The 55,708-nt window shown below is 70.3% G+C and carries 53 protein-coding genes (1 of these 53 only partly in view); 32 read left to right on the top strand and 21 right to left on the bottom strand.

Going from position 1 to position 55,708, the window contains the following annotated elements:
• Positions 1–125: the 3' end of a cytochrome P450 gene (locus tag ACFU97_RS18570; RefSeq protein WP_384257432.1), read on the top strand. 1,102 nt of this gene lie to the left of the window's left edge; only the last 125 of its 1,227 coding nucleotides appear in the window; the start codon falls outside the window, past its left edge; its stop codon occupies positions 123–125.
• Positions 126–238: 113 nt separating this feature from the next.
• On the top strand, positions 239–1,081 hold the full coding sequence (locus tag ACFU97_RS18565) for a hypothetical protein (RefSeq protein WP_384257429.1): 843 nt from the start codon (positions 239–241) through the stop codon (positions 1,079–1,081).
• A gap of 32 nt (positions 1,082–1,113) precedes the next feature.
• Here ACFU97_RS18565 and ACFU97_RS18560 read toward each other — a convergent pair whose 3' ends face one another.
• Positions 1,114–2,118, bottom strand: coding sequence for an alpha/beta hydrolase (locus ACFU97_RS18560; protein WP_384257426.1), 1,005 nt, complete (start codon positions 2,116–2,118; stop codon positions 1,114–1,116).
• A gap of 62 nt (positions 2,119–2,180) precedes the next feature.
• On the opposite strand from ACFU97_RS18560, the gene ACFU97_RS18555 reads away from it, so the two are divergent.
• On the top strand, positions 2,181–3,446 hold the full coding sequence (locus tag ACFU97_RS18555; protein ID WP_384257423.1) for an Lrp/AsnC family transcriptional regulator: 1,266 nt from the start codon (positions 2,181–2,183) through the stop codon (positions 3,444–3,446).
• On the opposite strand, the gene ACFU97_RS18550 is transcribed toward ACFU97_RS18555, so the two are convergent.
• Positions 3,346–7,518 (bottom strand): beta-galactosidase, encoded by a 4,173-nt coding sequence (locus ACFU97_RS18550; protein WP_384257419.1) that lies wholly within the window; start codon positions 7,516–7,518, stop codon positions 3,346–3,348. The two genes, ACFU97_RS18555 and ACFU97_RS18550, sit on opposite strands and share 101 nt — an antisense overlap.
• Before the next feature lie 220 nt (positions 7,519–7,738).
• Between ACFU97_RS18550 and ACFU97_RS18545 the strand changes: the two genes are divergently transcribed.
• From ACFU97_RS18545 to ACFU97_RS18535, 3 genes are all read left to right on the top strand, one after another.
• Complete coding sequence (locus ACFU97_RS18545; protein ID WP_384257416.1) at positions 7,739–8,752, top strand: winged helix-turn-helix domain-containing protein; 1,014 nt, start codon at positions 7,739–7,741, stop codon at positions 8,750–8,752.
• 118 nt (positions 8,753–8,870) lie between these two features.
• Positions 8,871–9,302, top strand: coding sequence for a hypothetical protein (locus ACFU97_RS18540; protein WP_384257413.1), 432 nt, complete (start codon positions 8,871–8,873; stop codon positions 9,300–9,302).
• A gap of 192 nt (positions 9,303–9,494) precedes the next feature.
• The gene (locus ACFU97_RS18535) at positions 9,495–10,064 is read left to right on the top strand and encodes a hypothetical protein (protein ID WP_384257411.1); all 570 of its coding nucleotides are present in this window, start codon (positions 9,495–9,497) and stop codon (positions 10,062–10,064) included.
• Positions 10,065–10,091: 27 nt separating this feature from the next.
• Here the strand turns inward: ACFU97_RS18535 and ACFU97_RS18530 are convergent, their stop codons facing one another.
• From ACFU97_RS18530 to ACFU97_RS18520, 3 genes are read right to left on the bottom strand one after another with little or no spacing between them, the layout of a single operon-like run.
• Complete coding sequence (locus ACFU97_RS18530) at positions 10,092–10,907, bottom strand: helix-turn-helix transcriptional regulator (RefSeq protein WP_384257408.1); 816 nt, start codon at positions 10,905–10,907, stop codon at positions 10,092–10,094.
• 10 nt (positions 10,908–10,917) lie between these two features.
• Positions 10,918–11,088: a hypothetical protein gene (locus ACFU97_RS18525; protein ID WP_384257406.1), complete on the bottom strand. Its 171-nt coding sequence runs from the start codon at positions 11,086–11,088 to the stop codon at positions 10,918–10,920.
• A complete protein-coding gene (locus ACFU97_RS18520) occupies positions 11,060–11,944 on the bottom strand; it encodes an SDR family oxidoreductase (RefSeq protein ID WP_384257403.1) in 885 nt (294 codons plus the stop codon). The genes ACFU97_RS18525 and ACFU97_RS18520 overlap by 29 nt, the downstream gene beginning before the upstream one ends.
• Positions 11,945–12,146: 202 nt before the next feature.
• Here ACFU97_RS18520 and ACFU97_RS18515 point away from each other — a divergent pair, with 202 nt between their 5' ends.
• From ACFU97_RS18515 to ACFU97_RS18485, 7 genes are all read left to right on the top strand, one after another.
• A complete protein-coding gene (locus ACFU97_RS18515) occupies positions 12,147–13,847 on the top strand; it encodes an MFS transporter (protein WP_384257401.1) in 1,701 nt (566 codons plus the stop codon).
• 178 nt (positions 13,848–14,025) lie between these two features.
• Positions 14,026–14,511, top strand: coding sequence for a MarR family winged helix-turn-helix transcriptional regulator (locus ACFU97_RS18510; RefSeq protein ID WP_384257398.1), 486 nt, complete (start codon positions 14,026–14,028; stop codon positions 14,509–14,511).
• 280 nt (positions 14,512–14,791) lie between these two features.
• Entirely contained in the window at positions 14,792–15,850 is a 1,059-nt protein-coding gene (locus ACFU97_RS18505; protein ID WP_384257396.1) for an AvrD family protein, read from the top strand.
• A 219-nt stretch (positions 15,851–16,069) separates the two neighbouring features.
• Positions 16,070–16,636, top strand: a complete 567-nt coding sequence (locus ACFU97_RS18500; protein WP_384257393.1) for a hypothetical protein — start codon at positions 16,070–16,072, stop codon at positions 16,634–16,636.
• Positions 16,633–16,830 carry a hypothetical protein gene (locus ACFU97_RS18495; protein WP_384257391.1) on the top strand — a complete coding sequence of 66 codons (198 nt, stop codon included), beginning with the start codon at positions 16,633–16,635 and terminating at the stop codon, positions 16,828–16,830. The genes ACFU97_RS18500 and ACFU97_RS18495 overlap by 4 nt, the downstream gene beginning before the upstream one ends.
• Positions 16,830–17,534: a 3-oxoacyl-ACP reductase FabG gene (gene fabG / locus ACFU97_RS18490; RefSeq protein WP_384257389.1), complete on the top strand. Its 705-nt coding sequence runs from the start codon at positions 16,830–16,832 to the stop codon at positions 17,532–17,534. Before ACFU97_RS18495 ends, fabG begins: the two co-directional genes overlap by 1 nt.
• Before the next feature lie 68 nt (positions 17,535–17,602).
• Entirely contained in the window at positions 17,603–18,439 is an 837-nt protein-coding gene (locus ACFU97_RS18485) for an ATP-binding protein (RefSeq protein WP_384257386.1), read from the top strand.
• Positions 18,440–18,535: 96 nt separating this feature from the next.
• On the opposite strand, the gene ACFU97_RS18480 is transcribed toward ACFU97_RS18485, so the two are convergent.
• A complete protein-coding gene (locus ACFU97_RS18480; protein WP_384257384.1) occupies positions 18,536–19,165 on the bottom strand; it encodes a TetR/AcrR family transcriptional regulator in 630 nt (209 codons plus the stop codon).
• Between the two features lie 103 nt (positions 19,166–19,268).
• On the opposite strand from ACFU97_RS18480, the gene ACFU97_RS18475 reads away from it, so the two are divergent.
• Positions 19,269–20,003, top strand: coding sequence for an SDR family NAD(P)-dependent oxidoreductase (locus ACFU97_RS18475; RefSeq protein WP_384257382.1), 735 nt, complete (start codon positions 19,269–19,271; stop codon positions 20,001–20,003).
• 166 nt (positions 20,004–20,169) lie between these two features.
• Positions 20,170–21,588 carry a GNAT family N-acetyltransferase gene (locus ACFU97_RS18470; protein ID WP_384257379.1) on the top strand — a complete coding sequence of 473 codons (1,419 nt, stop codon included), beginning with the start codon at positions 20,170–20,172 and terminating at the stop codon, positions 21,586–21,588.
• On the opposite strand, the gene ACFU97_RS18465 is transcribed toward ACFU97_RS18470, so the two are convergent.
• Both ACFU97_RS18465 and ACFU97_RS18460 read right to left on the bottom strand, forming a co-directional pair.
• Entirely contained in the window at positions 21,579–21,734 is a 156-nt protein-coding gene (locus tag ACFU97_RS18465; protein WP_356240516.1) for a DUF6131 family protein, read from the bottom strand. The genes ACFU97_RS18470 and ACFU97_RS18465 overlap by 10 nt on opposite strands.
• A gap of 126 nt (positions 21,735–21,860) precedes the next feature.
• Complete coding sequence (locus tag ACFU97_RS18460; protein WP_384257377.1) at positions 21,861–22,442, bottom strand: hypothetical protein; 582 nt, start codon at positions 22,440–22,442, stop codon at positions 21,861–21,863.
• A 160-nt stretch (positions 22,443–22,602) separates the two neighbouring features.
• Here ACFU97_RS18460 and ACFU97_RS18455 point away from each other — a divergent pair, with 160 nt between their 5' ends.
• Genes ACFU97_RS18455 through ACFU97_RS18445 form a run of 3 tightly spaced genes read left to right on the top strand, consistent with a single transcriptional unit; the run spans position 22,603 to position 25,109 of the window.
• Positions 22,603–23,271: a TetR/AcrR family transcriptional regulator gene (locus ACFU97_RS18455; protein WP_384257374.1), complete on the top strand. Its 669-nt coding sequence runs from the start codon at positions 22,603–22,605 to the stop codon at positions 23,269–23,271.
• A 9-nt stretch (positions 23,272–23,280) separates the two neighbouring features.
• On the top strand, positions 23,281–24,048 hold the full coding sequence (locus ACFU97_RS18450) for an SDR family NAD(P)-dependent oxidoreductase (protein WP_384257372.1): 768 nt from the start codon (positions 23,281–23,283) through the stop codon (positions 24,046–24,048).
• A gap of 20 nt (positions 24,049–24,068) precedes the next feature.
• Positions 24,069–25,109: an NAD(P)-dependent alcohol dehydrogenase gene (locus tag ACFU97_RS18445; RefSeq protein WP_384257370.1), complete on the top strand. Its 1,041-nt coding sequence runs from the start codon at positions 24,069–24,071 to the stop codon at positions 25,107–25,109.
• 90 nt (positions 25,110–25,199) lie between these two features.
• Here the strand turns inward: ACFU97_RS18445 and ACFU97_RS18440 are convergent, their stop codons facing one another.
• Both ACFU97_RS18440 and ACFU97_RS18435 read right to left on the bottom strand, forming a co-directional pair.
• The gene (locus tag ACFU97_RS18440) at positions 25,200–26,855 is read right to left on the bottom strand and encodes a beta-1,3-glucanase family protein (RefSeq protein WP_384257367.1); all 1,656 of its coding nucleotides are present in this window, start codon (positions 26,853–26,855) and stop codon (positions 25,200–25,202) included.
• A 200-nt stretch (positions 26,856–27,055) separates the two neighbouring features.
• Entirely contained in the window at positions 27,056–28,375 is a 1,320-nt protein-coding gene (locus tag ACFU97_RS18435) for a phosphatase PAP2 family protein (protein ID WP_384257365.1), read from the bottom strand.
• Between the two features lie 699 nt (positions 28,376–29,074).
• On the opposite strand from ACFU97_RS18435, the gene ACFU97_RS18430 reads away from it, so the two are divergent.
• The 5 genes from ACFU97_RS18430 (at position 29,075) to ACFU97_RS18410 (ending at position 36,581) form a co-directional block, all read left to right on the top strand.
• Positions 29,075–30,304: a glycoside hydrolase family 3 N-terminal domain-containing protein gene (locus ACFU97_RS18430; protein WP_384257364.1), complete on the top strand. Its 1,230-nt coding sequence runs from the start codon at positions 29,075–29,077 to the stop codon at positions 30,302–30,304.
• A gap of 234 nt (positions 30,305–30,538) precedes the next feature.
• On the top strand, positions 30,539–31,444 hold the full coding sequence (locus ACFU97_RS18425; RefSeq protein ID WP_384257361.1) for a glycoside hydrolase family 16 protein: 906 nt from the start codon (positions 30,539–30,541) through the stop codon (positions 31,442–31,444).
• Positions 31,445–32,139: 695 nt separating this feature from the next.
• Entirely contained in the window at positions 32,140–33,054 is a 915-nt protein-coding gene (locus tag ACFU97_RS18420) for a diiron oxygenase (protein WP_384257359.1), read from the top strand.
• Positions 33,055–33,090: 36 nt separating this feature from the next.
• Positions 33,091–34,734 (top strand): FAD-dependent oxidoreductase, encoded by a 1,644-nt coding sequence (locus ACFU97_RS18415; protein ID WP_384257357.1) that lies wholly within the window; start codon positions 33,091–33,093, stop codon positions 34,732–34,734.
• Between the two features lie 329 nt (positions 34,735–35,063).
• Complete coding sequence (locus ACFU97_RS18410) at positions 35,064–36,581, top strand: catalase (protein ID WP_384257354.1); 1,518 nt, start codon at positions 35,064–35,066, stop codon at positions 36,579–36,581.
• Between the two features lie 116 nt (positions 36,582–36,697).
• On the opposite strand, the gene ACFU97_RS18405 is transcribed toward ACFU97_RS18410, so the two are convergent.
• From ACFU97_RS18405 to ACFU97_RS18395, 3 genes are all read right to left on the bottom strand, one after another.
• Complete coding sequence (locus ACFU97_RS18405; RefSeq protein WP_384257594.1) at positions 36,698–37,105, bottom strand: ATP-binding protein; 408 nt, start codon at positions 37,103–37,105, stop codon at positions 36,698–36,700.
• 53 nt (positions 37,106–37,158) lie between these two features.
• The gene (locus ACFU97_RS18400; protein ID WP_384257352.1) at positions 37,159–37,305 is read right to left on the bottom strand and encodes a hypothetical protein; all 147 of its coding nucleotides are present in this window, start codon (positions 37,303–37,305) and stop codon (positions 37,159–37,161) included.
• Between the two features lie 124 nt (positions 37,306–37,429).
• Positions 37,430–37,999, bottom strand: coding sequence for a hypothetical protein (locus ACFU97_RS18395; RefSeq protein ID WP_384257349.1), 570 nt, complete (start codon positions 37,997–37,999; stop codon positions 37,430–37,432).
• Positions 38,000–38,114: 115 nt separating this feature from the next.
• Here ACFU97_RS18395 and ACFU97_RS18390 point away from each other — a divergent pair, with 115 nt between their 5' ends.
• Complete coding sequence (locus ACFU97_RS18390; RefSeq protein WP_384257347.1) at positions 38,115–38,699, top strand: TetR/AcrR family transcriptional regulator; 585 nt, start codon at positions 38,115–38,117, stop codon at positions 38,697–38,699.
• A gap of 28 nt (positions 38,700–38,727) precedes the next feature.
• On the opposite strand, the gene ACFU97_RS18385 is transcribed toward ACFU97_RS18390, so the two are convergent.
• Positions 38,728–38,982, bottom strand: coding sequence for a hypothetical protein (locus ACFU97_RS18385; RefSeq protein WP_384257344.1), 255 nt, complete (start codon positions 38,980–38,982; stop codon positions 38,728–38,730).
• A 114-nt stretch (positions 38,983–39,096) separates the two neighbouring features.
• On the bottom strand, positions 39,097–39,855 hold the full coding sequence (locus tag ACFU97_RS18380) for a ferritin-like domain-containing protein (protein ID WP_384257341.1): 759 nt from the start codon (positions 39,853–39,855) through the stop codon (positions 39,097–39,099).
• Between the two features lie 222 nt (positions 39,856–40,077).
• Between ACFU97_RS18380 and ACFU97_RS18375 the strand changes: the two genes are divergently transcribed.
• Complete coding sequence (locus tag ACFU97_RS18375; protein WP_384257338.1) at positions 40,078–41,274, top strand: ROK family protein; 1,197 nt, start codon at positions 40,078–40,080, stop codon at positions 41,272–41,274.
• A 57-nt stretch (positions 41,275–41,331) separates the two neighbouring features.
• Here the strand turns inward: ACFU97_RS18375 and ACFU97_RS18370 are convergent, their stop codons facing one another.
• The 5 genes from ACFU97_RS18370 to ACFU97_RS18350 all read right to left on the bottom strand — a co-directional run bounded on the left by ACFU97_RS18370 (position 41,332) and on the right by ACFU97_RS18350 (position 46,325).
• Positions 41,332–41,766: a septal ring lytic transglycosylase RlpA family protein gene (locus ACFU97_RS18370; RefSeq protein ID WP_384257336.1), complete on the bottom strand. Its 435-nt coding sequence runs from the start codon at positions 41,764–41,766 to the stop codon at positions 41,332–41,334.
• Between the two features lie 55 nt (positions 41,767–41,821).
• Positions 41,822–42,676 carry a glycoside hydrolase family protein gene (locus tag ACFU97_RS18365; RefSeq protein WP_384257334.1) on the bottom strand — a complete coding sequence of 285 codons (855 nt, stop codon included), beginning with the start codon at positions 42,674–42,676 and terminating at the stop codon, positions 41,822–41,824.
• A 58-nt stretch (positions 42,677–42,734) separates the two neighbouring features.
• Positions 42,735–43,454 (bottom strand): chitinase, encoded by a 720-nt coding sequence (locus ACFU97_RS18360; RefSeq protein ID WP_384257332.1) that lies wholly within the window; start codon positions 43,452–43,454, stop codon positions 42,735–42,737.
• A gap of 102 nt (positions 43,455–43,556) precedes the next feature.
• Positions 43,557–44,750 (bottom strand): beta-1,3-glucanase family protein, encoded by a 1,194-nt coding sequence (locus tag ACFU97_RS18355; protein ID WP_384257329.1) that lies wholly within the window; start codon positions 44,748–44,750, stop codon positions 43,557–43,559.
• Between the two features lie 114 nt (positions 44,751–44,864).
• The gene (locus ACFU97_RS18350; RefSeq protein ID WP_384257327.1) at positions 44,865–46,325 is read right to left on the bottom strand and encodes a sulfatase; all 1,461 of its coding nucleotides are present in this window, start codon (positions 46,323–46,325) and stop codon (positions 44,865–44,867) included.
• Positions 46,326–46,576: 251 nt separating this feature from the next.
• Here ACFU97_RS18350 and ACFU97_RS18345 point away from each other — a divergent pair, with 251 nt between their 5' ends.
• Both ACFU97_RS18345 and ACFU97_RS18340 read left to right on the top strand, forming a co-directional pair.
• The gene (locus ACFU97_RS18345; RefSeq protein ID WP_384257324.1) at positions 46,577–47,293 is read left to right on the top strand and encodes a response regulator transcription factor; all 717 of its coding nucleotides are present in this window, start codon (positions 46,577–46,579) and stop codon (positions 47,291–47,293) included.
• The gene (locus ACFU97_RS18340) at positions 47,290–48,789 is read left to right on the top strand and encodes a sensor histidine kinase (protein WP_384257322.1); all 1,500 of its coding nucleotides are present in this window, start codon (positions 47,290–47,292) and stop codon (positions 48,787–48,789) included. Before ACFU97_RS18345 ends, ACFU97_RS18340 begins: the two co-directional genes overlap by 4 nt.
• Here the strand turns inward: ACFU97_RS18340 and ACFU97_RS18335 are convergent.
• The gene (locus ACFU97_RS18335; protein WP_384257319.1) at positions 48,780–50,366 is read right to left on the bottom strand and encodes a protein kinase; all 1,587 of its coding nucleotides are present in this window, start codon (positions 50,364–50,366) and stop codon (positions 48,780–48,782) included. The two genes, ACFU97_RS18340 and ACFU97_RS18335, sit on opposite strands and share 10 nt — an antisense overlap.
• Before the next feature lie 221 nt (positions 50,367–50,587).
• On the opposite strand from ACFU97_RS18335, the gene ACFU97_RS18330 reads away from it, so the two are divergent.
• The 5 genes from ACFU97_RS18330 to ACFU97_RS18310 form a co-directional block, all read left to right on the top strand.
• Positions 50,588–51,691 (top strand): mandelate racemase/muconate lactonizing enzyme family protein, encoded by a 1,104-nt coding sequence (locus ACFU97_RS18330; protein WP_384257317.1) that lies wholly within the window; start codon positions 50,588–50,590, stop codon positions 51,689–51,691.
• A 10-nt stretch (positions 51,692–51,701) separates the two neighbouring features.
• A complete protein-coding gene (locus tag ACFU97_RS18325) occupies positions 51,702–53,279 on the top strand; it encodes an ABC transporter substrate-binding protein (RefSeq protein WP_384257315.1) in 1,578 nt (525 codons plus the stop codon).
• A 10-nt stretch (positions 53,280–53,289) separates the two neighbouring features.
• A complete protein-coding gene (locus ACFU97_RS18320; RefSeq protein ID WP_384257312.1) occupies positions 53,290–54,237 on the top strand; it encodes an ABC transporter permease in 948 nt (315 codons plus the stop codon).
• On the top strand, positions 54,237–55,103 hold the full coding sequence (locus ACFU97_RS18315) for an ABC transporter permease (protein WP_384257310.1): 867 nt from the start codon (positions 54,237–54,239) through the stop codon (positions 55,101–55,103). Before ACFU97_RS18320 ends, ACFU97_RS18315 begins: the two co-directional genes overlap by 1 nt.
• Positions 55,100–55,708: SMP-30/gluconolactonase/LRE family protein (locus ACFU97_RS18310; RefSeq protein WP_384257308.1), on the top strand; the 609-nt coding region annotated here is incomplete at its 3' end. The genes ACFU97_RS18315 and ACFU97_RS18310, both read left to right, overlap by 4 nt.

Here is a 55,708-nt window from a genome sequence, read left to right as displayed (position 1 = left end):
TCAACCAGCTGCTCGACGCCATGCCCGACCTGCGCCTCGCCGACGGTTTCGACCCGGTGGAACAGGGCGTGTTCACCCGCGGGCCGCAGGCGCTGCCCGTGCGCTTCACGCCGGCAGGCGCCTAGACCCGATTCCCAGGGGGCCCGCCCCGTCATGGCCCGCTCACGGTGCGCGGCATGGCCTCCATAGGGCTGCGCCGCGCGCTGCGAGGGCCCCGACATGGTTCTACGCTCGGTCTGTGACGCAGCCCGAACAGCGCGCCGACGGCGCAGGACCGTTCACCACCCGGCTGGCCTGGCACCTTCCCGATGGTGGCAGCGCGGTCTGGGAGTCACGCCTGGCCCGACGGCGCGGTGTGCTCCTCGTCCACCCTCCGGGAGCCGCCGGGAGCCGGCACACCAGCGCCGACGACCTCGCGACGGCCCGACTGCGCAGGCTCAACGCCATCGCCTCCACCGCCTTCATCATCGGCGGTGCCCTCTTCGTGGCCGGTGCGGCCGTCGCCCAGTTCGGCTCCGGCGACGCCACCACCTGCGCCTCGATCTACTTCGCCGGCGGAATCCTCTTCACCACCGGCGGCTACGCCTCCCTGCTCCAGGTCGTCAACGCGCCCCGGCACATCCCCGGCGGTGAAGCCCGGCTGGTCACCCACCGCTGGCGCTGGTGGAGCTACGAGCCGACGCGGCTGGACTGGCTCAGCACGTTCGTGCTGTTCACCGGCACCCTGGTCTTCGGTGTCAACCTGGTCGACTCCTTTCTTCAGGGTCTGACCGTCCAGCAGGTCAACCGGCTGATCTGGACTCCGGACCTCGTGGGCTGCGTGCTCTTCCTGATCTCCGGCCATCTCGCGCTCGTCGAGGTCTGCCACGGCCGGCCCTGCTTCCACCGGCGCAGCCTCGGCTGGTGGATCGTCGCCGTGAACCAGTTGGGCTCCGTCCTCTTCATGGTCTCGGCACTCGCCGCCTACACCCGCCACTCCACCGGCAGCCTCATCAACACCGACATCGCCAACTGGGGCACCCTCACCGGCGCGCTCTGCTTCTGCGTCGGCGGTTTCCTGCAGCTCTACGAACGCCCGTGAGCCGCGACGACGCGAGTGCGGGTTCGCTGCGGTCACGGCCGCCGGTCGCCGTCGGCCTGCCGGGCCGGCCCGATCTCGTGGGCGTGCACATGCGTCTCCAGGAAGGAGATCTCCGCCGCCACGGCCTGCTCGTGCGACTCCAGGAAGGGGGCGTAGTGGCGGCCCGTCAGGTGCACCACCTCGGATCGGGGTGCGTTGCGGGCGGCCCTGACGGCGGGACCGGGGAGCACGCTCTGGTCCTGGTCGCAGACGACGACCAGCAGGGGGCACCGGATCCGGGAGGCGTGGCGGCCGGGCCGGTAGCCGCCGAGTTTCAGCACGATCCGTGCGGCGACCGTCTGCTCCCAGTTCGTGTGGCGACCGTCGGGATCGAGGGCACGGTCGCCGTCCATGGCGTCGGGTGTGGTGAGCGAGGCGACGGCACCGCGTGGTCCGGCGGTCGGGACCAGCAGCGGCTGACGCCCGGCGAGGCCCCCGAGTGCGTCGGCGACTCCGCGACCGAAGAGTCGTAGAACGGCGAGAGGGGTCATGGAGCGGAGCGCGTGGGGGGCGACGGCGCGGCCGTCGACCAGCGGGGTCTGCGCGATGGCGCAGGCCAGTCGCGGGTGGTCGGCCGCGACGCGGAAGACGTGGCCGCCCGCCAGCGAGAAGCCCCAGACCGAGATCTTTTCCGGGTCGACGTCCGGCAGGCCGGCCGCGTACTCGATCGCGGCGTGCCAGTCGGCGATCTGCTCGTCGAAGCGGACGATCTGGCGCGGCGCGCCCCCGCTCTCCCCGAACCGCCGGTGGTCGAAGGCCAGAACAGCGAAACCGGCGTCGTTGAACCGCGCGGCGAACTGGTCCGAGGCCGGTTCCTTGGTCACCGAGGTGCCGCCGGCCATGATCACACAGCCGCCGTTGGACCCCGGATGGTGCCAGGCGGCACAGGTGGTGTCACCGCTGGTGAAACTGACTTTCTCCCGTTGCTCGATCGCGGGCACATGGACCTCCGTGGTGTACCCGTCCGGGACGGACGGGTCGAAGTGGATGCCCTCCATGCTTGGGGCGCGGTGCCGGAGCAGGGCTCCGAACGGCGGCGGAATGAGCGAAACTCGTCATCATGGCGCACGCAACGGCGGAATCCGTTCTGAACCTCGTGGATCAGCGGCTGGTGGCCGCGCTGCAGTGCGACGGCCGTGTCACCGCGGAGCGGGCGGCGCAGGTGCTGGGCCTCAACCCGGCCACGGTACGTCGCCGCCTGCACGCGCTCAGCGCCGACGGCACCGTGCGTGTGGTGATCTCACCGGTGGCGCGGCCGCGCGGTGGGGGTTCGGCCGGGGCGCTGTTCCTGCGCATCCGGGTCCTGCGGGGAAAGCTCGACACGATCGTGGCCGCGCTCGCGGCGCGCGAGGACATCCCGTTCATCGACGTCACCACCTCGGGTGACGAGATCTTCGCGGTGGCACGCACCGAGCCGGGATCGCGCGACCCTCTCGTCTTCCGCCAGCTGCCCTCCACCCAGGCGGTGACGTCCGTGGAGAGTGCCACGATCCTGCACGTCTTCCGGCTCACCTCCGAGTGGCGTCACCAGGTGCTGACCGCACCCGAGCGCGCGGCCCTGAGCCCCGCCGAGCCGGCCGCCGCGGCGACGGCTTCCAGTTCGCCGACGGTTTCCAGTTCGCCGATGGTTTCCAGTTCTACGGGTCTCTACGGCGTCGACACCGACGCCGTGGAGCAGTCGCTCATCGACGCCCTCACCCCCGACGCACGCCTGACCGCCGCGGCGCTGGCCGCCCGCACCGGGCACCCGGAGAGCACGGTGCGCCGCCGCCTCGCCCAACTGACCTCCCAGGGACGCCTGATCACCCAGGTCCTGGTGGATCCACGCCGCCTCGGGCTGTCCATCGAGGCCAAGCTCCTGTTGCACGTGCCCCCGGACCATCTGGCGGCCGCCGGGCAGGCGCTGGCCGAACACCCCTCTGTGCACGGCGCGTTCGCGACGTCGGGACCCTCCAACCTGCATGCCGCCGCATACTTCGAGGACCTGACGGATCTGTACGGCTTCCTCTCCCGCGATCTGGTCGGCCTGGGAATCACCCATGTCGAGACGGCGGTCGTCAGCCGCGCCGTCAAGCGCACTCCCCCACCGGTGGCCGAGGCGACCGCCGCGAGGAAGCCGGCGCGTTCGGCGCGCGGCACCTCATGTCAGGACCGCCGCCTCGTACGAGGCGGCGGTCCGTGTGCCGTCGTTGCCGCTCAGGACATGTCCCGTGGGCGGGCCGGCGCTAGCCGCAGGTCAGCGTCGGCGCCGCCCAGTCACCGTGGTCGTTGCCGTTGCCGTCACCCGCGTCGCCGACCTTCAGGTCGACGAGTTGGGCACCGCTGACGTCGACGTCGATTGGCACCGCGGCCTGTTTGCCGCGGATCGTCGGTGTGGTCACCAACGTCTTGCCGTCGGCGATCACGGAGAACGTCACCGTCCCGGCGCCGCCTGTCTCGTCGTCGACCCCGACGTCCGCCGTCAACCGGGAGCATTTCCCGGCGAGATAGAGCTGTACGTCGCTGATCGAGTTGGTGCCCAGGCCCTTGGCGTAGCCGGTGCCGGCGATGCTGATCTTGCGGCCGTCCCCGGCCGCCTGTTCGCCGACGCTGGTGTCGCGCTCGACCGGTCCCCAGCCGTTGGTGGACGACAGGAACGGCAGGTCGCTGACGGCGTTCTTCCCGGCCGGTGGGGCCGACGGAATGCCGCGCACGATGCGCTCGTCACCGGCGGCGGCCTGCCGGCCGTCCTGCCGGTAGTGCACCGTGCTGGTGAGTGCCGAGGCGGAAGGCACCTTCCCGGCAGGAGGTTCGACGTCCCAGGTGAAGGTGGCCGACGCGCCGGGTCGCACCCGCTTGACCGACGTGGGGCTCGGGTCGCTCACGCTCCAGCCGTCGGGCGCGGACAGCGAGGCCGTCAGCTGCGAGGCGGCCCCCTTGTCCTTCGGCACCTGTACCGTCGCCCGTGCCGTGAAGGGCTCTCCGGACTGAGCTCCGTCCGGGACGTTCAGGGTGACATCGACTCCCGGACGCTTCGGCATCGCGTACGCCCGGGGGTCGTAGCGGGGACTGTCGTTCTGTGCGACGCGCAGGGAGGAGGCGTAGCTGCCGTAGTTGGTCAGCGCGACCTTGCCGAGTCCGCCGCTGCTGCCGTCCAGATTCCAGACGGCGATGGCGATGCTGTTGCGGCCGTTCGGATTCAGGATGCCGTTGGGAACCGGGAAAGTGTGCTGCGGGCCCAGGTAGTTGACGTAGTTGCCGACCTGCCAGCCGTTCACGAAGATCGTGGCACGGTACTTGCGGGACGGGTCGTCGGTGAACGTCAGCCCGAGCGAGGTGTCCTGGCCGCGTGGCAGGTCCAGGGCGGCCTCGGTGCGGTACCAGGACACGCCGGGGCGGGTGTCGGTGGACGGCAGGCTCAGCCGCTTCCAGTCGCCGTCCGGGTACCCCGGCAGGGACCAGCCGGCCCGTTCGCCGTACAGGCCGCCCGTCGAGAGCGGGCCACGCACCGTGTCCTTGAGGTCCTCGCCGCCGCGTACGCCCTGGAGACGCCAGGTGACGGACGTCAGCGGTGCGCCGACGAGGGAGGCACCGGTCAGACCGCGCGCGGTCTTGTTGCCGTTGGTCGAGTTGTAGTCCTCCTCGTGGCCCATGTTCACGGTGAGCACGGAGAGGACGTTGTCGCCCTTGGAGTTCACCGAGCCGGCCGGGAAGGTGAAGTCGGCGCTCCCTGTGGTGGAGCTGCCCAGGAAGGTGCCGTTGAGCCAGGCGGAGAACGCCTGCGCATCTCCGCCGGAGTCCGAGACCAGGTGGATGCCGGTCTCCTTGCCGGTGGCGTGGAAGCGTCCGCGGTACCACGTGTTGCCGGTGTGGAAGCCGTAGTCGTCCGCGTAGAGCACCGGCTGCGAGTCGCTTCCGGAGACGCTGTTGGTGGCCGTCCTGTCGGCCACCTGCCAGCCGGTGTCATCGAACTTGGCGGCCGATTCCGGGGATTCGTCTGCGTGCTTCCAGTTGGTCAGCGCGGGCAGGTGTATCGAGGCGGCCACCGGGATCGTGCCGGTGAGGCTTCCCGTGTCGGAGGCCCGACTGGCCGCCAGTGACCTGCCGTTCCAGCTGACACGGGCGGCGGAGGTGAACACCTCGATGTTCTTGTCGTCGGCGTTGTCGCCGGTGAGGGCCAGTGTACGGCCGCCGTCCAGGCTGGTCGCGGTCCGCAGCAGGTGGGTGCCGCGGACGAGCACCGGGCCGTTCGCCGTGTCCTGACGCCAGAAGGTCTTCGCCGTGGCCTTGTCGCCGACGAGGAGCAGCAGCGGGCGCTGTCCGCCACCGCTGATGGTGATGCGGGTCAGGCCCTTGTGCGTGTAGTCGAGCCGCAGGTCGCCCGTGTCCGCGTCCCATGTGGTCCTGGCCGCACCGTCGTTGACGGTCACGGTGGGCTTCGACGAGTAGCGCAGGACGGTTTCGCCGTCGCTGCCCGGGTCGCCGTACAGCACGGCGACGTCGCGGTCACCGACGGTCGCGCTGGTCATGATCTCGGAGGTCGAGTACTGCAACTGGGCGTCTCCGAGGCGGTAGTTCGCCACGATCACGTGCGAGTCGCGTCCGTCGAGCGTGATCGCGGTGCCCGGCTCCTGCGGCACGACCGGGTAGGTCGGCGTCGCGGTGGCCGCCGTCGGCACGTCGATGGCGTCGATGGCCACGTAGTTGTCCGAAGAGCCCGAACTGTGGGTCCCGGCGACCACGATCTTCAGCGTGTGCGATCCGGGCGTCAGACCGGTCTTCTGGAAGATCACCGCCTGGCTCTCGCCGCCGGAGTCGTCGACCGTCGCCACCTTGTCGCCGTCGAGGTAGACGTCGGCGTTGCCGTGGTTGTCGGTCTTCGAGCCGATCCAGCGGATCGCGGTGCCGTCGAAGGGGACGGTGACCGAGTCACCGGCCTTGTTGGAGAACGACTCGGTGTGCTTGTAGTCGCCGCCGGTGTAGCTCTGGTCGGCGACGTGCGACCACGAACCGGTGTACTGCAGCGCGGAGTCGGGATCGTCCCAGGTGTAGGTGGTGTCCGCGGCCGGCTGGGCGTTGAAGTCCAGCGAGATGTGGGTCTTGTCGGTGGCCGTGGAGGTGGAGTTCCCGTGCCGCAGGACGTGGAACTGCGTCTTGGTGTCGGGGTTCATCCGGGCGGTGTCGACGACCGCGGAGTTGTCCGGTGGCGTGGTCCTGATCGCCGCGGTCCTGGTGAGCGGGGCGACCGACTGTGTGAAGTACCCGATCAGCTTGTCCTCGTCGTACTTGGGATCGAGCTGGCGGGTCTCGCGGATCGCGGCGCCGTAGTCGTACGAGGTGTAGTTCTCCGGCATGCCCAGCCAGCCCCAGTTGGTGCCGCCGTAGGTCATGTAGAAACTCTGCGCGGTGGCGCCGACGGCTATGTTCTGCTTGTAGAAGACGTTGGCGAACTGGTCGTTGATGAGCTGGGCGCACTTGTCGTAGCCCGGTCCGCCCCAGGGGTCGAAGGCGCCGCCCTGGAACTCCGGCGAGTACAGCGGCTTGCCGGCCGGGTGGTCGTAGCTGATGTCGGGGACGCCGTTCCACTTCGCGGGGTTGGAGCAGTTGAAGCCCTGCGGGTAGGAGTCCGGGCCGTCCACGTCCAGGGCGCCGGTGCCGGAGTTGAAGGTGCCGTTGTTGTTGCCGGTCAGCGGCACGGTGATGCCGTCGGCACGGGCCTTGTCCTCCAGGTGCTTCATGTAGGAACGGCCTGCGTCCGAGCCGTTGTAGTACTCGTTCTCGACCTGATAGGCGATCACCGACCCCGTGCCGTTGGTCAGTTGGTGGCGCGCGAGGATCCGGTCGATCTGAGTCAGCCACTCGTCCGCGTACTTCAGGAACCGCGGGTCGTCGCTGCGGTTGTTCCCGGCCTTGGTGGTCAGCCAGCCCGGCAGGCCGCCGCTGTCGACCTCGGCGTTGATGTACGGCGCCGGGCGCGCGATGACGTAGAGCCCGGCGTCCTCGGCCATGTCGAGGAGCTTGTCGACGTCCCGCACCCCGCTGAAGTCGTACACGCCCGGCTTCGGCGAGTGGTATCCCCAATCGAAGTACAGCGAGGTGGAGTTGAAGCCGGCGGCCTTCATCTTCTGGAAGATGTCGCGCCACAGGTCCGGGCTCGGGAGCCGGAAGTAGTGGAACTCCCCGGACCACAGGTAGGTGCGTTTGCCGTCCACGAGGAACGAGTAGCCGTCGAGAGTCACCGTGTGCTTCCGCGGACTCGCGGCGGGTGCGGCCTCGGACACCTTCCCGCCGACGTCGCGCTCCGCCGCGTGCGCCGCGGCGGGCGCGGTCATGCCCGCTGCCAGGGCGATGGTCGCGGCCGTCGCGAGGACCGCCCTCCACCACCGGCGGCGACCGGGTCTCGCAGTCTCTGGATCCATCCGATTACCCCGCACTGCGGCCTCCCTACCGCCTGAGCAATCAGAGTCAAACAGACTCAGGCAAAGTCGAACAGTAAAGGTGGGTAGGGCGCAACACAATGGGGCGGGAGAAGACAACGGAGGCAGCAGGGGCGCATCACACCTGGCCGACCGTGGCGCTGTCGTGGGCTGCCGGGGACGACACCATGGGCGCCGTCGCTGCTGACACTGGGGGTGGAGGATGTTCTCCTTCGGTCTGGACGGCCAGGCGTTCGGACGGGTCCGCTTCTGCATCTCGCCGTTGTGGACCGTGGCGCGCGTGCTCGCCCACGCACGCCGGAGCGACGCGCGCGGCTACCGGGCCGCCTGCCGCGACACGTTGAGAGGCGGCAACCTGCCGCTGCTGGCATCGCTCTACCTCGGCGAACCCGGGTACATCCCCGACTTCTTCTCGCCACATCCCGAGGCGTACGAGGCCGAACTGACCGCGGAACTGCACCAAGTGGCGTCCACGCCGGCGGACCGGATTCGCGCCGAGTTCGCCGTCATGACCCGCGGCCGCCAGGGGGCCGTCATTCCCGCGCGCCGGCTGCCCACCTCGGTCGCACGAGTACTGGACCGAGGCGAGGACACGCTGCGGGAAGGGGTCGCGGCCGAACTGGAACAGTTCTGGCGGCTCTGCCTGAGCGCCCGTTGGGCCCGTATGCGGGCCGCCATGGACGCCGACATCGCCCGGAGGGCGCAGCAGTCCGCGCAGCAGGGCGTCGCATCCACGCTCGGCGACCTGCACCCCACCATCTCCCTGACCGACGACCGCCTCACCGTCATGAGTCCGTTCCGCGCCCGGGTACAGGCCCCGGACGGCGTCGTGCTGATGCCCTCCCCCGTCGGCACGCGAGTGGACGTCGTCCTTGACCCGACGCCGCTGCCGGGGCAGTACCGGCCCATCCTGCTGTACCCGGCCTCGACGGCGGACAGGGGTCCCCGAACGAGCCACCGCGGCTCCGGCGAAATCCTCGGCGCCAGCCGCGCCTTGCTCCTCGCCGACCTGGCACAGCCCCGCTCCACCACGGAGCTGGCGCGCCGCCACGACTTCACGCCGAGCACCGTCTCGTACCACCTCGGGGTGCTGGCCCGTGCCGGCCTGGTCACCCGCTTCCGCCGCCAACGGCACGTCCTCTACCAACGCACGCACCGGGCCGAGCCGTTGCTGGCCGCGGCGGTCGCGGCCACCGCCGGCCGGGCGGACGCCTGAGGCGTGGCCGGATTCGAGGCGATTCGAATCAATTGCCGCTCCGCGCCGCCAGGCCGTCGTATGGAGCCGCGCCGAAGGTGCAGGCGCGCAGCCGTTCCACGACGAGAGGCGGTATCGCATGATCGAGCGGAAGAAGACGGGCAGGATCGCTGCCGCGGCGGCCTGTTTCCTGCTGGCAGCGGTGGCGGCGGCTCCGACGGCCTCCGCCGCCCCGGCGCCACGTGCCGGTGTCCACTCCAGTCTGCGGGCATCGAGCCTGCGGGCAGCGAGTTCCACGCTGCTGATGACGTGGTACTCCGACGCCGGCTGGCGCGGCACGAGCGCCGGCATCTACGGCTCCTACGGCACATGCGACACCGCGGGATACGGCTTCACCCCCAGCGACTGGTGGAAGACGCACATGTCCTCCATCCGGGGTGCGGGCCAGTGCAACAAGGTCCGCCTGACCAACATCGCGGGCACGGCCTCGGCCACGTACTCCCTGCCGGTCTCCTTCGGATCGACCGTCTTCAACGACAACGTGGGCTACGTGAAGGTCTGGCACGGGTGACAGGACCGGGGGCGGGGTCGCAGCCGGATCGGGGAGGGCTGCGGCCCCGCCCCCCTGTCATGGGGCGGCCGCCACCGTTGGTCGCCTACTCGTCTGCTCCCCTTGTCACTCGAGGGATAGGAACCGGGCGGCTTCTCGGTCACAGTGGTCCTACTCGGTCGAGGGGGCGCCGTGACGGGGGAAGGAAGACCGATGACGAATCCCGGTCTGTTCGAGCTGGAAGCCGTCGTGGTGGGGCAGCCGAAGCGTTCACGATGGCGCCGCCACGTGGGCCCCGCCCTGACCATGTCCACCGTGCAGGGCACTCCGCTCGCTTGGGTCGTGTACACCGACGATACGTACGCCCTCGTCACCGACCCGTGCGGCCAATCCATCGTCGGTATCGAGCAGTTCGGGCCGGCGGAGTTCCGCTTCACGGACGCCGCGGACCGGGAGGTCGGCACGGCCGATGCCCCGGGCTTCGTCAAGACCCGTCGGCTGCGCCTCCGTTCGGAGCAGGGACGCCAACTCGTACTCACCCGGCCCGGCCTCCTCAACACCGAATGGCACCTCACAAAGTCCGAGCCGACGGACGGCGGCCCGGCGCCGGACGTTCTCGGCCGGGTCACGGTGAGCACCATCGACACGTGGTTCGGCCTGCAGCAGTACGTCGTGGAAATGGGCCCCCGCCTGACCGCCTCCGAACGGCGTACCGTCGTCGCCTCGGTCGTCTGTCTGCACCTGCTCCGCAGAGCTCCGGGCAGCAGTTCCTCACCGGCGTAGGAGAGTCGCCGGCGGTCTCGCACGTGGTCAGAGACTGCTCAGGAGTGCGAGGCGCTCGGCGCTGGTGGAGTCCTGGTCGGCGTAGTAGACGACGATCAGCTGACGGGCCTGCGGGCGCACCAACTTCTCGTAGTGCAGGTTGAGTTCGCCGACGAGCGGATGGTTGAGCCGGGTGCGGCCGGTGTCGCGGCGGCGGACCTCGCGGCGGGTCCACAGCGTGCTGAACCGTTCGCTGGCGACGGTGAGTTCGCCGATGGTCTCCAGCAACTCCGGGTCGGCGTCGTCGATGTCGATCATCGCGCGCAGGCCGGAGACGGTCTTGGCGGTCATGTCGTCCCACTGCGGGTAGAGGCTGCGCATCTCCGGTTCGAGGAAGGCGGCCCTCAGCGGGTTGTGGCCCACGGCGAAGAAGGGGCACACGAGCGCGGCCAGCCGGTTCGCGGCGACAACGCGTCCGCCGGGCACCTGGGCGTAGGCGGGGGTGTGCGGCCAGCTGTCCAGGAGTGGCTGGAGATCGCCCTGGTTCGTACGAGGGCGGCTGCGTGGTCGGCGCGCGGGTGGGGCAGGGTGGGCGAGTCGGTGCAGGTAGGCGACGGCGTCCTCGTCGAGCTGGACCGCGCCGGCCAGGGCGGTCAGGATCTGGTCGGAGGGGTTGAGGTTGCGGCCCTGTTCCAGCCGCAGGTAGTACTCCGGGCTGATCCCGGCGAGCTGGGCGACCTCCTCGCGCCGCAGTCCGGGGACGCGGCGTCGCTCGCCGGGAGGCAGCCCGACCTGCTGCGGGCTGATCTGCCCGCGCCGGGTCCGCAGGAACTCGCCCAGGGTGTCGGCCGTTTCGTGCGCCATGGGTGCGACGCTAGCCGTTGAGGAGCCCGAGGCGGACCAGGCTCTCCGCGGTGGCCACGACGGCGTCCTCGTTGGACCGCGGGGACCAGTCCAGCTCCTTGCGGGCCTTCGCGTGGGAGGCGCGGCGCACCACGCCCAGCTGCGGGACCGTCTCACGCAGCGCCGGGTTGAATGTGGCCATCAGACGCAGCAGCCAGGCCGGGGCCGAACCGGCGGGGGTCTTGGCGGCGTCCTCGCCCAGCCGCGCGCAGGGCCAGGGCGATCTGGTGGAACGAGATCGGCTCGCCCGCGAGCGCCAGGTACCGCTGTCCGGCCGCCTGGGGCGCCGTCATGGCGCGCAGATGCAGGTCCGCCGCGTCCCGGACGTCGACCGTGTTCGTCCAGATGGGCGGCGCGGCCCGCATCCCGCCGGTCATCATGGCGTGGATGATCCGGATGGACGCGGAGTAGTCCGGCCCGAGGACCGGCCCGAAGATTCCCACCGGGTTGACGACGGTCAGCTCCGGCCCGCCGCGCTCGCTCTCGACGAAGTCCCAGGCGGCCCGTTCGGCCATGGCCTTGGACTTGACGTACGCGGAGACCCCCGGCCCGTCCGTCCTCGTCCAGTCGTCCTCACCGAAGGTCCGTCCGGTGCCCTCGTGCCCGTACCCCACCGCCGCGAAGGAAGAGGTCAGCACGGTGCGCTTCACGCCCGCGTCCCGGGCGGCGCGCAGGACTCGCAGGGTGCCCTCACGTGCCGGAACGATCACCTCGTCCTCGTGCTCCGGCCGCGTCCCCGGAAACGGCGACGCCATGTGCAGGACGTAGTCGGCTCCCGCCATGGCTCGATCCCAGCCCCGATCTGACGTCAGGTCGGCCTCCACGTACGAGACGCCGTCCGCGTGCGGAGCTCCCGCCACGGCGAGCATCCGCTCGACGTCGGGCCGTCGCGCGAGCGAGCGCACTGTGGTGGTGACGGTGTGTCCGGCGGTCAGGAGCTGGGCGACGGCGCGGGAACCCAGAAACCCGGTTCCGCCCGTGACGAGTACGTGTGCCATGCCTTCATGGTCGGCAGCCGGATCGCCGCGTTCCAGATCCCGCCTGTACCAGTACTCCCAGGGACAGGCTCAGCGGGACGCCGTCGGGTACCGGCCAAAAGGCCCTGCGAGCGTTGACAGGCCACCCGGCGGATTCATAGCTTTTCAAATCATCGGCGTTACCGATGATTGAGAAGCTTGATCATAGAAGCTCGGGGGAAAGATGAAGGAACGAACGACTCAGGTGCCGCTGCAGGCTCCTGACGCCGAGGCGGACCGCACCGCGGGGACGGGTGGCGGACGGGGGTGGACGCTGGCCGTCGTCTGCGTGGCCACGTTCATGCTGCTGCTCGACCTGACCGTGGTGAACGTCGCGCTCCCGGACATCCGGCAGGCCTTCGACGCGAGCTTCACCTCCCTCCAATGGGTGCTGGACGCCTACGCGTTGGGGCTCGCCGCTGTGCTCCTGACCGCCGGGTCGCTGGCCGACCGGCTGGGCCGCAAGCGCGTGTTCAACGTCGGCTTCGTCGTCTTCCTGCTGGCCTCGCTCGCCTGCGGTCTCGCCGGCGACGCGCTGACCCTCTCCGTCTCCCGCGGCGTCCAAGGCCTGGGCGGCGCCGTCCTGTTCGCCGTCGGCCCGGCACTGATCGGCCAGGAGTACCAGGGCAGGGACCGCGGCAAGGCCTTCGGCATCTTCGGTGGCGTCGTCGGGCTGTCCATCGCCTTCGGACCGCTGATCGGCGGCGCGCTCACCGACGGGCTCGGCTGGCGCTGGATCTTCCTGGTCAACGTCCCGGTCGGCCTGGTCGCCCTGGTCATCAGCCTGCTGCGGATGCGCGAATGGCGTCAGGAGTCGGCGACGGCGCTCGACTGGTGGGGGCTCGTCCTCTTCTCCGGCGCGCTGAGCCTGCTCGTGCTGGGGCTCCTGCGCGGCGAGACCGAAGGGTGGGGCAGCGCGCCGATCGTGGCCATGTTCGCCGGCGCGGGTGTCCTGCTCGTCGTGTTCACCGCGGTCGAGCGGCAGTGGGGTGAACACGCCATGCTGCAGCTGTCGTTGTTCAGGAACGTCACCTTCAACGGCGTCTCGGCCGTCACGCTGCTGTGCGCCGCCGCGACCATGTCCGCGATCTTCCTCCTGGTCTCGTACGTGCAGAACGTACTCGCGTTCTCGCCCTGGCAGACGGGCCTGCGCTTCCTTCCGCTGACGCTGACCCTGTTCGTGGCCGCGGCCGCCGCCGGCTCGCTGACGACCCGCGTGCCGCAGCGTCTGCTCATGGGTGTCTCGCTCAGCCTCATCGCGGTCGGACTCGCGCTCGTCGCGCTCACCGGCCCCGACACCCCCTGGACCGCGCTGCTGCCGAGCATGTTCGGGATCGGCGTGGGCATGGGCCTGTTCAACCCCTCCCGCGCCTCGCTGTCCATCGCCGTCGTCGAGCCGTCCAAGGCGGGCATGGCCTCGGGCATCAGCGAGACCTTCCAGCAGGTGGGCGTCGCCATCGGCATCGCCGGCTTCGGCGCCGTGTTCCACAGCCGCGTCACGGACCTCTTCGCGGGGTCCGACGCGGGGCGTCAACTGGGCCCGGCCGCCCACGGGTTCGGAGAGGCGGTCGCGGCGGGCGGCGGAAACGAAGCGCTGCGCCACGCACCCAGGCAACTCGTCCCCGCCCTCGACCATGCGGCACGCACCGCCTTCGTGGACGGCCTGACCGACGTCATGCTGGTCTGCGCCGCCGTCGCGGCCGTGGGCGCGTTCATCGGATTCGCCTTCGTGCGCACCCGGGACCTGCACGAGAGTGCGCGCATGGAGACGGCGGAGTCGATGGAGCAGGGCGCCGCCCCCACCGCAAGCACACCCACACCCGCGCCCGCACCCACCGCACCCGTCGCAGGTCTCGGTCAGGAGCCGGTCACCGAGACGCACTGACACGGGTCGCAGCCGCCGGGCAGCCGCGTCGGGGGGCGTGGCTGCCCGGTCTTGGAGGCCGGCGGACCCGGCCAGTACCCTTCGAAGGACCGACGATCGGCGCCGGAGACGCTCAGCACGACCAACGGTCGCCTGCCTGCCGCGCACGGTCACCTCAGCGACAAGGGGAGCGGCCCGAATGACACAGGCGACGCCCAGCCCGGCAGAACCCGCCGGACTCGATCTGCCCCTCGTCCGCAGAACCGGATACCTGCTGCACAAGGCCGGCGTACTGCTGATGGAGGACGCGGAGCGGGTCCTGGCCGCACAAGGCATGCGCATGCGCTACTTCTACGTCCTCGCGGCCCTGGAGAGCGGACTCAGCCTGTCCCAGCAGGACTTGAGCCGGCTGCTCAACCTGGACCCGACGACGATGGTCGCGCTGGTCGACGAGATGGAGGGCGCGGGCCACGTCGAGCGTCGCCGCAACCCGTCGGACCGCAGACGGTACATCCTCAGCCTGACCGACGACGGGCGCGAAGCACTCGCACGCGCCGGACACGCGGTCGACCAGGTGGAGCAGGACTTCCTGTCCGCCGTACCCGAGGCCGACCGCGAGCGGCTGCAGACCTTGCTCGGTGAACTGCTCGCCGATCGCTGGCCGCGCGTGATCGCCTGCGAGTGACGTGATCCGCCTTCCTTGATTCCCCGTGCGCACGGATTTCAACTTTCCACTTTACTGGAATTCAGAAATCCGCCCACGGGGAACTTCTTTTGCGGAAGTAATCGATCCGCTCCCTGATACACCTTTTCGCGGAATTGTGGAGAGCATCACAAGCGCCCTTGAGCCCTTACTTTGCCCCAACTCGACCGTGTTAGTGTCTTTCATGTCCGGAGCCGACCGCTCAAGGACGGCTCCGGTACCCGGGCGTCACGCCCACAACACGGGGAAGGTACACGGGGGAATGAGCAGCACCGATTTAGTCTACGGATCTTTTGACAGCTGCCTCGGTCCGGGCACCACGCGCTTCTTCGGAAGCGGCTACAAGCGAGTCGTCCAGGACCTGAAAGACATCACCACCGACGGCTCGGACCGACCGGGAGCGCTCGTCACCGCACGGGGCACCCTGACGTATCCGCAGGACTGGTCCCGCAAGTCCGGGGCGCGCGAACTGCGGCCCCATCTCAGCAGCATCGACGCACTCGTCCTGGCGGTGACCCTGGCCGAGGTGCACCTCGGCCGGGCCTTCGGTCTCACCGCCGCACAGCAGCGCCGCACGTGGCTGCGGCAGGCCGACGTCCGCGCGGCTAGCTCTCCGCACGAGGACCTCGCGGACTTCCCGGTCGAAGGCAGGCTCCTGACCAGCGACGGACCGGAGTCCGCCGACGCGGCGCCCGCCACCTCGACGCCCACCAACCCGGCGTCCGCCGACTCGGCGTCCACCAGCACGACGTTCAGCTGTCGAGTCGGTGGACTGCGGGTACGCTGCACGCTCGTCCACGAACGCGGCGGCCGCGCCGAAGGCCCGGCGACGTTCGCCGACGCCTCGCAGGCGTTGGGGCCGGCCGGTGCCCGGCACTACGGCGAGGGCTACAAGAACCGCGACCAGTACGCGGATCACGTCCACGTCGACCTCGAACGGCAACGCATCCAGGGCCGTCAACGCATCGTCACCGAGCACCCGGGCATCGAGGCGCACGGGGCGGAAGCGGCCTACGGACCGTCCGTCTCACCCGTCGACGCGCTCGTGGGCGTGGCCCAGCTGGCCCAGGCCCTGCTCTACGCGCAGGACGGACTGACCCGGGGCCGCACCGACACGCTCTGGATGCGGCGCTTCGCCCTCGAGGCGCGGACGCCGGTACGGCCTCTGGGCCGCGACTTCGCCACCACCGTCCGCACCGCCGGCAGCCGGCTCCTGACCATGGGCGGGGAGACCTGGCGCACCGCGGACCTGGCCGTCGACGACTTCTCGGGCATCAGCGGCCACTGTTCACTCGCACACCGATTGCCCACCGCCGCCTGACCGGAGGCAATGCGCCCGCCGGGCAGCCCTTTTCGGCGCCGCGGCCGACCGCGACATTCGGTCATCACTTCGCCATGCACACGGCATTCTGGGAACGGCCGGAACAGAAAACAAGACGGGCCGGCCGATCTCCGACGCCTCGGCATCACAGGAATTGCAGCAACAGCACGGGGGATGAAATCACGCATGCGTTTTTCACCGACATTACGCTTCGGGGACGTGCTCGTCGTACTCGAAGGACCGGCCCGGATGCTCTGGAAGGAGCCTGCACCGCAACCCGGTACGAGGCACTGGACGCCGACCGGAATCTGGCCGGACGACAATCAATTGGCGATGGTGCGCGAGCACATCGAAAGGGAGCGACCGCTGCTCGTCCTGCTCGACGAGGCCCACAGCCGCGTACCGATGCTGCGGCAGGAACTGCGGGCCGCGCCCTGCCACATGCTCGACTCCCTCACGGCCACCGGCACCGACGAGCAGGTGGACGACGAGGTCGTCGAGGTGCAACTGCCCTTCCTGGACTGGCTGCCCGACGCGCACCGCACGCGGGCCGCCCGCTTCCTCAAGGACAGCGACGCGACCCTGTCCCGCACGCCGGTGGCGCTTCTGCCTCCCCTCATGACGGAGAAGACGTACGACGGACTGCCGCCGAGTCCTCGATTCGCACGGCGCCTGCTGCCGAACGCGCTGACCGCGGGGCGGCTGGCGGCGGCCGTCGAGCACCTCTTCGTCGACGGTCCGCGGCCGTGCGCGGCCGCGAGGAGCGAGTGCGGGGCGGGCCGATGAGGGACATTGACAACGAGCTCCACCAGGGCGTGCCCGTGAGCGACGACCTCTTCAACCACGTACCCAGCCAGGGCGAGATCGGCTCGCTCATCGCCGTGACGGTGGCCGCGAACCTCGCGCTCGCCCTCCGGCCGGGCGCCCGTCGCCCCCTCGCGCATCACGGGGACGGCACCACCGAGCGGAGGAGTCACTGATGGGACGTTCGGTCCTGATCACCGGGGGCAATCGCGGTATCGGCCTCGCGGTCGCCCGCGCCCTCGCCGACGACGGCGATCGTGTCGCCGTCACGCATCGCGCCGCCGAGCCCCCTGCCGGGCTGTTCGCCGTACGCGCCGAAATGACGGACACGAAGAGCATCGACACCGCCTTCGAGAAGGTCGAGGCCGAGCAGGGCCCGGTCGAGGTGCTCGTCGTGAACGCGGGAATCACCCGCGACACCCTGTTCCTGCGCATGGACGAACAGGACTTCACCGACGTCGTCGACGTGAACCTCCACGGCGCCTTCCGCACCGTGCGGCGCGCCGTGCGCGGCATGGTGCGGGCCCGCTGGGGCCGGATCGTCCTGATGTCGTCGATGACGTACGCGTACGGCGCGCCGGGACAGGTCAACTACGGCGCGGCCAAGGCCGGAATGCTCGGCATGGCCCGCTCCCTCGCCTGGGAACTGGGGCCCCGCAACATCACGGTGAACGTCGTCGCGCCGGGCCTGATCGACACGGACATGAGCCGCGAGATCACCGACCGCCGACGCGAACACCTGCTGTCCATCACGCCGTTGGGCCACTCCGGGCAGGTGGAGGACGTCGCCGCAGCGGTGCGGTACCTGACGGGCGCGTCGGGCCGCTACGTCACCGGAGCCGTTCTGCCCATCAGCGGCGGCCTGGGCCTGGGCGGATGACACAGCGCGCCCCGGCACCCCCGACATCACCGGTTCCACCGACCTTCACGACGAGAGAAGAAAGCCCCATGAGTGACACAAGCACGCCTGCGGCCCAGATGGCTCCGGCAACCGCGACCCCGGCCCCGGCCCCGGCCCCGGAGCGCGGCCTCCACCTGGCCATCTCGGGCACGTACTCCAGCGGCAAGAGCACCACGACCGAGGCCCTGTCGATCGCCACCGGCATTCCGCGCACCCACGCCATGACCTCCCGCGAGATCCTGATGGACCTCGTCCCGGGCAAGCAGGTCCAGGAACTGAGCGCCTCGGAGCTGACGATGCTCGGGCTGCGCCGGCTCGAGGAACGCATCCACCACGAGGCGGGGACGGGGCCGTTCATCTCGGACGGGTCCGTGATCCACGAGTGGATCTACGGCGAGGCCCGGATGCGGGTCGGCATCAACCCCGGCGCCGGCCTTCTCACCAAGGCGGTCAAGAACATCGCCGGGCTGCCGGTGAAGCGGTTCTACCGTCAGTACATGGACGCCTACGGCGCCGTCACCAAGGCCCGCGCCAAGCGGATCTACGACGCCTACGTGCATCTACCCGTCGAGTTCGCCATGAAGGCCGACGGGCACCGGCCGGTGTCCGAGAAGTTCCGGAAGCTGTCCGACGACCTTCTGATCGAAACGCTCGAAGAGCTGCAGATCCCGTACCACGTGGTGGGCGGCAGCGTCCGCGAACGCGTGGCGAAGATCATCGAGATCTTCGATCTGCCGCTGGTGATGCCGCTCGACGAAGCCATCGACCAGGCCGGTGTCCGGGTCCGCAAGGCCATCGAGGTCCTGGAGGAGGACGACCGGTTCCACGAGGCGCAGCGCACCAAGTCCCTGCGCCGCCGCATCGGTTACGCGATGCGCTTCTGACCCACCGAAGCGCCACTCCCCCGCCGGTGACGGTCGACTCAACCCCATGCGAGGGTCGTTGGGTCTCCGCCGCCGGCGGTGCCGCAGGCCGCCGCGTCACGTGCGCGTCGTATGCGCTTCGATGTGCGCGAGCATCGCGTCCAGGGCCACCTCCAACGGCCTGACCTGACGCTGCAGTTGGGTGAGGAGGAGGCCGCCCTGGAGCGCGGCGAGAGTGGCGAGCGCGAGCTCGTCCGGGTCGCCGTCGAGGTCGCCGCGATCGTGCATGGCCTGCAGGCCGGAGCGGATGGCCGTCTCCCACCGCAGGAAGCCGGTGGCCGCGGCGAGCCGGGCCTCCGGGTTGGTCTCGGCGACCTCGCTGCCGAGCGAGCCGATCGGGCAGCCGCCGCGGCACTGCAGCCTCAGCTGGTACTCGACCAGGGCGTCCCGCCAGCGACGTAGGCCCTCCATCGTGTCCAGTTCGGCGAAGTGCGACTGCTGCATGTCCAGCACCGACTCCGTCTGGTGCTCGATCACCGCCAGCAGCAGGGCCTGCTTGTCCTCGAAGTAGTGGTAGACCTGCGAGCCACTGACCCCGGCCGCCGCCCGCACGTCCTCGAGGGTCGCCTCCGTCACGCCTCGCTCGTACATGAGCTGTGCGGCCGCCGCGACGATCCGGCGCCGCGTCTCCTGGCCCTTGCGGGTCAGCTTCCGCTCCGGCCGCCCTGCCTCTGTCCGGATTCCCATGGCGGACAGGCTAGCAGTTTCTGGATTGGACAACCCATTTTTTGGTCAGCATTGTGGGTCGCATAACCCATTCCACGGGCGAAACCTCTGGAAGGACCCAGGCATGGAACTCAGCAACAAGCTGGCCCTCGTGACCGGCGGCACCGGCGGTATCGGCGGGGAGACGGCCCGTCTCCTGGCCGGTCAGGGCGCCGAGGTCGTGGTATCCGGCCGCGACGCCGTACGCGGCGCGGCCGCCGTCCGCTCGATCACGGACGCCGGGGGCCGGGCCCGCTTCGTCGCCGCCGACCTCACGGACCTCGCATCGCTGCGCCGTCTCGCCGAGACGGCGGGCGACGTGGACATCCTGGTCAACAACGCGGCGATCTTCCCCGGCGCGCCGACCGTGGACCAGGACGTCGACACCTTCGACACCGCGGTCGCGGCCAACATCCGTGCGCCGTACTTCCTCACCGCGGCGCTGGCTCCCGCCATGGTGGCCAAGGGCGCCGGCAGCATCGTCAACGTCAGCACCATGGCCGCCCGGATCGGCCTGCCCGGGCTGTCCGTCTACAGCGCGACGAAGGCGGCCCTGGAGTCGCTGACCCGCACCTGGGCCGCCGAGTTCAGCCCGGCCGGCGTCCGCGTGAACGCGGTCGCCCCGGGCCCCACCCGCACCGACATGGTGCTCGACTCGGTGGGCGAGGAGGGCGCCGAGCAGTTCGCCAAGACCACGATCCTCGGCCGGCTCGCCACACCGCGCGAGATCGCGGAGGTGATCCTCTTCCTGGCCACGGACCGGTCCGCCTACCTCACCGGCGCCACCATCGCCGCCGACGCCGGCCGCACCGCCGCATGACGCTCCGACGCCGCCCCGGGAGCGTTCGGGTCAACGCCCCGCTCTCGGGGCGGCGTCGGAGCATGGGCTCGGACAGCTCCCAGAACCGTAAGGATTTCGACCGCTCCGGCGAAGGGCACCGCGGCTAGCCTCGGACCAAGGGCGTGACGACAGGATGCAAGGGGACATGAACCGACCACCGCTCTTCTGTGATGTCGCCCTGGCGCGACGCATCGAACGCGTCGAGGCCGAGCTGATGACCGCGGCGGCACAGGCCGCCCGCCTGCGCCGGGGAGGTGACGGCGTTTTCGTGATGCCGATGGCGGGCGGAGTCGCCACCTTCGCCGAGGACGGATCGCCCTTCAACAAGATCGCCGGACTCGGATTCGGCGGCGTGCCCGACGCGTCCCTGCTCGACGACGTGGAACGGGCCTTCTCCGACCGCGGTGCCCCCGTGCAGGCGGAGGTCTCGGACCTGGCCGGCCCGGAGATCGGCGCACTGCTCACGGGCCGCGGCTACCGGCTCACCTCGTTCGAGAACGTGCTCGGTCTCGCCCTGGGCGGCGCCCACGAGCGCGTGACTCCCCCGGGCATCGACGTCCGGCCCTGTCGCGACGACGAGTTCGACGTGTGGCTGGACGCGGTCGCCGACGGCTTCGCCCATCCCGACGGGCAGGGGGTCCCCTCGCACGAGGACTTCCCGCGTGACGTACTGGCGCATGCGGAACGGGACTTCGCAGCGTCCGGTGTCGTGCACTACATCGCGCTGTGCGACGGCGTGGTGGCCGGAGGCGGGAGCCTGCGCATGACGGACGGCGTCGCGCAGCTCACGGGCGCGGCGACCGCCCCCGCGCACCGCCGCCGCGGCGTCCAGACGGCCCTGCTCTCGGCCCGGCTCGCCGACGCCGCCGCCGCGGCCTGCGACATCGCCGTCGTGACCACCCAGCCGGGTTCCCGGTCCCAACAGAACGTGCAGCGCCGGGGATTCGACCTGCTCTACACCCGTGCCGTTCTGGTGCGACAGGTACCGGCGGGGTCATGGGCCGAGGGCACGGACGAGGTGAAGGTGGAGTTGTACGGCGGTCCACGGGAGAAGCTCAGGCCGCTGTTCGAACTCGCCGAGGACTCACCGACGCAACTCGCCTCCTACATCGAGGACGGGCGCGTACTCGTCGCGCTGCGAGGGACGGACGTGGTCGGTCATCTGCAACTGACGGCGACCGACGAGGCAGGCACCTTCGAAATCAAGAACATGGCCGTACGGGACGACGTGCAGCGCACCGGGGTGGGCAGACGTCTCGTCCACCGGGCCGTCGAACTCGTCTCGCAGGAGTCGGGACAGCGGCTGCTGGTCGCCACCGCCGCGGCCGACATCGGCAACCTCCGCTTCTACCAACGCCAGGGATTCCGCATGGAGTCGGTCGAGCGAGATGCCTTCACGCCGCGCACCGGTGAGAAACCTGGCACCCTTTTTGAGGGGATAGAATTTCGCGGCTGGTCCTTTCTTAACAGCGGGGCCCGCCCCGCTGGACGCCCCCCGCCCGGGCCCACAAGGCACCGGGCCGCGCGTCGGATGCCGGTCGGAGACCGTGACGGTCACCAATAGTGGCGTCGGCCGGCGACCGCGTGGCCCATGGAACCCATGAGCCAGAAGACGGCGCCGACCACGGCCAGAATGATGCCGAGGGTCCACAAGATCGATATGCCCGTTAGGAAACCGATGACAAGCAGGATGATGCCAAGGGCGATCATGGAGTACCTCCTGGGGTAACCCGTGTTTTCTCCCGAGTGCCCCCAAGCGGCAGCATCATCCCCACATCCATGCGGCAAGAGGTAACAACTGATGGAGCATCGGGGCGCGGCCGGGCGAGAGCCCCGTCAGCCGTGCCGAGCGGTCCGGCTCGCCAGGGCCGGCGTCGCGTAGTACGGCGAGCGCCGGTACGCCTCACGCCCTACGGCCGACAGCGCCGGCTTCCAGAGGTGGAGGCCGTGCCGCCGCTCCCACCGGACCGCCGTCCGCCAGGTGTGCAGGAGACCGAGGACCAGGATCACCTGCAAGCCCAGGCCGAGAAGCGGCGCATGGATCACGTACGCGCCTCCCAGCGTCACCAGCAGAACCAAAGCCGCCACACGGACGCGACCGCGCCGGAGATGGCGGATCTGCTCCTCGTTCCCCTCCGGCAACGACGAATCCTCGACGGTCACGGCGGAGCCGAAGGCACGCAGTTGGCGCGGCCGGTAGACCAGGAGGTTGATCGCCCAGAGCAGCGTCAGGACGACAACGCCGGAGATCTGGATGCGTCCGGCAGTGCCCGAGAGCCTGAGATCGTCCACGGTCGACAGGACCAGTACGTCGGCCGCCAGCCCCACCAGCACTCCCGCGAAGCCCTCCCCGAGCTCGGCGGGAACGATCCTCACCAGCGTCGCACCGGCCACAACGCCGTTCGTCTCACTCGTCATGAACCACATCGCCCGATCTGGAAGGAGCACTGAAAAGGGGCACTCCGGGAAGCGCCTCACCGACTGTATGCCTCGGCGGAATGCCAGCGGGATGCCCATGGGATGCATGTCTCAATGGGACATGTGTCCCCATGGGACATCAAGGCGTATGCTCGAAGCCATGAAGGCGACGGAGCCCCTCCCCCCGACCCAGGACCGGCGGCAGCGCAAGGCGCAGCAGACGCGGAGCGCGCTGGCCGGTGCCGCCGTGGAGCTGATCCTGGAGCGCGGCCTCGCGGCCACGACCGTCGAGGCGATCGCCGAGCACGCCGACGTCACCCGCCGCACCTTCAGCCGGCACTTCACCGGCAAGGAGGACGCGGCCCTCGACTTCGTGCGGGGCGACGGCGACCGGATCAACGCGCTGCTGCGCGCCCGGCCGGCCGCGGAACCGCCGTTGCTCGCCTACCGGCGGGCGGTGCGCGCGTGGCTCGCCGACGAGGAGAACCCGGCCCACCATCTGCGGCCCCGCATGCGGCGGCTGCTGACCCTGGTGGACGCCGAGCCCGCCCTGTTCGCCGCCTACGAACGCATCCGGGTCGATGCCCAGGAGGAGTCGATCCGCATCATCGCCGAGCGGCTCGGCACGGACGACGTACGGGACATGCGCCCGGCCGTCGTCGTGGACGCCGCCGCCGGAGTCCTCACCGCCGCCCTGCGCGTCTGGGCGCGCGGCGGTGAGCACCACGACTCGGGAGCCGCAGACCTCGCCGCCCTCGTGGAGCGGGCCTACGACGCCCTGATCTCGGAGGCCGCCACCGCGGCCGCCGAACCACCTTCCGAAGAGTGAGAACCGCACATGAGCACCACCCGCAGCACTGAGTTCGCCGGCCGGACCGCCCTGGTCACCGGCGCCGCCTCCGGCATCGGCCTGGCCACCGCCCGCCTCCTCGGCGCCCGCGGCGCGAACGTCGTCGTCGCCGACTACAACACCGAGGGCGCCGAGCAGGCCGCCGAGGACCTCAAGTCGGAGGGCGTCAAGGCCGCCGCCGTGCGGCTCGACGTGACCGACCCGGAGTCCGTGGCCGCCGCCGTCGCCTTCGCCGTGGACACCTTCGGCGCCCTGCATCTCGCCGTGAACAACGCCGGCATCGGCGGCCCGAGCGCCCCGACCGGCGAGTACGACCTCGACGCCTACAACCGGGTCGTCCGCACCAACCTCGACGGCGTCTTCTACTCGCTGCGCCACGAACTCCCCGCCATCGAGGCGGCGGGCGAGGGCGGCGCGATCGTCAACGTGGCCTCCATCCTCGGCTCGGTCGGGTTCGCCGGCTCCTCCGCATACGTCGCCGCCAAGCACGGTGTGGTCGGCCTGACGAAGACGGCCGCCGCCGAGTACGCGGCGAAGAACATCCGGATCAACGCGGTCGGCCCCGGCTTCATCGAGACCCCGCTGCTCAAGGGCATGGACCAGGAGGCGTACCACGGCCTGGTCGGCCTGCACCCGATCGCCCGCCTCGGCCGCCCGGAGGAGGTCGCGGAGCTGATCGTCTTCCTGCTCTCCGACCGCGCCTCCTTCGTGGCCGGCAGCTACCACCTGGTCGACGGCGCCTACACCGCCCTGTAAGCCGGAAAGGAGTCACCGTCATGAAGGCACTTCAGTACCGCACGATCGGCGCCGCCCCCGAGGTGGTCACGGTCCCCGACCCCGAACCCGGCCCCAGCCAGGTCCTGTTGAAGGTCACCGCCGCCGGCGTCTGCCACTCCGACATCGCGGTGATGAGCTGGCCCGCCGAGAGCTTCCCCTACGAGCTTCCGCTCACCCTCGGCCACGAGGGCGTCGGCACGGTCGCCGCACTGGGCGACGGTGTCACAGGCCTCGGCGAGGGTGACTCGGTCGCGGTGTACGGGCCCTGGGGCTGCGGCACCTGCGCCAAGTGCGCCGAGGGCAAGGAGAACTACTGCCTACGCGCGGACGCCCTGGGCATCCGGCCGCCGGGGCTCGGCTCGCCGGGCGCCATCGCCGAGTACCTCCTTGTCGACGACCCGCGCCACCTCGTGCCGCTCGACGGTCTGGACCCGGTCGCCGCGGTCCCGCTGACCGATGCGGGCCTCACCCCGTACCACGCGATCAAGCGGTCGCTGCCGAAGCTGGTCCCCGGCTCGACGGCCGTGGTCATCGGCACCGGCGGTCTCGGGCATGTCGCCATCCAGCTGCTGCGCGCACTGACTCCGGCCCGGGTGATCGCCCTCGACGTCAGCGAGGACAAGCTGCGGCTGGCGAAGGAGGTCGGCGCCCACGAGGCGGTGCGCTCCGACGCCGCTGCGGCCGCCGCCGTACGCGCCCTGACCGGAGGTCTCGGCGCCGAGGCCGTCTTCGACTTCGTCGGCGCCGAGCCCACCGTGCGGACCGCGGGCGCCGTCGCCGCCGTGGAGGCCGACGTCACGATCGTCGGCATCGGCGGCGCCTCGCTGCCCGTCGGCTTCGGGTCCCTGCCCTTCGAGGTGTCGGTCACGGCGCCGTACTGGGGCAGCCGGAGCGAGCTGATCGAGGTGCTCGGCCTGGCCCGCTCGGGCGCGGTGTCGGTGCACACCGAGACCTACTCCCTGGACGAGGCCCCGCTCGCCTACGAGCGCCTGCACGCGGGGAAGGTCAACGGCCGGGCGGTCATCCTTCCCAACGGCTGAGCCGCACAAGGCAGTTCACGGTCAACCTGGTCCACCACGGCTGTGAGGTCCGCCGCCCGCCACGGCGGGCGGCGGACCGCTGCCGGAGGCTCAGCGGGTGAAGGTGAACCAGTTGACGTTGGTGAAGTCCGACGTACTGCCCGAGAACACCAGATAGACGTCGTGCACGCCGGTGGCGGAGGCGACGACGTTGGCGGGAACGGTCTGCCAGTTCTGCCAGCCGCCGTTGTTGGCGAAGTCGATCTCGGCGATCTTCGTGCCGCCGGTGCTGTCGAGCCGCACCTGGACGGCGCCGCTCACGCCGGCCGCGGCGCCCGACGCCAGCCGGGCCTGGAACTGGCTCGGGGAGGCCGAACCGAAGTCCACGGAGGAGAACTTCAGCCAGTCGCCGTTCGAGATGTAGCCCACGTCGCTGCCGCCGCCGGTGTCGGAGCAGCTCTCGGTGGTGGTCCCGCTCTGCGCCGCGTACGACTCCGCCTGGATGGTGCTGTAGGCGCTGACGGAACCCGAGCCGCCGCCCGATCCTCCGCCGGAGGCACCGGCTCCCAGGGTGATGCTCCACGAGGTGGGCGCCCCGTCCTGGATGTGCCCGTCGACGGGGGCCGAGCCGGTGGGGCCGACGTCGTCGTAGGGGAAGGCGTAGCCGATGCTCGCGTACTTGTGGACGAGCCGCGCGTAGTGGTTGGTGATCGGGTCCTGGTAGTACTGCGAGGGGGTCACGCCGTCGGGCTGGTTGTTCCCGCCCGACACCAGGAGCGAGCTCCGGTTGAGCGCGGCGGCGAGCCGGGCGGCGATCGCCCCGCGGGCGTCCGCGCCGGAGTTGTAGAGGGGGCCGGACGCGCAGCCGAAGATGTCGACGGCGCTCGGCTTGGTGAACGGCACGCCGTTGGTGTTGAGGCCGTTGAACACGATGGCGTTCCCGGAGACGGTGCCGGTGTAGGAGCCGATGCCGCCCTGGCCGTTGATGGTGAGCGGGGTGGAGGCGTAGTGGCTCCAGACCCGGTTGAGGTAGTCGTCCCAGTAGCCGCCGAAGTCCACCGGTGAGTGCGAGGGCGACATGACGCGCAGCACCGCGCCGGAGGAGTCGGTGACCACCAGTCTGTCCCAGGGGGCGCCGTCGGAGGCGTGCTGCGTCTGCAGGCCGGAGGCGATGGAGCCGAGCGCGCCGGCGGGCAGCGGACTGACCGACTGGTTGCCTCCGCTGCCGGTGCTGGCCATCGAGATCGGCAGCGCGACCATGTCGACGTAGGAGATGTTCGCGTAGAGGTTGGCGCTGTTGAAGGTGAACTCGCAGAAGGTCCAGTTGGTGGCCCAGTTGGGGTCCGAGCTGACCAGGGCGGGCTGTACGACGCCGGGCACGCTGCCCGGGTTGACGAAGAACTGGAGCTTCTTGCCGACCGAGAACCAAACACGGCCGCCGATCACGTAGTCGGTCAGGTTGACGGTGGTGCCGGCCGAACCGGATGCGCCCAGCGCGATGGAGTAGTCGGCGATGGGGGTCACCGGGGAGGACGGATTGGGCAGCCGGTTCAGGGCGCCGTTCGCCGAGACGAAGACCGGCCAGCCGCTGCTGTCGGTGCCCGAGATGTAGGCGTAGACGGTGTCGTGGCCGGAGTTGTTCGCCAGTTTCACGGGGAGCGAGACACCCGCTGCGGCAGCGGTGGGGGCCGACGGCGAGAACGGGCCGAGCGCGGTCGCGGCGGTGACGGAGCCTGCCGCGGCCAGGAAGGAGCGTCGCGAAACCACAGGGGCCCTCCCGGATGGGGGATGTTCCGTCAACGACGTGACGGATGGGGGGTGTTGTGCCTTGTGCGGTTCTGTGCGAAGTGAAGTTATTGGACTGGACCAATACAGTCAAGACTCCGCAGCCCGGCCTCGGATGATCTTGATTCGACGCTTGACCGACACGGAAAACGTCGCGCAGCCGGCGAACCCGTCCGTCGCCGTCAGATCAGTTCGGGCTGCGGAGCCGCTCGCGGCGCACGGACGGCGGCCGGCTCCCACGACGTGGTGGTCCGGACGTAGCCGTAGACCACCGAGATCATCGCGAGGAGAAGCAGGGGGCCCGCCAGCCACGGGTGTTCGGCCATCCTCAGCGGCAGGTAGCGGTAGGCCAGCAGGAGCGCGGCGAAGACGGTCGCTCCGTAGCCGACCAGCCGGATCCCCGACCGGTCCCAGCCGTGGTCGTAGGCGCGCAGGGCCGCCTCGATGGTGAGGGTGAACACCACGCCGGCGATGAGGTCGGCGCCGTAGTGGTATCCGAAGCCGAGCGTCGCGGCGAGGGTGGCGATCAGCCAGAACGTGCCGGCGTAGCGCAGTGCCCGCGGGCCCTTGCGGGAGTGGATGAAGATCGCGGTGGCCCACGCGGTGTGCAGGCTCGGCATGCAGTTCCGCGGGGTGATCTCGTCGAACGACATCGCGCCCGGGACGCCGACCGGAGGCAGCGTCCGCGGCCACAGGTCGGCCACGGCCCAGGGCGCACTGGACGGCATGTGCGGCGCCCACAGACTGACCCCCTCCCAGTGCTCGGCGCCGGTGCCGTAGGCGAAGACCGGGCCGACCACCGGGAAGATCATGTAGAAGGCCGGCCCGAGGAGCCCTATCACGAGGAAGGTCCGCACCAGGTGGTGGCGCGGGAAGCGGCGTTCGGTGGCGACATGGCGCAGCTGGTAGAGCGCGACGACGACCGCGGCCACCGGGAGCTGGCCGTAGACGAAGTCGAGGAAGTTGAAGCCGACCGGACCGCTCGCGGTGACGATGCGCCCCACCAGCCAGGACGGATTGCCGAGCGCGTGGTCGGCGGTCGCGACGTACTGGTCGAGCACCACGGGACGGGTCCTGGAGGTGATGAACAGCCAGGCGTCGCCGGTCTTGCGGCCCGCCACCAGCAGGAGGGCCAGTCCCACCCCCTTCAGCAGCAGGACGCGCTCCGCGCCCGTGCGGCGGGTGACGGCGACGACCGCGCAGCCGAGGATCACCCACAGTGCGCCGTTGCCGAAGGGGTGGCCGTCGGTCACCTTGACGTCGGCCAGCCATCGGACAATCCAGACAACGATGTCAATACCGACCGCCGCCCCGAGTGCGAGGAACCGCTGCCGCCAGGTGAGCACGACCATCATCAGCGCCATGCCGGCATAGAGCAGCCCACCCGATTTCGGGGGAAATATCACCTCCCGCGCCTGGGTGGTGATCGGCCCCGGCAGGCCGTAGTGGCGTAGCGCGCATTCCAGCGCGACGAGGAATCCGAGAACCGCCACCGCCGCCACGGCCCAGAGTCTCGCCCCTGGTCGACTCCGTATGTCCATCAATTCCGAACCGCTTCACTAGATGCCGCCATGTCACCCGCCCCCGCCGCCCCTTCCCGCCTGCCCGTCCGAGCAGGACGGACTGGAGTACGACGGGGGTTGCGGGGCGGTTCCGACTTCGTTCTCGCCCTGTTCACCAGGCCAAGGCGGTGAGGGCAGGCGCAGGGGACGTGCTGGGCCCGCCGGGCGTACGCGAGGTACTGAACGAGGTCGGTGCAGATGGGCCGCTACGGGCCAGCAAGAGGAGGCGCGTGCCTGTGTACCCCGGCAACCGCACCTGCGATCGGGATGAATCTCCCCAAACCCTGACTCACTTCGCCCCCTAGATCCACTGAGCCAAACACAGTCAATCTGCGCAGGTCAATAGACATGCGACAGCGATCACTCAGCAATCTCTCAGCGATCACGCAGCGAACAGGAAGCGAACGCGGAGCGGATGCCGAGCGACCGCAGAGCTTGCCGGAGAGCACTCTCGTCCGCGTGGGGCGCGCGCGGGCCCTCGTCCGCCCCGGAAGCCGGGCGCTGGCACCTCGTCGTGCACCGTTCGGGCAGGCACATACCGCCGATCGGATGTACGTTTCTCGGACGGGTCGAGTGACCGTCGTCGGCGGCCGCCCAAGGGGAACCCGCTCCGCACTGGGCGTGCCGCGAGGGACTTCCATGACATCTCAGCAGGTGCCGAGCCGGCGCTCGAAGAGGATGCGGGTGCTCTGGCCCGTTCCCCTGGTGACGCTCTCTCTCGCGGCCGCGGGCCTCGCGGGCGCGTGCACGTCGCACGCGGCCGCCGAATCGGCCGCGCGGGCGCCCGCGGACATGAACGCGGCCCCGAACGCGGCCGCCGCCTGCGTCGACCAGACCTTCGGGGCGATGACGACGGCCCAGCGCGTCGGCCAGCTCTTCATGGGCGCCGTCACGCCGTCCAGCCCCGATCAGCAGAAGATCCAGCTGATGCGCCAGTACCACGTCGGGTCGGTGTTCCTGGCCGGACGCAGCACCGCGGGCACGAAGGCCACCAGGACCCTCGTCGACGGCCTCCAGGCGAAGGCCGACACGGTGGCGGGACACCGCGTTCCCCTGCTGGTCTCCACCGACCAGGAGGGCGGCCGGGTGCAGGTGCTGTCCGGCCCGGGCTTCTCGACCATGCCGAGCGCACTGGTGCAGGGAGGCTGGTCGACGTCGTACCTGCGCAGCCAGGCCGCCACCTGGGCCGGCCAGCTCAGCGCGGCCGGAGTGAATCTGAACCTCGCGCCCGTCGCCGACGTCGTCCCGGCGTCCCTGGGCACGAACAACGCCCCGATCGGCCGCTACGACCGCGAGTTCGGGCACACTGCCGCGACGGTGACCCCCCACAGCAACGCGTTCGCCGCCGGCATGGCGCAGTCGAAGGTGCTGGCCACGCTGAAGCACTTCCCGGGGCTCGGCAACGTCCGCGGCAACACCGACACCACGGCGAACGTCGTCGACTCGGTGACCACGAGCACGAGTTCGAGCCTCGACCCGTTCCGCTCGGGGATCCAGGCCGGAGCCCCCTTCGTGATGGTCTCGTCGGCCATCTACAGCCGGATCGACGCGCGGCATCAGGCCGTGTTCTCCTCCGCGGTGATCAACGGACTGCTCCGCAAGGACCTCGGCTTCAAGGGCGTGGTCGTCTCCGACGACATCGGCCAGGCGGTCGCCGTGAAGGCCGTGCCCCCGGCCAAGCGGGCCGTGAGCTTCCTGTCGGCGGGCGGAGATCTGGTGCTGACCGTCGACCCGACCCTGATCCCGACCATGGCCAAGGCGGTTCAGCTCCGGATGATCGAGAGCACGACCTTCCGCACGCAGGTGAACCAGAGCGTCCAGCGCATCCTGACGGCCAAGCAGCAGGAAGGCCTGCTGTCCTGCGGGTGAACCTGCCCCTAGGGCCGCCGACGGGTTGAACACGGCCTGCGCATACGGCAGTCGGAGCATCCGCGTCCGGTTCGTCGCCCTTCCCGGGGATGGCTTTGCACGGTCCCGCGAGCGACGATGTTCTCTCGCGACGATCCGCCTCCCCGGGGTTGTTCCTGTCCGGGAGGCGGCCTCCCGCGCACCGCTCGGCGGGAGGACGGAGACGGCCGGCAGCTGAGCCTCGAGGAGCCTGGGATGGGTTCGCACGCAGCGCCGCACCACAGGAGGCGAGGCCTGCTTCTCTCCGCGGGCCTGCTGCTCGTCGCCGGACTGCTGTGGCTCCCCCGGGCCGACGCGGCGCCCGAGTCCGCCGACGCCTGCCACACCACGAGCGCGAGTCTGCCCCGGGGCGACTGCGGGCCGTTCTGGCAGGTCCTCGCGGAGGACTTCAACGGCGACCGGGTGCCGCTCGGCTCCTTCGGCGACTGCGATCACCACGTCGACACCTCGGGCGCCTACTGCGGGGGCCTGACCGGGAAGTTCCGTGACAACTGGTGGGCGTACCCGACCGGTTGGCGCGACACGGCCAACAGCCGGGGCCGTGACGTGGTGGGCGTGTACCACCCGGAGGACACGGTGAGCGTCGGTCCGGCAGCCGACGGCGACGGGAGGATGTTCATCCGGATGTGGCGGCCCGCCGACGGAGGCCCGGTGCATGCCGCCGCCGTCGTACCGCGTGCGGTGATGCAGATGACCTACGGCAAGTACAGCGCGCGGATCAAGGTGACGAAACTGGCACCCGGCTACAAGTCGGCCTGGCTGCACTACGGCGACGGCTGCGAGATGGACCATCCCGAGGGCGAGTGGACGGGCTCGCTCACCGCCTTCCACCATCCCTGCGGCGGCGGCGAGCAGGGTTCCTTCCCGGGCAGCGACGACTGGACGCAGTGGCACACCGTCTCCACGGAGTGGACGCCGGGCAAGGTGCGGTTCTTCGTCGACGGGCGGTTGACCGGCACCGACACGCGGGGCGTGCCGGACAACCCGCTGTCGTGGGTGATGCAGAACGAGAGCGCCCTGGAGGGCCCGGGAGCGGCACCCGGAAGCAGCGCACAGCTCGACATCACGTGGGTTGCGGCATACGCGTACGGCTGGGGCTGACCGCGCCGGGCGCACGCGTACGGCTGGGGCCGAGGCCGCGGGCTGCCTGCCAGCACGGCCGGGGCCGACGCCGGCGGGCTTAGGCGCACGGCTGGGACCGAGGGGCGCGAGCTGCCTGCCCACACGGCTGGGGCCGACGCCGGCGGGCTTAGGCGCACGGCTGGGGCCGAGGGGCGCGAGCTGCCTGCCCGCAGAGCTGGGGCCGACCGCAGCGAGGGGTACGCACACGGCCGAAGCCGACGGACGCGGGCCTGCCCGCACGACTGGACCGACGCCCGCCGGCACACACGCACGGCCGAAGCCGGCGGGCACGGGCCGCCTCACACGGCTGGGGCCGACCGCCGCGGGCACACACGCACGGCCGAGGGCGACGGGCGCGGGCCTGCTCGCAGGGCCGTTCCGACCACCGCGAGCGGAGGCATATGACCGGGTCGCCCGCCGCAAAGGGGCCCGCACAGAACCTCCTTACTCATGGGTAGGCACGCCGCGGACCCTTGTTATACATTGCGTCTAACAAGGGCTGCGGCGCCACCAGCGCCTGCCGTCTTCGCCGCCGTCGAACCGGCTCACCGCGCGAGCACCGACGGGGCCAGAGACGACCGCCGGATCAGCGATCACACGCACCGCGCAGTACGCGATCACCGCACCACACAGAAACGGACGTGGGTCCGTCATCCGAGCTGAGGAGTTGGAGCATGGCAACCAGCACGACCCGTCCGGACGTCGATACCGCCGCGCCGAACACCGGTGTCGCCGGCCGGCTGCTCGACTCGTCCGCGAAGCTCTCCTACGACCCCCTGACGGAGGTCGACTGGGAGACGCCGCTGGACGAGGACTTCCACGGCGCCAGCCCGGAGTGGAGCACGCTGTACGGAACGCCGTACTGGGACGAACTCACCGAGGCGCAGCGCAAGGAGCTGACACGGCAGGAGGCCGCCTCCGTCGCCAGCACCGGCATCTGGTTCGAGATGATCCTCCAGCAGCTGATCCTGCGCGACATCTACGCCAAGGACCCCGGCGACGACAAGGTCCAGTGGGCGCTGACCGAGATCGCCGACGAGTGCCGGCACTCGATCATGTTCGCCCGCGGGGCCCGGAAGCTGCGGGCACCGGCCTACCGGCCGCGCCGTGTGGCCGTCGAACTCGGCCGGGCGTTCAAGACCCTCGCGTTCGGCGAGGCCGCCTACGCGGCGATCCTCGTCGCCGAGGAGGTCCTGGACGTCATGCAGCGCGACTGGATGCGCGACGAGCGGGTCGTGCCGTTCGTCCGCACGATCAACAACATCCATGTGGTCGAGGAATCCCGCCACATGAAGTTCGCCCGGGACGAGACGCGCAAGAACCTCGCGAAGGCGGGACCGGTACGCCGGCACATCCACGCCTTCGTCATCGCGGTGGCCGCGTACGTCATCGTCACCAGCATGGTGAACCAGGGCGTCTACGCCAACGCCGGACTGGACCCGAAGCGAGCACTGGCGGCGGCGCGGTCCAACGAGCACCACAAGGCGATGATGCGCTCCAGCTGCTCCGGGCTGATGGACTTCCTCGCCTCGGCCCGGCTGCTCACCAAGCCGGCCCTGGCGTTCTACAAGCGCGCCCACCTCATCTGACCGACCAGGCCCGCACAGCCGATCAGAGCGGACACCATGCCCTACGTCATCACCCAGACCTGCTGCAGCGACGCCACCTGCGTCGCCGTGTGCCCGGTCAACTGCATCCATCCGACGCCGCAGGAACGGGCGTTCGGCAGCACCGAGATGCTCCACGTCGACCCCACGGCCTGCATCGACTGCGGCGCGTGCGCGGACGCGTGTCCCGTGGACGCGATCCACCCGGCGGACGAACTCACCGGCGCGCAGCAGGTGTTCGTCGACATCAACGCCGCCTACTACGCCGGCGCTCCGACACCCGAGCCGGCCGCCGGCAGCCCCAACTTCCACGCCTGGGACAAGCCCGAATTCGAGCGCAACCTGCCGGCCGACTTCCCCGCGCTGCGCATCGCGGTCGTAGGCACCGGGCCGGCCGGCATGTACACCGCCCAGGACCTGCTCCTGCACACGAACGCCGAGGTCACCCTGATCGACCGGCTCCCGGTCGCGGGCGGGCTGGTGCGCTACGGCGTGGCGCCCGACCACCCCATCACCAAGAAGGTCGGCGAGACCTTCGCGCGCTTCCACAACCATCCGCGGGTACGGATGCTGCTCGGGGTGCGGGCCGGCGAGGACGTCACCGTCGACGAGCTCGCCGCCCACCACGACGCCGTCGTGTACGCCGTAGGCGCCTCCGGCGATCGACGCCTCGGCGTCCCCGGCGAGGACCGCACGGGCAGCCTCTCGGCCACCACGTTCGTCGCCTGGTACAACGCCCACCCCGACGTCGCACCCGACGCCGTCGACCTCTCCGCCGAGCGCGTCGTGGTGGTCGGCAACGGCAACGTCGCCCTCGACGTCGCCCGCATCCTCGTCGCCGACCCCGACGCCCTGGCCGCCACCGACATCGCCGACCACGCCCTGCGGGCGCTGCGCGACAGCAAGGTGCGCGAGGTCGTGCTCCTCGGGCGCCGCGGCCCCGAGGACGCCGCCTGCACCCGGCCCGAGCTGCTCGCGCTGACCCAGCTGGACGGCGTGGAGCTGGTCGTCGACGACCACGACCCCCGCATCGCCGCCGCCGTCGACGTGGCGGGCCCCGACGGCATCGCCGCCGTGCTGCGCGGCGTGCCCCGCACGACGGTGGACTGGTCGCGTCCGGCGGGACCGGGCCGGCGCATCGTGCTGCGCTTCCACTCCGAGCCCGCGGAACTGGTCGGTGGCGACGACACCGCGGGGATCCGTTCCGTCTGCGTCACCGGTCCGGCGGGGCGGACCGAGATCCCGGCCGGGACGGTGCTGCGGGCGATCGGCTACCAGGGCACGCCGGTCGAGGGCCTGCCCTTCGACGAGTCCACCGGCACCGTCCCGCACGAGAACGGGCGGGTGACCGGGCTGCCGGGGGCGTACGTCGTGGGGTGGATCAAGCGCGGCTCCCGAGGCGGGATCGGCGCCAACCGGGCGTGTGCCGCGGAGACCGTCGGCACGCTGCTCTCCGACGCCGTCGCGGGCACCCTGCCCAGGCCCACGCTCTCGTCGAAGGCCTTCGCACGGCTCGCCCGCCGTCGCAGCCGGCATGTGGTGGACGCGCGCGGGATGGCGTCCATCGAACAGGCGGAACTGTCCCGAGGCCGCCGCCTGGGCAGGCCCCGCAGCAAGCTGGCGACCGTGCCGGAGCTGGTGAAGGCGTCTCGGCGGGGGTGACGGACCGGGGGCGTCCTGGCACGGATGACGGCTTGGAGGGCGGCGGTCTCAACCGTGCGTCCAGACCTCCCGGCCCCTCCGGGCCGCCCTGCCTCCCGGCCTCCCGGCCCCCCGGTGGCGGCCTCGTCCGAACCGGCACATCCTGCCAGGGTGCGCGGCACGACGGACGGGCCGGTGAGCGTACGTGGTGCGCAGGTCCTCGGCACATCTGTCCCAAAGGGGATGTTTGCCGAGGCCCGTCAAGGTCACCTGGTCAGTCGGGACCGAGCGGCTCCGGGCGAGAACGAGGTGCCCGGACCGCGTCGCTCCGTACTACGAAAGGCAGATTGATGACGGAGACCCCACCTGTCACCACGACCGATTCCGGCGCCCCGGTCGAGAGCGACGAGCATTCGCTCACCGTGGGACCCGCCGGTCCGATCCTGCTGCAGGACGCCTATCTGATCGAGCAGATGGCCCAGTTCAACCGGGAGCGGATCCCCGAGCGCCAGCCGCACGCCAAGGGAAGCGGCGCTTTCGGCCACTTCGAGGTCACCCACGACGTCAGCGCCTACACCAAGGCGGCCGTCTTCCAGCCGGGAACACGCACCGAACTCGTCACCCGCTTCTCGACCGTCGCGGGTGAGCGCGGCAGCCCGGACACCTGGCGCGACCCGCGCGGCTTCGCGGTGAAGTTCTACACCAGCGAAGGCAACTACGACATGGTCGGCAACAACACGCCGGTGTTCTTCATCAAGGACCCGATGAAGTTCCAGCACTTCATCCGCTCCCAGAAGCGCCGCGCCGACAGCAACCTCCGCGACCACGACATGCAGTGGGACTTCTGGACCCTCTCCCCCGAGTCCGCCCACCAGGTCACCTGGCTGATGGGCGACCGCGGCATCCCGCGGACCTGGCGCCACATGAACGGCTACACGTCCCACACCTACATGTGGATCAACGCCGCCGGTGAGCGCTTCTGGGTGAAGTACCACTTCAAGACCGACCAGGGCATCGAGTACTTCACCCAGCACGAGGCCGACCAGATGGCGGCCGCCGACACGGACTACCACACGCGTGATCTGTTCGAGCACATCCGCGACGGCGACTTCCCGAGCTGGACGCTGCATGTGCAGGTGATGCCGTACGAGGACGCCGCGAACTACCGGTTCAACCCGTTCGACCTCACCAAGGTGTGGCCGCACGGCGACTACCCGCTCATCCCGGTCGGCAAGATGACGCTGGACCGCAACCCGACCGACAACCACGCCGAGATCGAGCAGGCCGCCTTCCAGCCGAACAATCTCGTCCCCGGCATCGGCCCCAGCCCCGACCGCATGCTGCTGGCCCGGCTGTTCTCCTACGCGGACGCCCACCGCCACCGGATCGGCGGCAACTACCAGCAACTCCCGGTGAACGCGCCGGTCGTCGACGTCCACACGTACTCCAAGGACGGGGCGATGGCGTACCGGAAGACCACCGACCCGGTGTACGCCCCCAACTCCAAGGGCGGGCCCGCGGCCGATCCCGCGCGCTACTCCCCGCCGAGCTGGGAGGCCGACGGCGCCATCACGCGCGCGGCCTACGTCAATCATGCCGAGGACGACGACTGGGGCCAGCCCGGCACGATGGTGCGCGAGGTCCTGGACGACGCCGCGCGCGACCGCCTGGTCGACAACGTCGTCGGTCATCTCCTCAACGGCGTCTCGGAACCGGTCCTCAAGCGGGCCTTCGAGTACTGGTCGAACATCGACAAGACCATCGGCGACCGCATCGCCCAGGGCGTGCGCGCCAAGGCCGACGAGAAGGACCCCAAGGCGGACCAGCAGGGCAATCCCGCCCGACGCGACATGCAGGCCAAGGCCTGACGCTTCGGGTCCACGCCCCAGGTCCACGGTCTACGGTGGGCTTCCGCATCGCCGCCTCGCCGGCTCGGAAGCCCACCGTTTTTCAACCCACACTCAACGCACGCAGCTCACCCAACTCACGCGTCGGGCGCGCGGAAGCACGCGCTGACCGACTTTCCGTGCGGGCAGGGGTGCGACTCCCATGTGTCGGCCAAGGCGTCCACCAGGAACATGCCTCGCCCGCCGAGTCGCTCCGTGCTGGCCTCGCGGGGAGTCGGCAGATCGCTGGAGTTGTCGTGCACGGAGACATGCAGACAAGCGTCGTCACAGGCCATCACCAGCTGGGCGCTGCTGTGGGCGTGGGTGTGCGCGTTGGTCACCAGCTCGGAGACGGTGAGCAGTACGGCGTCCACCGTCTCCGGAGCGGTGGTGGTCCACCCCAGCGTCTCCAGATGCCCACGCGCCCAGTCGCGGGCCGTTTTCACTTCGCTGTCCAGCGGAAGCGAACGGGCCCAGCCCACTGCCCGAAGCGACGAACTTTCCACAACAATCATTCCGTTCAGGTTCAGGAGAGCGTGCCGGTCTACCCACTCCGAACTCAGCGTTGACCGCGGAGCTTTCCCAGCAGGCGCTGCGCCTGGGCCCGGCGACGCGGGTCGGCGGCGGCCCTGCGCGCCTGTTCGGCCGCGCGCCGCCCCTGGGGACTCCTGGCGAACTGCTTGATGCGCTCCATCATGCCCGGCATGACGCTCCTTTCCTCCATACACCCGATGCACTGTGCTGTTCCCGCTTCGGTTACCCCCGACATGGACGCTCAGCCCTGTCGCCCGCCAACGGTCGGCCGAGGAGGAAAGGAGGCGGAAAAGGGGTCATCCCTGATGGCGGGCCGCGGAGTTCAGACGGAATGCCGAAATGAGGAAGAAGACGCCGCCGAGAAAGGCGTAGCCCGCAAGGTTCTTGAGCGAGGGGTCGCCCTTTCCTGCCTGGGCGATGAACGAGCCGCCGGCGAGCGTGGAGATGGCACCGCTGATGATCATCGCCCACTGACCACCCAGCTTCCGGCGGGTGGCGGCGGCGATGAGCTGCACGAGCCCGGCGGTGACGGCCCAGGCGCCCCACACCCGCAGGACGGCCGGCATGCCGGAAGTGGCGGCCAGGGCCAGACCGACGACCGTCAGCGAACTGATCGCGATGTTCACGAAGAGCGGCGTGGCGCCGGCGCCGTTCGCCCTGGCGGCCCGGGCGTCGACGACTGCGGCCGCGACGTCGAACAGGGGGTAGATCAGCAGGAGCGTCACACTCAGCGGGCCGAGTGTGTCGGCGGAGGTGAAGAGCAGGAGGGCCCATACGGCGGCGAACGCGAAGCGCAGGAAGTACAGCTTGCGCAGGGTCGCCGGGACGCCGGCGGTGGTGGTCGGGGTGGCGACGAGGGTGTCCATGGCAGTGCCTTTCGACGCGAGGTAGAACGTTCTGTCTACCTCGGATTCAAGCGGCGCTGCGGGGCCACTGTCAAGACCGAACGTTCTACCTCACGGACTGGGTATGCTGGGCGGCATGAACCGGAGCCCGGAAGGCCGCACCACGTCGGAAGCACGAACGCGGCTGCTCAACACAGCAACGAAGATCTTCTACGGCGAGGGAATCCATTCCGTCGGCATCGACCGGATCACCACGGAGGCGAAGGTGACCCGGGCGACGCTGTACCGCCACTTCACGGGCAAGGAAGAGCTGGTCCTCGCGTACCTCGGCCAGGCGGACCAGGGAATCCGGGCACAGGTCGCCGCCGCCGAGAAAAGCGCCGATTCGCCGGTCGACAAGGTCAGAGCCGTCGCCGGCTCCATCACCGAGGGCATCCGGTCGCCCGGCTTCCGCGGCTGCGCCTTCCTCAACGCGGTGGCCGAATACCCCGACCCCACCCACCCGGTGCACCAGGCCGTCCTGGCCCACCGGGAATGGTTCCTGGACACGATCACGCAGCTGCTGGCAGAGGTCGGTGACGCACCCGCCGCCCCGGCCGCCCGCCACCTCGTCATGCTGCGGGACGGCGCGATGGCGGCGGGCTGCCTCTTCGACCCGGAACTGATCTCCGAGACCTTCTTGCAGGCCGTGGAGAGAATCCTGCGGTCACGCACCGCCTGACAACGGACCGCCGCACCGAGAGCCCGCCTCAGAGACCTTGCCGGAGATACTGCGCGCCACAGACACGACAGAAGGGTTCCGCCTCGGACGTTCCCCAGGAGGTGGCAGGCAGGGTCTGAGCGTCAGCATCGAGCCGCAGCCCGCAGAGAGCCTGCGTCTCGTCCGCCTTCGGCGCGTCCGTCCCCGACTCATCCGTCTTCGTCATGTGCCAGGTCTCGACGTGGGGATGGTCCGACCGCGCCGGCGCCTCGGCCGCGTACTCGGCACGCACCTCGTACTCCATGGACCCTCCCTTCCCTTCCCGTCGTCTCCCGGCGGCATCTGCAAGGCCCTGCATGCACGCCGGGTTCCCCTGCCGGTACGGGCGAACCACGCACCAGCGGGACGAGTGACAGACCTACCGATCCGACGACCCGCCCATGTCCGTGCGCTCGCTCGTCCACGCGTCCGGACGGTGTACGAGCACCGCCGAGACCACCTCGTGGGAGGAGGCCATGACGTCGCGGACGAAGCGCAGGCGTCCTATGTCCAGGCGGTGCAGTGCCGCGCCGTGGTCGGCTGCGACGACGAGGGAGGCCGCGAGAAGAAGAAGGCGCCACGCTGTCATCACGGGGCGGCGCATCGCGCGCGGCAGCTCCGCCAGGGAGGCGTGCAACCGCTCGCAGTGGAAGGGGACATGGCGCTGTTCGTCGGCCAGGATCCGGCCGGCCACGTCCGTGGTGAGCGCGTCGCCGGTGCCGTCCCGCAGGGCCCGGTAGTAACGCAGCGCCACGACTTCCGCGATCATCAGCACCAGCAGCTCCATGCGCAGGCCCATCAGCCGCCGCAGCCGTACGAAGACCGCGTCGCTCCAGTGGCCGTTCAACGTCGGCATGCCGCCCGCTGCCAGCAGCCGGGCGAGCAGGCGAGCGTGGTTCTGTTCCTCGCGGACGAAGAGCCGGACCGCCTGACCGTAGTCGGGGTCGCCGGCCTCATCCGCCTTCGCGACGAGGTTGGCCCCGTCACCGTCCTCGCCGACCTGGAAACGCTGGATGCCGGCCCACACCGCCGGATGCAGCGTCGCGCCCTGCTCCCAGGCGGGATCGCCGTCGGCATGCCTGCGCTCGCGCTCGTCCTCGAAATGTCTCGTCCACTTGGCGAAGCCGCTCGTCCCCACTCGCACTCCCCTCTCCGGGACACGGCCACCGTGTCCGGAGAAGGACGACGCAGGCGGACGCCGAAACGTTCCGCGGTCGTCCGCCCGCCCGACGTACCGTCACATCGGAACTCCACAGGATTCCCACAAGGACGTCCCCTAGCTTCTCGCGCCAGCAGCGGCGGACTCACCGCCGTTCTTCCTGGTCGCAGCTGTTCTCGAAGAGGGGCCACACCTTCCGCCATGCTGACTGAGACGACACCCTCCGCCGCCCCGACCGGCTCCCCGCAACAGCGCGGCTCCCTGACCCGGTCGCGCCAAGAGCACGAGGCCTTGGTCGTGCGTCTGTTGCGGGAACACGGTCCACTGACGCGATCCGAGTTAGGCACCCTGTGCGGACTGTCCCGCACCACGCTCTACGACGCCGTCGGCGCGCTCATGGACAACGGCACCGTCCTCGCCTCGGTACCGGAAACGGCCCGGCGCAAGCGGGGCCGCCCGGCGGAGGTGCTGGCCCTGGCCCCCGAGACCGGCCTGCTGCTCGGCATCGAATTCGCGCGACGGGCCGTACGGGTGGCCACGATGGACGCGGCACGCGAGATCACCGGCGCGGCAGGCGAGCCCCATGCGCAGGACGCCTCGTGGCAGACCCGCGTCGACCTCGCATGGCGGCTCGCGAACAGTGTGGCGGGCGGAAAGCCGCGACCCGGCACTTTCCGCGGCGTCGGTCTGGGAGTGGTCGGGCCGGTGGCCTTCCGGAGCGGCGAACCGCCGTCGGTGCCCTGGCACAGCGCCGTGTCGGCACTGGTGCGTGCGCGCTTCGGGACAAACGTGCTGCTCGACAACAACACCCGGCTCGCGGCACTGGCCGAGACGATCTGGGGCGCGGCCGCGGGCGAGCAGAACGTGCTGTACCTACGGTTGTCGTACGGCGTCGGCGGTGGTCTCGTGATGGCCGGCGCACTGCACCGCGGGGCCCACGGCCGTTCGGGCATGTTCGGCCACATCTCCGTGGACCCCGACGGCGCGCCATGTCAGTGCGGTGCGACCGGGTGCCTGGAGACGGTGGCCTCGATCGGGGCCGTACTCGACGCCTGCCGCACGGCGGGAACCGCCGTGGCGGACCTACCCGCGCTGGTGACCGCGCTGGAGTCCGGCGACCGGGCCGTGCATGCGGTTCTGGCGCGGGTGGGTGCGCAGGTCGGCCGGGTGCTCGCCGATGTGAGCCATGCCGTGGGACCGGACCTGATCGTCGTCGGCGGTGAGCTGGTCGACGCCGGTCGGGCCCTCATGGCGCCGATCGAGCACACGCTCGCCACGCATGTCGCACGCGGTTCGTACGGAGTCCCGCGGGTGACGACGGCCGGACTCGGCGATCGGGGCACGGCTCTCGGCGCCCTCGCCCTGCTGCGGCAGTGCGGTGATGTGGGAGCGCACTGACGGGAAAACGCCCGGGTTGCAGGGCAACCCGGGCGCCCATGGCGTGGAGCGGAGACGTCAGTGCAGCACCTTCTGGCGGACGACGATGTGACCGGCGTCGGGGTTGAGGCTGCCGCCGAGCCTGCGGAACGCGCCGTCGGTCAGGTCCAGGCACTTGGGTTCCTGCTTGGTGTGCTTGAACGTGCCGCGGTCGTTGATGCGCACGACCAGCGACTTGCCGTTCGCCACGTTGGTGACCCGCACCCGGGTGCCGAAGGGCAGCTGGTGCTTGCGGGTGAGCGAAGTCGCCGCGGTGTTCTTGCTGTTGTCGAATATCTCGCCGTTGGAGGTGGTGCTGCCGGCGGGTATCGGGCCGTAGTGCGTCGCCCAGCAGGTCTGCCGGTGGGCCTGTGCGGAGTCGGACGCGGCCGAACTCGCCGGAGCGAGCGCGACCATGGCGGTCAGTGCGGCTGCTCCGGCCGCGAGGGAGGCGTGCAGGATCCGCTTGGTCATTCTTGGCCTCGTTTCTCTTCTCGTGTTCTTGTGACGGGAGGACGGCGAGTGGCTTTCAGCCGGCCGCGCGATAGGCGGCGCCCACCCTGTTGGCGTGCGTGCCGTGGTAAAGGCCGGTGCCGTCCCCGCGGTTGGTGGAGAGGGTGAACCAGGCGTACCGGTGGACGTAGGGCAGCTGCTGGAGCATGGCCGTCGACTTCCTCACGAATGCGGCCTGCTGCGCCTTGGTCGGATAGCGCGGGGTGCCTGACGAGAAGTCGATCAGCGCGTATTCGGTGAGCCAGATCGGCTTCTTGTAGCGCCGGTGCACGGCCTGGAGATAGCTGCGCAACTGCCCTGTCGCTCGGGGGGTGTTGAAGTCCGCGCCGTACCAGTGCAGGGGGATGAAGTCGACCCGGTGGTGACGGGCCTTGGCCCCCTTCATGAACCGGTCCAGCCAGCCGCCGGCGACATCGCCGCCGGTCGCCACGGCGGGAGCGCCGAGCCGCAGTCCGGTCGACTGCAGCCGGGGCCACAGGTCGAGTGCCTGGTTCACGGTCATGTGCGCCTGGTCCGCCCGGTCGGGCTCGTTGAAGCCGAGCAGGGTGCTGCCCTGCTTCTTGGCCCGGCCGAGCTCCTTCTTCGTCACCGAGCCCGCGTCGTGGATCATGGGCACGAACTCGACCCCGCGCGGCGGCTTGATGCCCTCCTTGCCCGAGGACCAGGTGTAGAACCAGCCGGAGTTCGAGTCGGCGAGTGCCTTGGTGACGCCGTTGAACGTCCAGGCGCTGATGCCCTTCTTCTTCGCCGCGGCGGTGACGGCAGTGGCGTGGCTGCCGGCCGCGAACGCGGTGGGTGCTGCGCCTGGGCCGCCCGCCACGAGTACGGCCGAGAGCACGCACGGCAGGGCCAGGACACGCAAGGTCCGCATGATGTCTCCCTGTTGAGGGTCGATGATTTCCGGCCCGGGAGTCCGGGGCATGCGGGCGTCAGCAGCTGAGGTGCCCGCCGGTGCCGACGTGGAGCATCGTGGTGAACCGCTTGTACTTGGCGATCCGGTCGTGCACCTCTGCCGGGTTGCCACCGTTGCACTCGACGCCGCCGTTGATGCTGCGGATCGTCTCGCCGAAGCCGCCGCTCCTGACCATCGCGTGGTGCGCCGTCATGGTGCCGGGGCCCGACTGGGTCATCCAGTACCAGAGCGCGAGCTTCCAGGTCACGGTGGAGTTCTTCGCCGCGAGGTCGGGGTGGTGCAGCAGGTCGGCATGGAAGGCGTCGCCGGCGGCCTTGTAGTTGTAGTTCCAGCTGATCTGGAGCGGGCCGCGGCCGTGGTACGCGGACTGTCCGGCCGGGCAGCCGTACGGCTCGTCGGCGCAGTAGGTCGGCCAGGCGGCCTTGTTCTGCTCGTTGATGTAGATGAGCCCGCTGGTCTCGTGGCTGACGTTGGCGAGGAAGGCGGCGGCCTCACGCTTGCGGGTCTTGGCGTCCCCGGTGTGCGCGAAGGCCGGGAACGCGTTCATCGCCTTGACCAGGCCCTTGTACGTGTACAGCTTCTTGTGGTGCGGGAACATCCGGTTGTACTGCGCCTTGCTGACGACGAAGCCGCCCCTCTGTTCTGCGGCGGACGCCGTGCCGGCGCTCACATCGATCGCGGAGACCGCGATCAGCAGGGCCGTGAGGACGGCGTACACGACACGTAACTTGCGCATGCGGGAAACTCCTTGGAATAAGGGCGTATTGCCCGTCGGGGAACCTACGTCGGGTGGAGCGCCTTGTTCCCGGACATCGCGGGAACGGGCGCGTCAGACGTGTCAGAACGGGGTCAGCGTCAGGTGCATGTGCCGGGGCCTGCTGTCCTCGATGTACGACGCCCAGTCGGCGACGTCGTCGAACGCGAAGCCGTAGGCCTTGCCGTTGGTGGTCGCCGCGTGCAGGGCCTTGGCGTAGTGGTTGGTGACGTCGGGTCCGTAGAAGGTGGCCGCTCGGGTGGTGGGCTGTTCGGCGTGGCTCAGCAGCGTCGAGCGGTTGAAGGCGGCGCCCAGGACGGCGGCGACGGGGCCGGTGGTCCCGTCGTTGGGGGCGGCGAGGGCACCGTCGCAGAAGAGCACGTCACGGGTGGAGGGCTTGGCGAAGGACACCGATGCCGGCCCGGTGAACGTGAGCGTGTGGTCCCGCACACGGCCGGTGAAGGTGCCGGCGTTCGTGCGGACGACGAGATTCTTGTGCTGGTAGGTGTGCCAGACCTTGTCGATGGAGTGGTCGAAGTAGTGCTGGGGGAAGAGGCCGGCGTCGAGCCCGTGGCTCGGCGCGATGACACGCCGGTCCCCCACGACCAGGCGTGAGAAGGCGTGGTTGTTCCGCAGCGCGTGGAAGACCCGGTCCCGGCCTCCGTCGCGCACCCTGCCGGTGCTGTGGTCCCTCGCCCCGGTCAGCCGGATCATCATCGGCACGCTGAACATGTCGACCATGGTGGTGTTGCAGTGCATCCCGGACGCGTCGTGGGTGAACTCCACGAAGTCGTGCAGCACGGGGTAGTTGGGGTCGGACTTCACCCAGCCCACCGGCTGCTGGAGGCCGATCCTGCCGTCGGCGCCCCGCACGGCCTTGAACTTCAGCTTGTGGCCCAGGGCCACGTAGATGCGGCCGGACATGAGCGGCAGCCGCAGCGTGGTGCCACCGCGGGCGGCCAGCGGGATGGCGTAGTCGGTGAAGCCGCCCGCGTGGTTGTCGGAGAGCTTCACGGGCGCCAGGGTGCCGTGCCGGGTGACCCGTACCTGCCGGTTTCCCTTGCTGCCCACGATGTACAGGTGCACCGAGCGGTTCTCGAAGTCGCCGCTGTTGTTGTGGATCGTCAGGGGCAGTCCGTGCGCGGCGTCGGGAGCCAACTCCGTGTCGGCGAAGGCGCGCGGGGCGGCGGTGACGAGTGCGGATCCGGCCACGGCGGCACCGGCCATCGAGGCGAGCACGCTCCGGCGAGTGGGTGGGCGGGCGGATGACGAAGTCATGTCGGTTTCTCTCCTCGTGTCGTGCGTCTTGGGCAACCGGGGCGCCCGGGCTGCGCGGGACGGCATCCCGGGCGCCCCGATTTCCCTCAGGGGTCGGCGAGTTCGGGAAAGGAGTTACGGACGTCCTGCGCTCCAGCAGCCGTCCCCGCGGCAGTTCTCCAGCCGGGTCAGCGCGGCGTGCAGCTTCGCGAGGCGGGCCCGGCTCAGGCGTCCGGCGATGTTGTGCAGTTCGTCGGGGTCGGAGCGCAGGTTGTAGTACTCCTTGGCGCCGCTGTCGTACTCGACGTAGGTGTACGACGTGGTGCGCATGGCGTGGTAGTTCGGCGGGCTGACGCTCTCGCCGCCGTGGTTGTCGGGGTCGTCCGGCGACCGCTCGGCGTGCCGGTGCTCGATGAGGTTGGCCGTGCGCCAGCCCGCGTCCGATCCGCCGTCCAGCAGCGGGAGGAGGCTGTGTCCGTCCACCCGGGACGCCACGGCGGCGCCACCGATCTTCTGGAACGTCGGCGCGAAGTCGATGTTGGACACCTGTGCGTGACTCGTCCGTCCCGCCGCGACGCCCGGGCCGGAGATCACCAGCGGCACGCGGACGTCGGTGTCGAAGGCCGTCTGCTTGCCGGCCTTGAGGCGGTACTCACCGAGGTGGAAGCCGTTGTCGGAGCTGAAGACGACGTAGGTCCTGTCCGCGACATGGGCCCTGGTCAGGGACTCGCGCAGCTTGCCGAGCAGCTTGTCGACCGCCTGGAGCGACTGGGCACGCTTGCGGAACTTCCGGTCGATCGTGTTCTTCTCACTCCGCGTCAGCGGGTTCTGCCGGGCCAGCCACGGCGGCGCGTCGGTCGGGAGTTTGTCGAAGGCGGGTCCGTGCGGCGCCGTCAGGCCGGGGAAGTCCTTCTTGTCCCGGCGCGCCGGCCTGGACGGACCGTGCGGCGTGAAGAGCGCGACCTCCAGCATGAACGGCTTGTTCGCCGCGGCGGACTTCTTGATGAACGACTGCCCCTTCTTGCTGAGGACGTCGGTCAGGTAGTCCTTGTTCTTCTTCCCGTGCGGCTCGATCCGGTGGTTGTGGGCGAGCTTGTAGCCGTATTCCGGATAGCCGTTGCCGACGACGTCCCACTGGCTCCAGCCCGGCGGCACGTACGGCTGCTGTCCGTCCACCGTGTCCTTGGGGTTGTAGCCGTTGAGGTACTTGCCCATCATGGCCGTCCGGTAGCCCTTGGACTTCAGGGCCGTGGCGAAGGTGTCCTTCTCCAGTCCGTTGTCGTGGAATGCCTGGAATCCGCCGTTGGGCCCGTCGTTGCCGAGCACTCCGGTGTTGTGCGGGTACTCGCCGGTGAAGATGGACGAACGTGAAGGACAGCAGAGTGAGTTACTGACCACGAAGTCGCTGAAGGAGGTGCCCTGCGCCTGGAGTTTCTTCACCTCCGGCATGTACGGCAGCAGATTCGAGGACATGTCGTCGGTCAGGACGAAGACGATGTTCGGCCTGGCCGCGGCGGCGGCCGCGGCCGGCTGCGTGGCGGGGTGGGAGGAATTGGGCGTCGCTCCGCCTACTCCGCTCTGGGCGGAAAACACCATCGCCACAAGGCCGACCGCGAGTGTCAGTAATTGACGAGTGCGAATCATGCGGAGCAGCCTGTCAGCGCAATTCCGGGCCGGTCAATATCCTTTTGCCTCTCACGGAATTATTCCGCGCCGCCGCCAATTAGTCCGACAGGGGCCGCCCTTGCGACGGGGCACGATCTGGAATTGGTTGATTCTGTTACGGTCTCCGGATCGACTGGCTTCCGCCGCGCGAGCTCGTTCGGCGCGATGAAATCGAGGTGTGCATGGCAGGCAAGGCCGGCCGGGTGCTGGTGGTCGACGACGACGCGGCGATACGGCGGTCGCTGGAACGGGGGTTGAGGCTGAGTGGATTCACCGTGGCAGTGGCGGACGACGGTCACACCGGGCTGGCCCGGGCGCGCGCCGACCGCCCCGACATCATCGTCCTGGACGTCTGCATGCCGGGCTTCAACGGCATCGACGTGTGCCGGTCCCTGCGTCACGACGGTGACGACGTGCCCGTCCTCATGCTCTCCGCGCTGGACGAGGCGTCCGACCGGGTGGCCGGCCTGCAGGCGGGCGGGGACGACTACCTCCTCAAGCCGTTCGCCCTGCAGGAGTTGGTGCTGCGGCTGCATGCCCTGTTACGGCGCCGCCCACCGGCCGCCACCGCTCCCCTGCGCGTCGGCGGCCTCGTCCTCGACCCGGCCGCCCGCCAAGCGTCCCTGCACGAACAGCAGTTGAAGTTGACCCGCCGCGAGTTCGCGCTGCTGGAGGCCCTGGCCCGCAACGCCGGCATCGCGCTCACCCGCGAGCAACTGCTGGACCAGGTCTGGGGTTACGACTTCGAGGTCCGCAGCGACGCCGTCGACACCTTCGTCAGCTCTCTGGGCCGCAAGCTGGAGGCGGGCGACCGGCCCCGGATCCTGCACGCCGTCCGCGGGGTCGGCTTCGTCCTGCGCGCGGACCGCCGGACCTCGCACATCGAGGGTGCCTCATGAAGCTGTCCACCCGTATCGCGCTCACGGTCGGCGCGAGCGTACCCGCCCTCGTCCTCGCCTCCGGCTGGCTGCTGCTGCACCTCGTCGGCATCGATCTGCGCGCGCACCAGGACGACCAGCTGCGCGCCCGCGCAACGGTCGTCGCCAAGAACGCCAAGGCCTACCTGGACGTCTCCGGAACCGACCACCCGCTCCTGGAGCAGGTCCGCCGGCAACGTCTCGTCAACTCCGCGCGCGACGTCGGCGTCCGGCTGACCGGCCCCGGGCGACCGATCGCGGCCGGCCCGCAGCCCGAGCCGTACCCGACGCTCCCCCGCAGCGCCCCGAACCCCGTCACCGTGACCGCCGGCGGCAAGGAGTGGCTCGTCCTGTCCCTGCGCGTCGGTGCCGCGAAGGAGGGCTCCACCCCGAATCTGTGGCTGCTGTCGCCGGATACCGCCGAGGACGAACTGGCCCTGGTACGGCGACGGGTGCTGACCGGCGCGCTGCTGGCCGCGGCCCTCGCGGGCGCCGCCGCCTGGGCGATCGCCGCCCGTGCGGTCCTTCCGCTACGGCGACTGCAGCTCCGTACCAGCGGCCTTGACCCCAGGACCAGCGCCGCGCGCCTGGAGCACACGCCGACCCGGATCGCCGAGGTGGACGACCTGGCGTACACCGTGCAGACCGTGCTCGCCCGCTACGACGAGCAGGTCGCCCGTACCGGGGAGGCGCTGGCGACCGCCCGTGCGTTCGCCGCCACCGCCTCCCACGAGCTGCGCACCCCGCTGATGAGCATGCGCACCAACCTCGACATCCTCACCGACCATCCGGATCTCGGCCCCGAGGACCGCACGGAGGTGTTGGGGGACCTCGTACGCGAACACGCTCGGCTGCTCGGGCTGTTGGTGATGCTCAAGGCGCTCGCGCAGGGCGACCTGATCGAGGCGGACGCGTTCACCCCGCTGGATCTCGCCGAGCTCGTGACGGCATCGGTCGGCGACCTGCGGCGCGCGCATCCCGACGCCGAGGTGTCCGTGCGCGCCGCCCATGGGTTGCGCGTCCACGGCTGGGAGCAGGGACTGCGCTCGGCAGTGGACAACCTGCTGACCAACGCCTGGACCCATGGCCGCGACGAGGCCGGCGCCGCCCGCGTCGAGGTGACCCTGCGGCCGCCCGGAGGCGGTGATCGGGCGACGGCCGTGCTCGTCGTGGAGGACCACGGTCCCGGCATCGCGCCGGAACGCCGTGAGGAGATCTTCCAGCGCTTCCGCCGTGGCCCGGACAGTCCCGGCTCCGGGCTCGGCCTCACCCTGGTCGCCCAGCAGGCCGCCCTCCACCGCGGCCGTATCGCCGTGTCGGACCGCCCCGACGGACGGCCCGGTACCCGCTTCGAGCTGCATCTGCCGGCCACCGGTGTCCAGGACGTGGAGCACACCCTGCCACTGCTGCACCGTGACTGGCTGACCGGCGTCCCCGAGCAGACCCCGGCCGACCTGTCCACCCCCCGTCAGCGTTGAGGGGTGACGCTCACCTGCACGGTGAGCGCGCCCTTGTTGTCCTCCGAGCAGGCGCCGGCGGCGGCGTTGATGCCCAGTTGCAGGGTGCCGTCGCCGGCCGCCCGGAAGATCAGCTTCCGCCCGACGGTGTGGACCGGGAAGTCCTGCTCGCCCGCGAGCCGGGCCAGCAGGGCGGCCAACGGCGCCGAAACCTTGATCTTGCAGCCCCTCGGTCCGCCCGGCAGCCCGTCGGTGTGCGCGTCGTAGCCGGCCGGTCCGGTCATGGGCAGCGTTGCGTCGTCGGTGGTCCACGCTCCGGAGACGAACTGCACCGTGACCCGGTCCCCGCGCCGGACGGACACTCCGGCAACCGGCTGCCAGCCGGCCGCCGACCGGACCACCTGGCGGGCCGTGTCCGTCTTCGGGCCGTCCTTGGGCGGCAGCGTCCCGGTGAGGAAGAGGCCGCCCGCAACACCCCCCGCCAGTAAGGCCGTTCCGGCCAGTGCCCACCACGCCCTCTTCGGCCTCGTCGGGTGGGGCGCCGACGGAGGCGTCGGCACGAGCGTCGCGGCGTGACGCCCCGACGGCACGCCCGGGACGTCCGCCACGCCCGCCACACCCGGCACGCCCGGCACGCCCGGCACGCCCGGGGCGAGCCCGCTTCGGCTGCCGGTCATCGTGTCCGCATCCGCAGGCACCGGGAAAGGAAGGACGACGCGTACGGTTGCCGGCGGCAGCGGCTCGGCGTCCGTCCGACCGGCCACGACGCCGTGCAGCGCGGAGCGCACGGCGGCCGCCGAAGGACGGTCGCCCGGGTTCTTGCGCAGCAGCGCTTCGACGACCGGGCGCAGCGGCCCGAGCCGCTCCGGCAGGACGGGATCCTCGTACGCCACGGCGTGCATCGTCGCGGGCGCTCCCGGTCTGCGGAAAGGGGACTGGCCGCCGCACACCGTGGCCAGGGTCGCGCCCAGTGACCACAGGTCGGAGGGCGGGCCGGCCTCCGCGCCCGTCACGCGCTCCGGCGCCATGTACTCGACGGAGCCGACCAGTTCACCGGTGGTCGTCAGGTACTCGCCGTCGTCGAAGGCCGCGATGCCGAAGTCGGTGAGGACGGCGCTGCCGTCCCGGCGCAGCAGGACATTGGCGGGCTTGACGTCCCGGTGCAGGGTGCCGACCGTGTGGGCGGCGTCCAGGGCCTCGACCAGTTGCAGGCCGACGGCGGCGGCCTGCCGGGGGGTGAGCGGTCCGCTCCCGGCGATCCGGTGGGCCAGTGAGGACCCCTCGATGAACTCCATGACGATCCACAGCTGGTCCTCCGACTCGACCAGGTCGTGGACCCCGACCACATGGGGATGCGGCACCCGGGCGACCGCGCGCGCCTCGCGGATCGTACGCCGTACCCGAACCCGGTGGTCCTCGTCGCCCGCGGTGGCAATGTGCAGTTCCTTGGCGGCGACGGGTCGGTCCAGCAGCTGGTCGTGGGCGCGCCAGACCGTCCCCATGCCGCCCCTGCCGAGAATGTCGTGGAGCAGATACCGGCCGGCTATCAGCCGTTCCGGACGCGTGGCCGTGCCACGTTCAGCATCTCCGGATGTCACGCGCTCATGTCTCCTTCGGGAGCTCGGGTCGCCCTTCGCCCGGCGCTCGTGCGTCGTGGCCCGACGCTAGAGCCCTGGGAAAAACGCCGACAAGGCCCTGAGAAGCGGATTAAATGCCCCGCCGCCTGGACTAATTCCCCCGCGTGCCGCCGAGCCGCGTGAGCAACCGTTGACACCCTACGACTTAATTTCTACTGTGTAGCAACCAAGGGAGGGCGTCGATGAGCCGTACGTTGGAGCTGCTGGAGTCGCACGTCAGCGACCGTACGCAGTGGCATTTCGTGGTCCTCCGGGACGCAGACGGCCTGGCGCTGGGCGAGTGCTCCGACTCCGGGGACCCCGCACGGCTGACCGCCGAACTGGAGCTTGCGGCCCGGGAGTTGCGCGGCCGGGACCTGCCGGCGGACCGCCTCGCCATCGTCGACGCGCTCGCGCGGCGGGTGGGCGAGCAGACGGGTCCGGACGCCTTCGTCTCGGCCACGCTCATGGGCGGACTGGAGCAGCTGCTCACCGACCACGCCGCGCAGGCGGCGGGTGAACCGGTCTGGAAGTGGCTCGGGGGGTCGGCTCCCGCGCCTGTACCTCTCTACGCGAACATCAACCGGGTACCCGGCGGACGGACGCCGGCCGATGTGGCGGCTGCCGCGTCGAAGGCGGTGACGGCCGGCTTCTCCGTGGTCAAGTGCGCGCCGTTCGACGTCGCGGACGGAGACCGGTCCCTGGCCGACACCGGTCTGCGCCGGGTTCGCGCGATCCGCGAGGCGGTCGGCGACGACGTCGAGGTGCGCGTGGACTGCCACGACAGGCTTCCCGCCGAGGAGATCCACCGCCTTCTCCCGGTGCTCGAGGACCTGCGCATCGGCTGGCTGGAGGACGCCGTCGCCCTGGACCGGACCCGGGACCTTCGCGCGCTGCGGGCCGCCACCTCGATCCCGCTCGCCGGCGGCGAGTTGATGTTCCACGCCGCGGAGGCCGGCACCGCGGTGGCCGAGGGCCTGATCGACGTCCTGATGCCCGACGTGAAGCACGCGGGCGGCATCGAGCGGGTGCTGTCCATCGCGCGCGGCGTGCCGGATCTCGCCGTCTCGCCGCACAACCCGTCGGGTCCGGTGGCCACCGCGGCCGCCGCCCACCTCTTCTCCGTCTGCCCCAACGCCACCGAGCTGGAGTACCAGTTCGGCGAAACGCCCTGGCGGTCCGATCTCGTCGGAGGTCTGGAGCGCATGACGGAAGGCCGTCTGCACGCCGACGACCGTCCTGGTCTCGGCCTGACCCTCGACACACGGCATCCGAGTCTTCGAGTCCTGTGGTCCACCACCGTCTAAGGGGAGCGCCATGCCCATACCCCAGCACCATGTTCAGCGCAGGCTCACCCGACGCGGCGCGCTCGTCCTGACGGCGGGCGCGGCCTGCCTCGCCCTCGCCGCCTCGGGGTGCAAGTCGGCCGTCGACGAAGAGGGTTCGTCCGGCCGCAGGCAGGGAGGCACCCTGAACATCGTGCAGAGCGCCGACATCGCACCGAACACCTTCCTGTCCCAGAACAACCCGAACTTCTCGGTCATCAGAACGGTCTTCAACACCCTCACGGAGTACGACCACACCACCCTCAAGCCCCGGCCGCAGCTCGCGACCAGCTGGAAGACCTCCCCCGACCACAGGTCGATCACGCTGCGGCTGCGCGACGGCGTGACCTTCCACTCCGGGCGTCCCTTCACCGCCGACGACGTCATCTTCACCATCAAGGCGATCACGCGGCAGGACGTGCCCTCCCAGTTCAAGCACGTGGCACAGGCGATCACCGGCATGAAGGCCGACGGCGCCCACACGCTGACGCTGCACATGGCCGAGCCGGTCTCCAACCTCTTCGACCTGTTCGAGGTCATGCCCATCGTGGACAAGGCCACCTTCGACGACCTCCTGGCCGGCAGGAAGTTCGTCGGCACAGGCCCGTTCCAGGTCGTCAAGTACACCCCTGGCTCCGGACTGCGGCTCAAGAAGTACGACCACTACTGGAAGTCGGGGCGCCCCTACCTCGACAAGGTCGACATCAACGTCCAGAGCCAGTCGCAGTCGATGAAGGCGTCCCTGCGCTCCGGTCAAAGCCAACTGGCCCTCGATCTCGCCCCCTTGGACACCGTGTCCCTCAAGGGCGACCCGAACTTCAAGGTCATTGCCGCCGACGCCGCCGACGCCGCGTACTACATCGGCTCCAACGTGACGGTCCCACCGCTGAACAAGCCGCAGTTCCGCCAGGCCGTGGCCTGGGCCGTCGACCGCGACCGCATCCTCAAGCAGGTACTCGCCGGCATCGGGCAGACCAGCTCACTGCCCTGGTCGCCCTCCTCACCCGCGTTCGACAAGGACAAGGCCGGCACCTACCACCACGACGTCGGCAAGGCGAAACAGCTGATCGCCCAGGCCAGTGCCAAGAACGCGTCGGTGAACATCGTCTTCAACTCCGGTCTGCCGACGAACCAGGCCATCGCAGAGATCGTGCAGTTCGACCTCAAGCAGGCGGGCCTGCGAGCGAAACTCGTGCCCCTCCAGGCGGCCGACTTCTTCGGCAAGCTGTCCGGCGGCGGACTGCCCGGCCTGTTCGTCAACGTCCACGGCTTCGGCCAGCTGAACCCGGCGACGCTGGTCAAGGGCGCGTTCCCGTTCAACGCCGAGAAGAACGCCTCCAACTTCGACTCCGGCACCTACCGCACCCTCGCCCAGCAGCTCTGGACGACACCCGGCGGCAGCAAGGCCCACGCCGCCTACGCCAGGATGAACGACTTCCTGCTGGAGCAGCAGTTCGTCAACGACCTGGTCGTCAGCTCGCACACGTTCACGATCTCCACCAAGCTCAAGGACCTGAAGTACAACATGTACGACTACCTCGATCTCGACGACGCGTACCTGACGAAGTGAGTGCGCGGCCATGATGCGATACGCCCTCAAGCGACTGCCCTCGGCAGCTCTCGTGCTGGCGGTGGCCTCGGTGCTGGTCTTCTGCGTCCCCCGGCTCGCGCAGGGCGACGCGGCGGACGTGCTGGCCGGGCCGGACGCCACCCCGGCCACCGTCACGGCGGTACGCCACCAACTCGGCCTGGACCAGGGCGTCGTCACCCAGTACCTGCACTGGGTGCGCGGAATCCTCACGGGCGACCTCGGCACCTCCTACGTCCGCCACCAGCCGGCCGGCGCGGCCATCGGTGACGCACTCGGCCAGACCGTCTCCCTGACGCTCGCCGCCCTCTTCGTCGCGCTCCTCCTCGGCGGCATCGCGGGCGTGGTCCTCGGCGTCGGCCGCAACCGGCTGCTGACCAAGGCCACCGGCGCACTCGTCTCGCTCGCCTTCGCCGTCCCGCCGTACGTCAGCGGAGTACTGCTGGTCCTGCTCTTCGCCGTGACGTTCCGGCTGCTGCCCTCGGGCGGCTACGTCTCCCTGGCCCAGGACCCGGAGATCGCCGTCCAGTACCTGCTGATGCCGGCCGTGTGCCTCGGGCTGCCCACCGCCGCGATCCTCGCGCGGTTCCTCTCCGCGTCGATCCGCCAGGTGCAGGACGAGGAGTTCGTCCGCACCGGCCTGGCGAAGGGGCTGCGCACCCGCCGCCTGGTGCGGGCCCACATCATCCCCAACGCCCTGCCCCCGGTCCTGACCGTGCTGGGCATCCAGGTGGGCCAGCTCCTCGGGGGTGCCATCGTGGTCGAGGCGATCTTCGGCTGGCACGGCATCGGGGACCTGCTGGTGGCCTCCGTCCTCAACCGCGACTACGTCCTCGTCCAGGATCTGCTGCTGTTCACCGTCGCCGTGTTCGTCGTGATCCAGACCCTGACCGACCTCGCCCATGCCGCCGTCGACCCGCGTGTCCGCCTGGAGGCGTGATGACCGCCGTCACCGCATCCTCGACCGTCTCCGTCCCGCAGGAGGCCGAGCGCTCCCGCTGGGCCCGCGCACTGCGCCGTCCCGAGACCCTCGCCGGTGTCACCATCGTCGCGGTGCTCTTCCTCCTCGGCGTCCTCGCCCCCTGGATCACGCCGTACGGCGCCGACGCCCAGGGCAGCGACAGCTTCGCCGGGGTCAGTCCCGCGCATCTGCTGGGCACCGACGAATTCGGACGCGACGTCTTCAGCCGTGTCCTCTTCGGCATCCGCCAGGACGTCCTCGTCGCCGGTGTCGCCGTGCCGATCGGCGCCCTCGTGGGCACCGCGCTCGGCCTGGCGTGCGGCCTCCATCGCTTCGTGGACGCCGTCGTCCAGCGGATCTTCGACGTCATGCTGGCCTTCACCGCCCTGGTCCTGGGGGTCGCCGTGGCCGCGACCGCCGTCGGCCCCGGCACGACCGCCATCATGGTCACGGTGGTCCTCGTCAACGTCCCGCTGTTCGGACGGCTGACCCGCTCGGCGCTCCAGTCCCAGCGCGGCCGCGACTACGTCGTGGCCGCCGAGGTCATCGGCGCAGGACGGGCGCGCGTCATCGTGCGGCACATCCTGCCCAACGCCCTCGACGCCCTGATCGTGCAGGCCGCCCTCAGCCTGTCCATGGCCGTGTTCATCGAGGGCGCCATGAGCTTCGTCGGCATCGGCATCCGCCCGCCGGCACCCTCACTGGGCGCGCTGCTGCGCACCAGCGTCAACTTCCTCAACCAGAACCAGTGGTACGCGCTGGGCCCCATCGTCGTGGTCACCGCGCTGGTACTGGGCTTCAACCTGATCGCCGACGGCCTCAACCGGGGACTGCTGCGCCGATGAACACGAACACGAACCCCACGGACACCGCGGCCGCCGTCAGTCCCGCGGGCGCCCTCCTGGGCGAGAGCCCGCGCTGGGACGAGGAGAGCGGGCGGCTGCTGTGGGTGGACCTGTGGCGCGGTCGTCTCCACGCCACGGACCCCGTGGCGGAGACCACCTCGACCACCGAACTGGCGCCGCCCCTCTCGTCCGTGGCGCTGACCGAACACGGATCGCTCGTCCTGACGTCGGGGCTGTGCGTCTTCGAGTGGACCGAGGCCGGGACACGCCACCTCGCCGACGTGCCGGACAGCAGGTGCCTGCGCATCAACGACACCGCCGTGGATCCGGCCGGCCGCCTCTGGCTCGGGACGATGCCACTCCCCCACCGGCCCGGACACCGCGGAGCGCTGTGGCGCCTGGACCCGGGCGAGGACACCCCGGTCCGCGTGCTCGACGACGTGGCCCTGGCCAACGGGATCGCCTGGTCACCGGCCGCGGACAGGATGTACTTCGTCGACTCGCTCCGGCAGACCGTCACCGCGTTTGCGTACGACGTCCGGGCCGGCGAGACGCTCGCTCTGGTCGGCGAGTCCGGCTCGGGCAAGTCCGTGACCGCCATGTCC

Source organism: Streptomyces sp. NPDC057616 (assembly GCF_042800575.1).
In the GTDB taxonomy this organism is placed as follows: domain Bacteria; phylum Actinomycetota; class Actinomycetes; order Streptomycetales; family Streptomycetaceae; genus Streptomyces.
The sequence above is the reverse complement of the archived record's forward strand: the minus strand, read 5'-3'. Positions and strand labels throughout refer to the sequence as shown.

Coding starts and splice junctions, on each gene's coding strand:
- ACFU97_RS18415 (WP_384257357.1), top strand. CDS start 33,091: ATGCCCTACGTCATCACCCAGACCTGCTGCAGCGACGCCACCTGCGTC.
- ACFU97_RS18560 (WP_384257426.1), bottom strand. CDS start 2,118: ATGGAGGGCATCCACTTCGACCCGTCCGTCCCGGACGGGTACACCACG.
- ACFU97_RS18470 (WP_384257379.1), top strand. CDS start 20,170: ATGAACCGACCACCGCTCTTCTGTGATGTCGCCCTGGCGCGACGCATC.
- ACFU97_RS18355 (WP_384257329.1), bottom strand. CDS start 44,750: ATGACTTCGTCATCCGCCCGCCCACCCACTCGCCGGAGCGTGCTCGCC.
- ACFU97_RS18425 (WP_384257361.1), top strand. CDS start 30,539: ATGGGTTCGCACGCAGCGCCGCACCACAGGAGGCGAGGCCTGCTTCTC.
- ACFU97_RS18530 (WP_384257408.1), bottom strand. CDS start 10,907: ATGGCGCACGAAACGGCCGACACCCTGGGCGAGTTCCTGCGGACCCGG.
- ACFU97_RS18505 (WP_384257396.1), top strand. CDS start 14,792: ATGAGCAGCACCGATTTAGTCTACGGATCTTTTGACAGCTGCCTCGGT.
- ACFU97_RS18540 (WP_384257413.1), top strand. CDS start 8,871: ATGATCGAGCGGAAGAAGACGGGCAGGATCGCTGCCGCGGCGGCCTGT.
- ACFU97_RS18555 (WP_384257423.1), top strand. CDS start 2,181: ATGGCGCACGCAACGGCGGAATCCGTTCTGAACCTCGTGGATCAGCGG.
- ACFU97_RS18455 (WP_384257374.1), top strand. CDS start 22,603: ATGAAGGCGACGGAGCCCCTCCCCCCGACCCAGGACCGGCGGCAGCGC.
- ACFU97_RS18520 (WP_384257403.1), bottom strand. CDS start 11,944: ATGGCACACGTACTCGTCACGGGCGGAACCGGGTTTCTGGGTTCCCGC.
- ACFU97_RS18365 (WP_384257334.1), bottom strand. CDS start 42,676: ATGCGGACCTTGCGTGTCCTGGCCCTGCCGTGCGTGCTCTCGGCCGTA.
- ACFU97_RS18525 (WP_384257406.1), bottom strand. CDS start 11,088: ATGGCCACATTCAACCCGGCGCTGCGTGAGACGGTCCCGCAGCTGGGC.
- fabG (WP_384257389.1), top strand. CDS start 16,830: ATGGGACGTTCGGTCCTGATCACCGGGGGCAATCGCGGTATCGGCCTC.
- ACFU97_RS18330 (WP_384257317.1), top strand. CDS start 50,588: ATGAGCCGTACGTTGGAGCTGCTGGAGTCGCACGTCAGCGACCGTACG.
- ACFU97_RS18315 (WP_384257310.1), top strand. CDS start 54,237: ATGACCGCCGTCACCGCATCCTCGACCGTCTCCGTCCCGCAGGAGGCC.
- ACFU97_RS18345 (WP_384257324.1), top strand. CDS start 46,577: ATGGCAGGCAAGGCCGGCCGGGTGCTGGTGGTCGACGACGACGCGGCG.
- ACFU97_RS18545 (WP_384257416.1), top strand. CDS start 7,739: ATGTTCTCCTTCGGTCTGGACGGCCAGGCGTTCGGACGGGTCCGCTTC.
- ACFU97_RS18395 (WP_384257349.1), bottom strand. CDS start 37,999: ATGGACACCCTCGTCGCCACCCCGACCACCACCGCCGGCGTCCCGGCG.
- ACFU97_RS18360 (WP_384257332.1), bottom strand. CDS start 43,454: ATGCGCAAGTTACGTGTCGTGTACGCCGTCCTCACGGCCCTGCTGATC.
- ACFU97_RS18495 (WP_384257391.1), top strand. CDS start 16,633: ATGAGGGACATTGACAACGAGCTCCACCAGGGCGTGCCCGTGAGCGAC.
- ACFU97_RS18420 (WP_384257359.1), top strand. CDS start 32,140: ATGGCAACCAGCACGACCCGTCCGGACGTCGATACCGCCGCGCCGAAC.
- ACFU97_RS18340 (WP_384257322.1), top strand. CDS start 47,290: ATGAAGCTGTCCACCCGTATCGCGCTCACGGTCGGCGCGAGCGTACCC.
- ACFU97_RS18370 (WP_384257336.1), bottom strand. CDS start 41,766: ATGACCAAGCGGATCCTGCACGCCTCCCTCGCGGCCGGAGCAGCCGCA.
- ACFU97_RS18430 (WP_384257364.1), top strand. CDS start 29,075: ATGACATCTCAGCAGGTGCCGAGCCGGCGCTCGAAGAGGATGCGGGTG.
- ACFU97_RS18475 (WP_384257382.1), top strand. CDS start 19,269: ATGGAACTCAGCAACAAGCTGGCCCTCGTGACCGGCGGCACCGGCGGT.
- ACFU97_RS18410 (WP_384257354.1), top strand. CDS start 35,064: ATGACGGAGACCCCACCTGTCACCACGACCGATTCCGGCGCCCCGGTC.
- ACFU97_RS18400 (WP_384257352.1), bottom strand. CDS start 37,305: ATGCCGGGCATGATGGAGCGCATCAAGCAGTTCGCCAGGAGTCCCCAG.
- ACFU97_RS18325 (WP_384257315.1), top strand. CDS start 51,702: ATGCCCATACCCCAGCACCATGTTCAGCGCAGGCTCACCCGACGCGGC.
- ACFU97_RS18450 (WP_384257372.1), top strand. CDS start 23,281: ATGAGCACCACCCGCAGCACTGAGTTCGCCGGCCGGACCGCCCTGGTC.
- ACFU97_RS18375 (WP_384257338.1), top strand. CDS start 40,078: ATGCTGACTGAGACGACACCCTCCGCCGCCCCGACCGGCTCCCCGCAA.
- ACFU97_RS18535 (WP_384257411.1), top strand. CDS start 9,495: ATGACGAATCCCGGTCTGTTCGAGCTGGAAGCCGTCGTGGTGGGGCAG.
- ACFU97_RS18480 (WP_384257384.1), bottom strand. CDS start 19,165: ATGGGAATCCGGACAGAGGCAGGGCGGCCGGAGCGGAAGCTGACCCGC.
- ACFU97_RS18390 (WP_384257347.1), top strand. CDS start 38,115: ATGAACCGGAGCCCGGAAGGCCGCACCACGTCGGAAGCACGAACGCGG.
- ACFU97_RS18485 (WP_384257386.1), top strand. CDS start 17,603: ATGAGTGACACAAGCACGCCTGCGGCCCAGATGGCTCCGGCAACCGCG.
- ACFU97_RS18460 (WP_384257377.1), bottom strand. CDS start 22,442: ATGACGAGTGAGACGAACGGCGTTGTGGCCGGTGCGACGCTGGTGAGG.
- ACFU97_RS18550 (WP_384257419.1), bottom strand. CDS start 7,518: ATGGATCCAGAGACTGCGAGACCCGGTCGCCGCCGGTGGTGGAGGGCG.
- ACFU97_RS18515 (WP_384257401.1), top strand. CDS start 12,147: ATGAAGGAACGAACGACTCAGGTGCCGCTGCAGGCTCCTGACGCCGAG.
- ACFU97_RS18465 (WP_356240516.1), bottom strand. CDS start 21,734: ATGATCGCCCTTGGCATCATCCTGCTTGTCATCGGTTTCCTAACGGGC.
- ACFU97_RS18385 (WP_384257344.1), bottom strand. CDS start 38,982: ATGGAGTACGAGGTGCGTGCCGAGTACGCGGCCGAGGCGCCGGCGCGG.
- ACFU97_RS18445 (WP_384257370.1), top strand. CDS start 24,069: ATGAAGGCACTTCAGTACCGCACGATCGGCGCCGCCCCCGAGGTGGTC.
- ACFU97_RS18350 (WP_384257327.1), bottom strand. CDS start 46,325: ATGGTGTTTTCCGCCCAGAGCGGAGTAGGCGGAGCGACGCCCAATTCC.
- ACFU97_RS18320 (WP_384257312.1), top strand. CDS start 53,290: ATGATGCGATACGCCCTCAAGCGACTGCCCTCGGCAGCTCTCGTGCTG.
- ACFU97_RS18510 (WP_384257398.1), top strand. CDS start 14,026: ATGACACAGGCGACGCCCAGCCCGGCAGAACCCGCCGGACTCGATCTG.